This window comes from Subtercola sp. RTI3, from assembly GCF_035018625.1.
In the GTDB taxonomy this organism is placed as follows: Bacteria; Actinomycetota; Actinomycetes; order Actinomycetales; family Microbacteriaceae; genus Subtercola; species Subtercola vilae.
In genome coordinates, this window is record NZ_JASJXO010000012.1 from 1 (window position 1) to 57433 (window position 57433).

Consider the following 57433-nt stretch of genomic DNA (forward strand, 5'->3'; position numbering starts at 1 on the left):
AGATGTGTATAAGAGACAGGGGTGGGGCCGAGGTGGTGAACTCAGCCTACGGAGTGCAGCCAGACGACGGGGGCGAAGTCACTCGCGTAACGGAACGGTTCCAGCTCGTCGTCCCAGGCCTGGCCGAGGGCGAGGCGCAGTTCACGATGGAGTTCCAGCGCGTTGGAGCCCGCCGTTTCCATGGCCGAACGAATACGGTCTTCGGGAATGACCGTGTTGCCGGCGCTGTCGGTCTGGGCGAAGAAGATGCCGAGGTCGGGAGTGTGCATCCATCGACCGCCGTCACGGCCCGGAGCCGGGTCTTCGGTCACCTCGTAACGCAGGTGCTCCCAGCCGCGGAGGGCTGAGGCGATGGCTGCGCCGGTGCCGGCAGGGCCCTCCCAGTAGAACTCTGCACGCTGCGAGCCACGCAGTACGGGTTGCTCGATCCAGGTGAAGTTCACTGCACGACCAATAGCGCGACCTGCCGCCCACTCGACGTGAGGGCAGAGCGCGCGAGGAGCGGAGTGAACATAGATCACTCCGCGTGCGACTGATGCCACCATTTGTTTTCTCCATTCGTGAGGTACGTCTTCCCCAACGACCTGGCGTGAATGGATGCCCAACAAAGCGTGACCGGTATGAAGTTGTGACGCGGCCAGCAGTCTTACTGCCACGTCAAGCTGCAACCAGTATGCCCACCCGCTCGGTAAATCACAAGGCTGCAACGCGGCGCTCCCTATACTCGGTAGGGCATTGTCAGAAAGGGTGTGCCGCCGTGTCGCTTCGTTCGAGCACGCTGGCGGTTCTCACCCTCGGCCCCGCCTACGGCCTGCAGTTGCACCACGAGATCGAGGCTCGCACGTCGCGGGTCGGCTGCATCAACGTAGGCCAGACGTACTCGACCCTCAGCAGGCTCACCATCGCCGGCTGTGTCGCGCCGGCCGGAGTGACGGATGACGCACTCCCCCTCTACCGCCTCACCGATGCCGGCCGGGCTGAGGCTGAGGCCTGGCTCGCGGGGCACACGGTCGAGGCCGAGTGGTCGGCCATGGTGGCGCACGTGCTACTGGCCGCCAGTCTGCCGGGGGTTCCTGACGGCCTCCGCGAGCTCATCCGGGCGTACCGCGCGGCGTGGACTTCGCTTGGACAAGGCGGCGCGCTCGCTCCCAGTGCTGCGTACGCGAACGACTTGCTCGCCTCTGCTGCCAGGAGATGGCTCGACGATGTGGAGGCTCGGTGTGCGACCGGCGAGCTCGTGGCTCGCGGGTACGACGACAATCGGCCCCGGCGCGGGCGTCGTCCGCGCTGATATCGGGCTGGTGCGGCGACGCCGCGGTGCTCTACTGTCGCGGTGAAGTGGAGCGCTGTTGGTGCGGCATTCGTGTCAGCGTGTCAGCGTGTCAGCTGGTCCGCGGGTCGGCTGCTCGGCTGCGAACGGCTCAGCTGGAAAGCAGAGTGCGCTGCAGCGCGTGGGCGAGAGCGGCAACGCCCTGCTCGCCCAGAACCGTGGTGTAGTGGTTCACAGTGGGGAGTTCGACAAAGCGCACGTGCGGCAGCTCGAGCTTCCACCCGTCGATCTCACGGGGCGTGTAGACGCCCGGCGATTCGTTGAGCAGTCCGCGGCCGGCCGTCAGCACGGTCAGCGGAACCCGTACGCGATCGAGGGCAGCTCGCGCCGCCGTGCTACCGAAGAGTTCACGTGAATCGGCGGCCAGGGCATGCGGTGACACCGCCAACTGCAACTCGATCGCGCCCTCTGCGGTGAGGTACTCAGTGACGTGAGTGTCTGCGTAAGCGGCAAGGGCGGGGCTCCAGGCGGCCGAGAGCGCAGGGTGCAGACTCCAGAACTTGCGATTCATCGCGCGGTCGGCGAACGACAGGGTGAACCCGCGTGCCCCGGCACCCAGAACGGCCTCGAGCAGATCGGCCTCGGAGTGGTTCAGGGGCACAGTGACGGGCAGCCCGCCGTCGACCAGTACGCCGCGTTCGAAGACACCACCCCCGGCAGCACCGGTCGAGCTCTCGGCTGCATCTCGCGCCAGCAGTTCGACAGCCACGAACGCACCGAGCGAATGACCCAGCACGGTGGCCCGCGTGATGCCGAGCGCACGCATCACCGCCCGCGCATCACTCGTATGCTGGGCGACCCCGTACGGCCCTGTGAGATCGTTGCTGAGGCCCCGGCCGCGCAGGTCGGGGGCGATGATGCGCACGTCGGGCAGCTGCTCTGCAAGCATCGACCACACGTGATGGGTGGAGGTCATGCCGTGCAGCGCGAGGATGACCGGCGCATCGACCTCGTCGGGCCGCCACTCGCCCACTCGCATCAATCCACTCGCTACGGGAACATCGTGTGTCAGGTACGTCATTCGTGAACCTTCGTCTACCCCTGAAGTCGGCTGTCGCCCGGCTCCCCTGAGCATGCAGGAGCTAACCGAGCCTTCGTCACGTTAGCGGCCCGCCCGGCCGGAGTCAACAACTTCTGAGCTTCGAACGCCAATCTCACCCCAATTGGGGGTACCAGCGTGGCGAGGCTAGTGGAGCGAGGAGCGAGGGGCGAGAAGTGGGGCGTGCGGGACTTGAACCCGCGACCGACGGATTATGAGTCCGATGCTCTAACCAGCTGAGCTAACGCCCCGAAACGGCAGTGCTGCCGCGAATAAACGATACAGGGTTTGGGCGGTGGCGGTGTTCAGGGGTGCGAAGGGTCGGCGCCACCCGGAACGGTATCGGGCTGCGATCCCAGCGCGGCGCGGGTCTCGGCGTTGAGTTCGGCATCGATCGCTGCGTCGTCGACATCGGATGCCCCGCGGTACAACCTCTCGAACGTGACGATGGTGCGCTGCAGGTCGTGGGCCTCGATGAGCTCGAGAGACTGCTTCTTGAACGCGTCGAGCTCTTCTTGCGGCAGGCGGAGGATGAACTCGAGCTGGTCAGCCATCTGCTGCGAATTGCCGGGCTCGAAGAGAAAACCGTTGCGGCCGTCTTTCACGAGGTGCGGCAGGGCCATGGCGTTCGCCGCGACGACAGGCAGGCCCGACGCCATGGCCTCCATGGTGGCGATGCTCTGCAGCTCGGCGATCGAGGGCATAGCGAAGACGGTGGCCCGCGTGTAGGAGGCGCGCAGCTCCTCTTCGGTGACGTAGCCGGTGAACGAGACGCGGTCTTCGATGTCCATCACTTTGACCTGGTGCTCGAGATTCTTCAGCAGGTCTCCCCCGCCGACGATGTCGAGCTTGGCGTTCAGGTCGGCCGGCAGCAGGGCGACAGCTTTGATCAGCACGTCGATCTGCTTCTCGCCCGTGATGCGGCCCACGAAGAGAATGTGGTTGCCCTCTCGCGGGGTGAAGTCGGGGGTGTAGTTCTCGGCGTCGATTCCGCAGCTGATGGCCAGAACGCCGGAGAGGCCCGTGTACTTCTCGAGGAAGTCTGCGGCCTTCTGCGTGGGAGTGGTGACCACGTCGGCGCGGCCGAAGGTGCGCTTGGCGGCGCGCCACGCCATACCGACGGCGCGCACCTGCCACGACTTCGGCAGCAGGGTGAACTCGAGCAGGTTCTCGGGCATGAAGTGGTTGGTGCCGATGATGCGCACACCGCGCTTCTTGGCCGCAATCGAGAGGCCGCGGCCCACGATGATGTGCGACTGGAAGTGCACGGCGTCGGGCTTCACGTCGTCGAGGATGCGGTCTGAGTTCTTGTTGATGAACCACGGCTCGGCCCAGCGCAACCAGTCGTGCGGGTACCAGCGGAAGCTGCGGAGACGGTGAACGGTGATGTCTTGGCCGTCGTAGGTCTCTGTCCACGTGCCGTGTCGGCGGGATGCCGCCGGGGCGACGACGTGCACGTCGTGCCCGCGGGCGGCGAGCCCAGAGGCCAGGCGTTCGGAGAAGCGCGCGCTGCCATTGACGTTCGGCGTGAAAGTGTCTGCGCCGATGACGATCTTCAAGGGCTTCACGGCTTCCGCGGCCTCAGAGGAGGAACCGGATGCGGAGGAAGCTGACAAGTGATGTCTTTCTGGTTCGGAGGCGGTCGGCCGGGCATCCGGTATCTGGATGCACCCTGCAAAAAACTTACTCTAGTGCTCGCTCTGCGGGTGGTATTTTGCCAACCCGAAGACTCCCAGTATCGCCAAAATTCCTGTGAGAACAAAGCCGACGAGCGCAAGAACGGGAGCCTGCGATGCTTCGCCGAGCACGATGATGCCGATTCCGACGGCTACCATCGGGTCGACAACGGTGAGACCGGCGATCACCAGGTCGGGCGGACCGACGGCATAGGCGGTCTGCACGAAGTACGCACCCGCCGCCGCAGCGGCCAGTAGGCCCACCAGGCAGGTGAGGGTGAGCCACTCGAAGTCGTTCTGCTGCAGCCGGCTGATGACCACTTTGGCGAGCGTGGCGACAAAGCCGTACAGAACCCCGGCGCCCAGAATGTAGGCGATTGCCGTCATGCGCTTGCGGAACAGCACGAACAGTGCAATGAACAGCGCGAGAACCACAGCGAGCACGATGACAATGGTGACCAGATTCTGGTCGCTCACCGGACGGTCGACGGCAGTGAAGGCGGCGATCAGCACGAACAGGGCAACCCCGCCGACGCACATGACGATCGAGATGACCGACCGGCGATTCAGCTTCGTCTTGGTCACCCGTGAGTTCAGAATCGACGTGATGACAAGGGCCACCGCGCCGAGTGGTTGAACGACGATGATGGGCGAGAAGTTCAGGCTCGTGAGCTGGAAGACGATGGCGAGGCCCAGCATGAGGCTACCGAACACCCACGAGGGTCGACGCAGCAGAGCGAGCAGCTGCCGCACGTCGAGGCCGCCGGTGACCTGTTGACCCTCGGCTTCGACCTTATTGACACCGCGGTGCTGAAACTGCGCACCGAACGAGAGGAAGACCGCGCCGACAAGCGCGATCGGAATGCCGATGAACTGTCGGGGATCGAGGGCCAGCTGCGCTGAGACGAAGTCGAGTTCGGGAGGCACCCAACGACACTAGCGTGGGAAGTGCGCGGATAGGCTTAGCGAATGGCCGTTCTTCCCATTCGTATCTCGGGTGATGCTGTTCTGCATGCTCCCGCCCTGCCCGTGACCGCCTTCGATGCCGAGCTGCACGAGCTGGTGGCGAACATGATCGACACAATGCACGCCGCGCCAGGCGTCGGTCTCGCTGCGCCGCAGGTGGGGGTGCCGCTTCGGCTGTTCGTCTACGAGTACACCGACTCGGATGCGGTGGTGCACAGCGGCGCGGCCATCAACCCGGTTCTGCTGATCAGCCCGCCGCCGGTGGCCGACGCCGACGAGGACACCGATTCAGAGGGCTGCCTTTCGTTTCCCGGCGAACGGTTTCCGCTGGTGCGCTCGTCCGACGCGGTCTTACGAGCGTTCGACGTCGATGGCGTGGCGTTCGAGGTCGAGGCGAGCGGGTGGCTGGCACGCATCTTCCAGCACGAATTCGACCACCTCAACGGGTACCTGTACGTCGACCGCCTCGAGTTTCCGTATGCCAAGGCGGCGGCGAAGATCTCGCGCAAGCGCAGCTGGGGCAGCCCCGGCCAGAGCTGGATGCCCGGGGTCGACACGTTCGAGGGTGGGGCCTGACGTTCCTGGTGGGCCTGACGTTCCTGGTAGGAGCTGACGCTTGTGGTGGGAGCTGACCCGCGTCAGGTGAGCGCCCGGATGCCGGCGGCGAGTGCTGCCGCCACGATCACCACCACGATGAACGGCACCTTCAGCGCGTAGAGGCCGGCTGCGGCGAGAATCGCTGGCACACGGGCATCCAGAACCAGGTGCTCGCCCTTGCCGAAGGTCTGCACGGCGATGAGGCCCGCGAGCAGCGCCACGGTGAGCAGGTTCGCCACGCGCGCCGGGGTGGGCCGCTGGATGAGTGCGGGCGGGATGAGGTAGCCGGCGAACTTCAGCGCGAAGCACACGATCGACGCCAGAATGATGAGCTGCCAGAGCGTCACGACGGCATGCCTTCGATGGGCGGCGACTCTGCGGTCTGGTCGCCTGTCTTCGGGCCGAGCCAGTTGGTGAGACCGAACACCACGGCGATGATGGCGGCGACGAGCACGGGAACCCCGGGCGTCAGAACGGGCGTCAGCAGCGCCGCGGCCACGGCGGCCAGTACGGCGACGGCCTGGGCCTGCAACTGCTTCAGGCGGGGCCAGAGCAGCCCGAGGAAGGCGGCTGCGGCGGCTGCGTCGAGTCCGTAGGCACTCACATCGCCGATCAGGTTTCCGATGAGGGCGCCGACGAGGGTGGTGAGGTTCCAGCCGACGAAGACCACCAGGCCGGTCATCCAGAACCCCACGCGCTGGGCCTTCAGCGTGGGCTGGGCGGTCGAGACGGCTACCGACTCGTCGATGGTGAGGTGTGCGGCGGCAAGTCGGGTGAACCAGCCGGAGCCGACGACCGGCGACATACGGAGCGCGTAGATCACGTTGCGGGAACCCAGCAGGGTTGAGCTGGCGATGGCGCTCGGCGCTGCAGCGAGCCCGCCGGCCGCAATCACGCCGATGAACGCGAACTGCGAACCGCCGGTGAACATCACGAGGCTCAGAAAGCAGGTCTGCCAGACGTCGAGACCGGCAGCGACGGAGAGGGCGCCGAAAGAGATTCCGTACGCTGCAGTGGCCACCCCGACGGCGACACCGGCTCGCAGCGCGGTACGGGTGGCGGGGGTTTCGGGCACTCTGACAGTGTGTTGGATGCCCGGCCGAGTCGCAAATGCGGGTGTGGTGGCGCCGCGACGCGGGAGCGGTTCGCCCGCCGACAACCCGGCGAAGACGTCTGGGCAACAAAAAAGGCCGCCGGGGTGGAGCCCTGACGACCTTTTCGCTCCCCGACTTGGACTCGAACCAAGAACCTGCCGGTTAACAGCCGGCTGCTCTGCCAATTGAGCTATCGAGGAATGCTGAAACAGCTTGATTACGTTATCACGAATCTGCCACGTGCTTGGTCGGCCGCCTCCCGGTACGAGAAGCTTCTGACGTTCACACGAACAACTGCCTCCGCGAGCTTAGTACCCCGCTTGCGGGTCGACAACTCCGACGAATCCTCCGGAACCGAGAAATGCTTCGACGTTCTGCTTCAGGCGGGCGGCGAGCAGCGGTGCCGTCATCTCCGGGGTGTCTGCGCTGTGGGGCGTGATGATGATGTTCGGCTCCGACCAGAGCGGATGCCCGTCGGGCAGTGGCTCCGGATCAGAGACATCGATGCCCGCACCCGCGATCTGGCCGCTCGCCAGTGCTTCGGTGAGGGCATCCGTGTCGACCAGACCGCCGCGGGCGATGTTGATGAGAAAGGCTGAGGGCTTCATCAGGGCGAGTTGCTTCGCACCGATGAGGTGACGGGTGTCTCCCGTCATGGCAGCGGCCACGATGACCACGTCAGCCCCCGGCAGCACTTCGTCGAGCGACTCGGTTGCCACCGTGCGCGCGGCGCCCGCGAGAGGCGTTGTACTGCGCCTGACAACGGTGGTGGTGACACCGAACGGTTCGAAGAGCCTCAGCAGCTCGACCGCGATACCCCCAGCGCCGATGATGACGACGCTGCGGCTGTAGAACGACTCCCCCGTCGATGGCGCCCACGACGTCGCCCGCACCCGCTCGGGAATGCGGCGCATGAGCGCGAGAATGAGCATGAGCGCGTGTTCTGCGACGGGCTGCGCGTAGGCGCCTTTGGCACTGGTCCAGAGCAGATGAGGCCTGTCCTGGCTATTCAGAAGCTCTGCAAATGCGTCGACACCCGCCCAGGGCAGCTGCACCCACTGCACCTGCGGGTTGGCCTGCAGGTGTACGGCGAGATCGTCGGCGTTGACGGAGGTGAGCCAGACGATCGCCCGCGTCTCGGCGCTGATCGCGGCCACGACACCCCCGCCCGCGGTGACCGCATCAACGAACAGGGCGTTGGGGGTGGGAAGGATGGCGATGGGGCCCGGTGTCGGGCGAAGCTCATCGGCGACGGGTGTCACGTCGATCGAAAGAACCGCCGCGTGCTGCCCGGCCAGGGGGCCGGCGGTACTGGGCTGGTCGTAGCGAGAGGTACTCATTCGTCTCCGTCGTCGTCAGGTGAGGTGTGCTCCGCTCACTGCCCGCGGCCGCCGATGGCCTTGGCGAGGCCGGCGACGTAGGGATGCCGCGGATCGTTCAGCACGTCATCAATCGTACCGAGGCCCACAACCACACCCTCGTGCAGCACCACGATGCGGTCGACCGAGCGCCTGAGCACCTCGAGATCGTGGCTCACGATGAGCGTCGTCGCGCCGCGGTCGCGCTGGAGTTGAGAGATGACGTCGATGACGGGGCCGCGAACGGAGACATCCACTCCGGCGGTGGGCTCGTCTGCGACGTAGAACACGGGATCGAGGATGAGCGACCGTGCGATGGCGACCCGCTGGCGCTGCCCGCTCGAGAGTTCGTGGGGCAACTTGCGGGCTGTGCCGACCGGCAGCAGCAGGGCATCCAGAAGCGTGGCGACCCGCAGGCTCGCGTCTTTCTCGTTGTACCGTTTGTCTCGTGAGAAGAGCGGCTCGGCGATCGACTCGGCGATGGTCATGTTCGAGGTGAGATCGCTCGAGGAGTCTTGTGGCAGGTAGCCGACCCCGAAGGTCAGTTTGTTGAACGTGCGGCCGCGCACGCCCTTGCGGAGGTCGAAACCAAGGGTGCGGAGCCCTCCCCCCACGATGCGGGGAACAGATTCGCGCGAACCCCGGCCAGCCTGGCCCGCGGCAACCTGCGCGAACGTCGATTTGCCTGACCCGCTCGACCCGACCAGGCCGATGATCTCACCGGGCTCAATGCGCAGACTCACCCCTCGCACGGCGGTGTAGGCGGCGCTCACACTGTGGGCGGGGTACTCGATGGTCACGTCAGACGCGACCAGCACGGGCTCACTCATTGCATGAGCTTAACCCGACATGCTGCGAGCCGGCCCGCCCCGCGCCGTGAATACCGGGCCATCGGCATGCGCTACTCACCGTTCAGCGTGCGCCGCTCGGCCTCGACGTTCATCAGTTCGCGCTGGATGCGTCGGTAGCCTTCGGGGTCGACGCTGGAATCGATACGGTACAACTGCCCGAGCAGCTCTTCTTTGCGGCGTACCAGGTGACGCTCGATGAGCGACGACGTCACTCGTCTGAGGTAGACATCGAGCTCTCGCTCTGGCCGTTCGGGAATGGGCGCCACGGCGAGTTGCCCCACGAGGGTCGAGTACTCGGGGTCAAGCGACGAAGCGACGGCCGATACCCAGTCGGGCTGGTCGAAGAGGTCGAGGGAGGACGCTATGGCGTTCCGCACAGCAGCGAGCGGGGCGTTGCTGAAGCTCACGGTCGAGGCGCGCGCGATGAGGTCTTTACCCACCGACTTCGGGTACTGCAGCATGGCCATGAGCGCGTCGCGTTCGAGCCTCGATGCTGTGGTGATGGGCAGATCGGTGAGCGAGAAGACCCGCGCGAGTGGGGCATCACCCGCCCCCGAGGGGGCGCCTGGGCGCTGATCGCGGAGCTGGCCAGAGCCACCCTGACCGCCGCGATCGCGACTGTCGCCCTGCCCGCCGCCGCCCTGCCCGCCCTGGCTCTGCGCGTTTTCGCCCTGCCGGGTCGCCCGGTCACGGCTGTCGCGGTCGACAGCGGCCTTTCGGGCGTCACTCGCTCCCGCGGTGCTGCTTGCCTGAATAGCTCGCTCGACATCGCCGATCTCAACACCCAGCATGCCCGCGAGTTCGCGCGTGTACCCCGGGCGAAGCGCGGGGTCTCGAATGTCGGCCACAACCGGTGCAGCCTCTCGCAAGGCCGCCACCCGGCCCTCGACGGTGTTGAGGTCGTAGTTCGAGAGCTTCTGGCGAATGACGAACTCGAACATGGGCTTCTTCGACTTCACGAGCCGGCGCACCGCATCGTCACCGCGGTTCAGGCGCAGATCGCACGGGTCGAGCCCGTCGGGCGCCACGGCCACGTAGGTCTGCGCGGCGAAGCGCTGCTCCTCGCTGAAGGCGCGGAGGGCAGCCTTCTGTCCCGCGGCGTCGGGGTCGAAGGTGAAGACCACTTCGCCGAGGCCGGCGGTGTCGTCGCCGAGGATGCGCCGCATGATCTTGATGTGATCGACGCCGAACGCGGTGCCACAGGTGGCGACCGCGGTGGTGACCCCAGCGAGATGGCAGGCCATCACGTCGGTGTAGCCCTCGACCACGACCACCTGGCGACTTCGTGAGATGTCTCGCTTCGCCAGGTCGAGCCCGTAGAGCACCTGCGACTTGTGGTACACCGGCGTCTCGGGGGTGTTGAGGTATTTCGGCCCCTTGTCGTCGTCGAACAGGCGCCGGGCGCCGAACCCCACGGTCTGGCCGGTCTGATCACGGATGGGCCAGACGAGACGCCCGCGAAACCGGTCGTACGAGCCCCGGTCGCCTTGGCTTGTGAGACCCGCGGTGCTGAGCTCTTCGGTCGTGAACCCGCGGGTGCGCAGGTGTTTGCCAAGGTTGTCCCACCCCTGCGGGGCGTAGCCCACGCCGAAACGTTCGGCTGCGGCAGCGTCGAAACCGCGTTCGCCGAGAAAGCGCCGCCCGGCATCCGCCCCTTCTGTCATCAGCTGCTCGATGAACCACTCGCGGGCTGCCTCATTGGCGGCGAGCAGCCGTGCACGGTTGGTGTGGTCGCTGGCCTGGCCACCGTCTTCGTAGTGCAGCTCGAAGCCGATGCTTCCAGCGAGGCGCTCGACCGCCTCGCTGAAGGTGAGGTGATCCATCTTCTGCAGGAAGGTGAAGACATCGCCGCCTTCGCCGCAACCGAAGCAGTGGTAGAAGCCGACCTGCGGGCGCACGTGGAAGCTAGGCGAACGCTCGTCATGAAAGGGGCAGAGCCCCTTCATCGAGCCGACCCCGGCGCTCTTCAGGGTGACGAATTCGCCCACGATGTCGGCGATGTTCACACGAGAGCGCACCTCGTCTATGTCGGCACGCCGGATGAGCCCTGCCACGACGCCCTACTCTCGACCCGGCACGAGCCGGGCGTGCCATGAGAGCGCCGACTGGTCGGTGAGGCTGGCAACCTGATCGACGACGACCCGCTTGCGGGCACTGTCGCCCTCTGCCGATGCCCAGTCGCCCCGGAACGCCGGTTCGAGGTTCTTCTCGCCGGTGGCGAGCAGTAGCTCGGCAAGATCGACGAGCAGGGCCCGTTGTCTGCGGTAGATGGGCTTGCGCTTCGTGCTCGACATGACAAAGGCGGCGACGATGCCCTTGAGCACGGCGATCTCAGCCGATACTGAGCGCGGCACCACAATGTCAGCTCCGAAACGAATGAGATTCTCTGAGCTGTATGCCTCGCGCGTGGCGTGAGTGGCTGCGCCCGCAAATCGCCCGATGAGCTGGCTGGTGAGGTTCTTGAGCTTCGCCTGGTCGACTCTGCTGCCGTTCCATTCGTCGATCCACACGTCGAGCGAGTCGAGCCGGTCGAATGCCGCGATGAGCTCGGCGTGGCTGAATGAACCGCCCACCCACGAATGCATGCTTGTGACCAGCTCGTCGTGGTTGACCCTGCTGCCAAGGGCCGGCACGTCGATGTAGCCGTTCAGAACCGCGTCTTCGAAGTCGTGTACCGAATACGCGATGTCGTCTGACAAGTCCATCACCTGCGCCTCGACGCAGAGCGCCCCGACGGGCGCGCCCTCGCGCAACCAGGTGAACACCGGTACGTCGTCGGCGTAGACGCCGAACTTCTGCCGACCGCTGGCGTCAGTCACCGCATCAGCGACCGACCATGGGTACTTGCAACTCGCATCGAGGCTCGCGCGGGTGAGGTTCAACCCGAAGGAGGCGCCATCAGCCCCGAACACCTTGGGCTCGAGCCGCGTGAGAATGCGCAGGCTCTGCGCGTTGCCCTCGAAGCCGCCGATGTCGGCCGCCCACTCTGAGAGGGCCCGCTCGCCGTTGTGCCCGAAGGGCGGATGCCCGAGGTCGTGTGCAAGGCACGCGGTGTCGACCACGTCGGGGTCGAGCCCGAGGCTCGCCGCCAACTCCCGCCCGACCTGGGCCACTTCGAGCGAATGCGTGAGACGGTTGCGCGCAAAGTCGAGGTCGGCCGCCGGAGAGAGCACCTGCGTCTTGGCGGCGAGCCGCCTGAGCGCGCCGGAGTGCAGCAGACGCGCCCGGTCTCTCGCGAAATCGCTGCGCCGGCTGTAGTGCTCTTCGGGCTGGGGCCGCTCGGTGTCGTGCAGCGTGTACCCGCTGGCTACCGCCACCCGTTCAGCCACCGCTGTGCTCCACTTCGGCACCGGCGAGTTCGGCGCGGCCCGTGGTGTCGAGTGTGCGTGAGTCGAGCCACTTGTCGGGCAGGGCCGGGCGCTTGGGGCGACCGGCTCGGCCGCGGGGGCCCTCGGCATCGATTCCGGGGTAGGGCAGAGTGGGGTCGAGGGTGGCCAGCAGGTCATCCATCTCGGCGAGCGTGGTGACCATGGCGAGGGCGGCACGCACCTCGTGGCCGACCGGGTAGCCCTTGAAGTACCACGCGACGTGCTTGCGGATGTCGCGGCACGCCCGCTCTTCGCCGTCGTAGAACTCGGTGAGCAGCTCGGCGTGGCGGCGAAGCGCCTCTGCGGCCTGGCCGAGCGGCGGGAACGCGCGGGCTGCAGTCGCCTCGGCATCGGTGATCTCGCCGGCCCGGTGGCGGAACGCCGCCGCGAGGTCGCCGAACAACCACGGCCGACCGAGGCAGCCGCGGCCCACGACGACACCGTCGCAACCGGTCTCGTCGACCATGCGGAGCGCATCGTCGGCCGACCAGATGTCGCCGTTGCCGAGCACCGGAACACTCGTGATGGTCTCTTTGAGTTTGGTGATGGCCGACCAGTCGGCCTGGCCGGAGTAGAAGTCGCCAGCGGTTCGGGCGTGCAGGGCGATCGAGGCGACCCCAGCCCCCTCGGCGGCACGCGCGGCTTCGAGGTACGTGAGGTGGTTGTCGTCGATACCCTTGCGCATCTTGACCGTGACCGGGATGTCGCCGGCCGCCGTCACCGCTGCCTCGACGATGGAACGAAAGAGGTCGCTCTTCCACGGCAGGGCAGCCCCGCCGCCGCGCCGGGTGACCTTCGGAACAGGGCAGCCGAAGTTCATGTCGATGTGGTCGGCGCGGTCTTCGGCCACCAGCATGGTGACGGCCTCGGCCATTGTCTTGGGGTCGACACCGTAGAGCTGAATGGAGCGAGTGGTCTCTGAGGGGTGGTGCGCGATGAGCCGCATCGACTCGGGGGTTCGCTCGACGAGCGCCCGACTGGTGATCATCTCACTCACATACAGGCCCGCGCCGTACTCGCGGCAGAGCCTGCGATAAGCGGTGTTCGTGATTCCGGCCATGGGCGCGAGAACAACGGGCACGTCGAGGGTGATCGGGCCGATCGTGAGCTTCGGTGCGAGTGTCGGTGCGGGGGCGAGAGTCGGTGTAGCTGGCATCACGTCAATTCTCCCAGAGTTTGACCGTCTGTGTGCCGACAGGGCCCACCCGGTGCAGAAGCGTCATGCCTCCTGCGTTGTGGAGGAGTCGTCGCCGGCCGACACGGGCCCGTCAGATGCGGCCAGGCCCGGTATGGCGCACACGCCGTTCACATCACAGACCATGCCGTCGGGCGAATCGGTGCCGAGCATCTGCAACAGCGGCGACCCCGCCCCGATCGATGCGAGCGTGGGCCCCTGCAGAGCGCTCATCGTGCGGCTCCGGCGTCGGCCGACGCAGCTGCGAGTTCGGCCCGCTCGGCGGTCAGCTGACCCAGAACCTCGGCGAACGCCGCCGCCTCCTGGGCGCCCGAGACGCCGTACTTCTGATCGAACACGAAGAAGGGCACGCCCTGGATACCGTAGGCGATGGCCTGCGCCTGGTCGGCGCGCACCGCGTCGAGGTACTCGTTCTCGCCCAGCGAGCGCAGAACGTCGTCGCGATCGAGCCCGATCTCGGCGGCCAGGTCGGCGAGGTCTTCGTCGCGACCCACGTGCTTGCCCTCTTCGAAGTACGCCTTCAGCAGCCGTTCCTTCGCCGCGAGCTGCACTCCGTGCGCCTTGGCGTAGTGAATGACCTGGTGCGCCTTCACGGTATTCGTGTGCTGCAGGGCGTCGTAGTCGTAGTGCAGGCCCACGCTTTCGGCGATGCCGGTGACGCGTTCGAGCATCTCGACGACCTGCGCGGGAGCGAACCCTTTGTGCTGGGCGAGAAACTCGATCTCAGTGCCCGCAAAGTCGACCGGCGTATCGGGTGAGAGTTCGAAGCTGTGGTACTCGATCTCGACGGGGATGGCCGTGCCCCGGGCATCCGGAGTCGACGAACCGTCGGCAGCAGTCGTACCCGCCACGCCATCGGATCCGAGGGCGGCACCGACACCACCCAGCGACGCCGAATACGCCGCAACACCCTCTTCGAGCCGACGCTTGCCGATGTAGCACCACGGGCACGCAATGTCAGACCACACGTCGACCTTGATCGCGGAGGGGACAGAAGCAGGGGACAGCTCGGTGATGTCGCTCATTTTCAGAGCAACAGGCTCCGTGGGAAGGGTATTCCCCCCGCTGCGGTTGGATAGCAGTATGACCCAGGTTCCGTGCGCATGACCCCCACCGACAGCATGCCCACCACCGACCAGGTGACCCCGACCGGCCGCGAACGCGTCGAGACCGATGCCCTCGCCCGCGCGCTCGAGATCGAGATCGTCGAACGCCCCCAAGCCGACAGCCTCGAGGCGGCCGCAGCGCTGCTCGGGCTCGAGCCGTCTGACGTGATCAAGTCTCTGGTCGTGAAGCGCCACGACGGCGACTACCTCTTCGCCCTGGTGCCGGGCGACCGCCAGATCAGCTGGTCGAAGCTCCGCGCACTGCTCGGCGTCAACAAGCTCTCACTGCCCTCCGCCGACCTCGCGCTCGGAGCCACCGGGTACGAACGCGGCACCATCACCCCGTTCGGCAGCCTCACGCCCCTGCCCGTCTTCGCCGACGAACGGATGCTCGGCAAACGCGTCGCGCTCGGAGCCGGCTCACACGGCCTCAGCCTACTCACCGACGCGAACCCTCTGCTCGCCGCCTTCGACGCCACCGTCGCCGACATCACCGACCCGCTGAAGCCGCGCGCCTGAACCATCGACGTCGAGCCGTGGGTGGGGCGTGGGCGGGCGTCGGCGTGGGCGTGGGCGGAGGGTATGGGGTGCCTGGCCGTCAGGCCGTGGGCGCGTCGATCGCGCCGCCGAAGCGGCGGGTGCGCCCGGTGTAGTGCTCGATGGCCTGCCAGAGGTCGGCGCGGGTGAAGTCAGGCCAGAGCCGGTCGAGAAACACCATCTCGGCGTACGCCGACTGCCACAGCATGAAGTTGCTGGTGCGCTGCTCACCAGAGCTGCGCACGAACAAGTCGACGTCGGGCAGGTCAGGCACGTACAGGTGCTTCTGAATGAGCTTCTCTGAAATGCCGCTCGGCTTCAGCCGCCCGGCCGCCACCTCGGCCGCGATCTGCTGCACGGCATCGGCCAGTTCGGTGCGACCGCCGTAGTTCACGCACATGGTGAGGGTCAGGGTCGAATTGTCGGCTGTGAGACGCTCGGCGAACTGCAGTTCGTTGATCACCGACGCCCAGAGCCGCGGCCGCCGGCCCGCCCAGCGCACCCGCACGCCCCATTCGTTGAGCTGGTCGCGGCGCCGGTGCAGTACTTCGCGGTTGAAGCCCATCAGAAAGCGCACCTCGTCGGGCGAACGCTTCCAGTTCTCGGTCGAGAAGGCGTACACACTGAGGTGTTTCACGCCGATCTGGATGGCCCCCGCCACCACATCGAGCAACGCCGCCTCTCCGGCCTTGTGCCCCTCGACCCGCGTGAGGCCGCGGCTGTTCGCCCAGCGCCCATTGCCGTCCATCACGACAGCGACGTGCGCCGGAACCTCTTTGGCCGCAATCGCGGGCGGGTAGACACCCGTGTAGTCGAGGGGCCGAAACTCGGCGGCCAGGGGTGAGGTCTTGCCGACTCGGCTCATGCAGCGGGCACTTTCTTGTTCGTGTTGACGGTGGAATTCGATCTGTCGACGTGTTCGAGCGAGCGCAGCCCCCGCTCGAGGTGCCACTGGGTGTAGGCCGCGACAATACCGCTGGCCTGCGATCGTACCCTCTCGCCCGCCGCGTCGGCCGTCACCCAGTCGCCTGACAGCAGCGCCGACAGCAGGCCCAGGGTCTCGTGGTCGAGTCGCGGCGTACCGGGCGGCGCCAGAGCGTCGCTGACCACGCCGCCGAGTTGCACGACGAACGCCGAGTGCGGGCCGGGAACCCCCGACACCGCACAGTCGGAGAAGCTCGGGGCCCAGCCGGCGAGCGACAGCGCACGGAGCAGGTACGAGTCGAGCGTGAGGCTCGAGCCGTGCTCCCCCCTCGAGAGCGAGCGGAGCGCCCCGACGAGCAACAGGTATTGCTGCTGCGTGGCGTCGGCCTCGGTGAGCTTGTCGGCCGTCTCGACCATCGCGCTGGCCGCCGTGTAGCTGGCGTAGTCGGCCGAGATGTCGGCCCCGTACGACGCGATGGTCACGGCCTGGGTGATGGTGTCAAGCGTGCGGCCCTCGAAGAACTGCACGTCGGCCACCATGAACGGCTCGAGCCGGGCACCGAACTTCGAGGCGGTGCGGCGCACCCCTTTGGCTACGGCGCGAATCTTGCCGTTCTGCCGCGAGAGCATGGTGACGATGCGGTCGGCTTCACCCAGCTTGTGGGTGCGCAGCACGACCACGTCGTCTCGGTAGAGGGGCACACCGCAATTATCCGCCCTGCGGCTGACATCGAGGCCCGAACCACCCCGGCATGGTAGAAACGTGAGGTGCCAGACGCTACCTTCGCTATTCCGTTCTGGGCCGATCTCGTTGCCGTCGGGGTGGGCTCGCTGCAGGGCGCCATGTTCGCCTCTGGCTTTCGAGACCGCCGCCTCGACCTGCTCGGCATCGCCATCATCGGGGTGGCCACGGGGCTCGGCGGTGGGTTGCTCCGCGATATCTTCCTCGTGGTTCCGCTGGTTGCACTGAGCACCAACTGGTACCTCGTCGTGGCGGTGATCTCGGCCCTGGTGGGCATGCTGCTGGTGCAGCTGTTCAACCGGCTCGATGTGATGATCACGATTCTGGATGCTCTGACCATCGGCCTCTTCGGCGCAATCGGCACCACGAAGGCCCTGTCGCTCGGGTTGCCCGTGGTGCCGGCTCTCTTCATCGGCATGGTGAGCGCCGTCGGCGGATCAGTCGTCAGAGACCTGCTGCTCGGCACCCGCATCGGCCTGATGCACGTGGGGTCGCTCTACGCGGTGGCGGCCGGCGTGGGGGCCACGACGTTGCTCGTGCTCTTCAAGCTGGGGGTACCGGCGGTGGCGGCGGCGATTGTCTGCGTAGTCATCACCACGCTCATCCGGCTGCTGGCGGTGAGGTACGGCTGGAGCCTGCCGGAGCAGCGCGCCCTCAAGCGGCTGCCCCGAATGCCCCGGGTGACGGGGTTGCACTTTCGCGCAAAGCCCCGCCCCTGAGAACGCGTGGTCGAAAGGGCCAGCCAGCCCCGCACCGAGCTAGACCGAAGCCAGTTCGCGGTCGCGCCCGGTGACCCGAATCGCCCGGTTCACGGCACTGACGACGGCTTTCAGCGACGCGGTGGAGATGTCGGCATCGATTCCGACGCCCCAGTAGGTGACGCCCTCGACCTGGCACTCGACATAGGCGGCTGCCAGAGCATCGCCGCCGGCGCTCAGTGCGTGCTCGACATAGTCGAACACCCGCACCTCGACACCCTCTTGCGCGAGCACATCGAGAAACGCAGCGATGGGCCCGTTGCCGTGGCCGACGATGTCGCGGTGCTCATCGCTCACCCGCAGGGCGACCGAGAGCGAGGTCTCGCCGCTCAGGTCGCTCGATGTGCTGGTGCGGGTGAGTTCGAACCGGCCCCAGCGTTCGTCGGCACGCTCGGCTGGTGCCGGCAGGTACTCGTCTTGGAACACCGACCAGATCTGCTCGCTCGTCACCTCGCCACCCTCGGCGTCGGTCTTGGCCTGAACCACACCACTGAACTCGATCTGCAGGCGGCGCGGCAGGTCGAGCTTGTGGTCGTTCTTCAGCAGGTAGGCCACGCCGCCCTTGCCCGACTGAGAGTTGACCCGGATCACGGCTTCGTACGACCGGCCGAGGTCTTTCGGGTCAATGGGCAGGTAGGGCACGGCCCAGACCAGCGAGTCGACATCGACGCCCCGCGCGGCAGCGTCGGCCTCCATGGCCTCGAAACCCTTCTTGATGGCGTCTTGGTGCGAGCCGCTGAACGCGGTGTAGACCAGGTCGCCCGCCCAGGGGCTGCGCTCGTGCACCTTGAGCTGGGTGCAGTACTCGGCCGTGCGACGAACTGCGTCGAGGTCGGAGAAATCGATCTGCGGGTCGATTCCCTGCGTGAACAGGTTGATACCGAGGGCGACCAGGTCGACGTTTCCGGTGCGCTCACCGTTGCCGAACAGGCAGCCTTCGATGCGGTCGGCACCGGCCAGGTAGCCCAGTTCGGCCGCCGCCACGGCGGTACCTCGGTCGTTGTGCGGGTGCAGCGAGAGAATGACGTTCTCACGGTGGGCCAGGCGGCGCGACATCCACTCGATGGAGTCGGCGTAGACGTTCGGCGTCGACATCTCGACGGTGGAGGGCAGGTTCACGATGACTTTTCGCTCAGCGGTGGGCTCGAACACCTCGATGACCTGGTTGGTGATGTCGAGGGCGAAGTCGAGCTCGGTGCCGGTGTAGCTCTCGGGCGAGTACTCGTAGTAGACGACCGTCTCGGGGATGGTCTTCTCGTACTGGCGGCAGAGCCGCGCACCCTCGAGCGCCAGGTCGATGATGCCCTGCTTGGAGCTTCGGAAAACCACGTCACGCTGCAGCGTGCTGGTCGAGTTGTAGAGGTGCACGATGGCCTGTTTTGCGCCCGCGATGGCCTCGTAGGTGCGCGCGATGAGCGTCTCGCGGGCCTGCGTCAGCACCTGGATGGTCACGTCGTCGGGGATGGCGTTCTCGTCGATGAGGCTGCGTACGAAGTCGAAGTCCGTCTGGCTCGCGCTCGGGAAGCCGATCTCGATCTCTTTGTAGCCCATGCGCACCAGCAGGTCGAACATGATGCGCTTGCGCTCGGGGTTCATCGGGTCGATGAGGGCCTGGTTGCCGTCACGCAGATCGACGGCGCACCAGCGTGGCGCCACAGTGATGGTCTTCGACGGCCAGGTGCGGTCGGGCAGATCGACGGCGAACGTGTCTTTGTACGGGCGATACTTGTGGGTCGGCATGGCCGATGGTGTCTGGTTGTTGAACATGGTGCACATCTCCTGTTTGCAAAGCTCTTGTCTGGTGGTGGGCCAACGACAGACTCCGCGACGGGGAAGGCCTGTTAAGACCCGTCGCGGCAGCTAAGAAGGAGCAGACCGAAAAACACAGTTCAACGCTAGCACCCTCAGCTGTGTCACGTCACCCGATGGGGGTCACCCGCGGGTGAGAAAGCCGATCGCGTGCCGCGCCGAGAACGTGGGAACGTAGGCGCGTGCGAGGCTCACCCCCACCGCCGGCAGACTGAGCGGGTCGCCGTACGCGAGGTACAGCGGCACCCGTTCGGGCCGGAACTTCTGTTTGAAGGCGAGCAGCGACTGAAAACCGTACACCGGTTCGAGGGCGCGGCCGAGAATGCCGAGCACGACCGCTGCCGAGCCTTCGCCCCCCGGTCTCTGGCTTTCGCTCTGGGCCAGCGGCGCTGCCGACAGGCTGATGAACTCCAGACCCTGTTCGCGGGCGGCCCGGATGCTCTCGGCCAGCGTGAACTCCATGACACCGTTCATCGTGTTCGACCCCCGCCGCATGAAGTCGAGCGAATACCCCACCACCACGCCCCGGCGATAGGTGGGCAGCCAGCTCGTGACACCGAGCACATTCTCGTCGGCGTCGATGGCGAGCATCAGCCGCACATCGGGATCAGTCAGCTCATCGATGCCGCCCAGCGTGAAGCCCATCTCTGGCAGGTTCTTCTCGGCCACCCAGCCCTCGGAGATCTCTCGGATCTGGTTGACGTGGGCCGCACTCAACCTCGCGTACGAAGTGAACTCGGCGCGCACGCCGAGCTTGACCGCCTTGTTGATCGAGGTGCGCACGTCTTGCATCTTCTTGCCCTCGAGCGAGAAGGTGGCTACGTCGATCACGGCCTCCTCGGCGATCTGCATCATCGACCAGTGCAACTCGTCGAACACCGGCTGCAGGGTGCCGGAGACGGCGTAGAACACCGGTGTCCAGCCGTGGTTGGTGCAGAACTCGGCGAATTCGGCAATGGCCGGCACCCGATCATCCGGTGCCCCCAGCGGCTCGCCGGTGGCAATGGCGACGCCGTTGATCACGCGATACGCGACTGCCGCGGTGCTGTGCTCTGAGAACCAGTACTGGTGGCCGCTCCAGGTGGTCATCCACGACAGCGAGCCGCTGGCACCTTCGTAGAGCAGCGACCGGATGCGTGCGCCCTGGCTCACTGTCGAGCCGAGTGTGATGTGCGAGATCGAAAGTATCGCTGCCACACACACGACGAACCAGAACAGCGGCCCCACCCACTCGTAGACGAACTGCGCGCCACCGCCGAGGGGAAAGACGTCGACCCGCTCGAGCGACAGAAAGCCGACAGGCATGAATCGTTCGGGCAGGTCAGCGAGTAAATCGGTGAACGACACGACTGGCGAGAACTGGGCCCTCATCGCAAACGCGATGACCAGATAGATCGCCGAGATCACGACGAATGCGACAGCAACGGTCATGAAGAAGCTCCACACCGCGCCCGCCCGGGTCTCGCGGGGGAGGATTCGGAGGTTCACCAGAAGCAGAGCGGCCACCATGAGCGGCACAGCCACGGAGATGATCACCGACACGCTGTACTGGTCGAACTGCCCGTTCGACAAATCGAAGAAGGAATTGGCGCCGACCGCAGGAAAGACACCGTAATAGATGATCCCGAGAATCGAGAGGAACACATTCACGGCGACGGCCAGCCAGAGCGCCACGCGCCGCCCTCGCACCACGCCGAGCGCGGCGATCAGCAACACCACCAGCGGCAAGAGAGTGACGAGCACCGGGCCGAGCCCGTCGAGACGCGACAACGCGAACGCATCGGCGCAGGCATCGGAATAGCTCGTTACCTCGCAGAACGGTACCAGGCCGTTCGCGCCAGCAATCGACTGCCGGATGCCCTGGTTGGTCATCAGCGTCTGACTGAACAGCAGCCCGAGCGGCTGCAGGGGGCCGAATCCGTTCGGAGCGATGATGGTGATGAGCGGGCCCACCGCGGTGATGGCCACGATGGCGGCGAGCAGCGAGCGTTGCTCGCGGTGGCTGCTGCGGCGGAGCACCCTCGACGCACGACCCGAGCCCCGGTCGCCCGCCGCGCGGCGGGGTGCGAACGGGGCCGTCTGCGGGGCATCCGGAGACCGGGCCAGGAGGCGCCGGGCACGCAGGTGCTGCATGAGCACACCCAGGAACACTCCCACTACGGCCGAGAGGGTGCGGTAGAGGTCAGACGGCTGGCCTGAGTACAGAACGAACATGAGAAGGGCAGCGAAGCCGATCACCCGAATACGCCGGCGAAGCAGAGGAGTGGCGAACGCGCTCGCCACCATAATGGTTCCGACGATGGGAATCAGCGGATCGATGGTGGAATGACCGCGCACCTGCTGGGCGACACCGATGTTGAGCCAGAGCGCCGCTCCCTGCAGCGCGAGCCCGAGAGTGCCGCCCAGCACCGCGACCACGACGTAGGCGAGCACGGCTCGCCAGGTGCCCATCAGTCGTTCGGCCGTGCCCAGCACAATGAGGATGATGGGCACCACCACGAGAATGTTCAGCGCTCGAGGAGCAAACAGTACCGAGGTGAGCGACGCGAACCAGTGGTGTTGGCTGACCACGGAGTCGAAACTCAGCGAGAGCATATTGTCGAACAGCTTCGCTAGCGAGGCGTGGAACAGCACCTGCAACACGCCGACGACCACGGCCACGCCCGCAATCACCCAGGTGAAGGGTATCGAGCGCGCCCACGCACCGACGGCGCGCACGCCCCGGCCGAATTGGATCTGTTTCACGAACCCAACCCCCAGCGCGCCGACAGCAGGTCGAACCCGTGCGCGAACGCATAGCTGGCCGTTGTGTAGTCGTGGGCGCTGCCCGGCGCCTCGAGGTACAAGGCCGTCATACCGGCTTCACGGGCGGCCGCGGTCATCTGCTCTGCGAACGGTTTGAAGATCGCATCGTTCTCCCCCGCTGCGAAAACTGCGAATGTGCTCGCGTATGGTGTGTGTTTCTTCAGAATAGTGAGGGGCAGTGCATTCGAATACGCTTTCGCGTCACCGCCGAACCCCGTGGCTATGGTAGTCGCGTCGTCGCCGATGGCGGGTTTCAACTCGCCTGAGACGTCGAGTATCGAACGGAACAACTCCGGATGCGCCGCCCCCAGTTGAATGGCACAGGTACCGCCCTGCGAGAACCCGGCTATGCCCCACTGTGCCGGGTCAGTACTCACCGGCAGGTGCGCAGTCACCCATGCCACCACGTCGACCGTCAGATAGGTCGAAGAGTTGCCGAGCGGGCCGTCGACGCACATCGGGTTGTAATCAGACTGGCTGAGCTGGTCGGGTGAGACCACGATCGGGGCCAGGCCGTGGTGCACCGCGGCATACGCATTGAGCGTCTCGGTCAGGTGGCCCGAGACGAGCGGGTCTGACGGAGACCCGGGCTGGCCGGAGAGAGTCACCACCACCGGCAGAACGGGCGGGTGCGCCGTGAGCGCGGCCGGCGGCAGGTAGATCACGGCGTCGCGGGCGGCGAAGTGCGAGACTCTGCCCGGGATGCTCACCGTGCTGACCTCGCCAGCGAGCGGCATGTTCGCGGGGGGCACCCAACTCTCGATGAGCGGCGAGCTGAGAGCGACCGTCGGCGACAAGCTCGGCAGCGGATGCGGATCGACGGGGCTTTGGCCGAACACGCTGCCGAGCGTCGGGTACTCACCGATGTCGATGTTGACGCTGAGTGCGGTTGTCGCCGCGAAGACGACAATGCCGACGACGCCCGCGATCCGGCGCCACCACCGCGAACGAAAGAACGACACAACGGCGAGAGCGAGGCCGGCGAACCCCGCCGCGACCCACGCAATCGTGTTCGCCGAAAGACCCACGCCGAAGACGTCGAGCCAGACGTCGAACACCCACGTCATCAGCCACCCGAGACCAGCGCCGCCCAGCACCACGACGACTGCGACGATGGTGTAGGTTCGGCGACGCCACCGCGGGCCGGGCTTCTGTGCCAGAAAGAACAGTGCCAACACCAGGGCGACGGCGTAGACGATGATGACGAGAGGGCCCGTGATGATGTTGGCGCTCCCGAGAGAACCCATGGCACCTCACTCGTTGCGAATCACAAAGCCCCCAGTGTGTCGTGACATTCTGGGCGTTTGCTCTGACGATGAGTTGGATGCCCGACTGCGCCTCTGAAGCGCCACCACACGTGCGAGCCGAATACCGTGCATGGCCCCACAGGATACGCGGCCTGAGCAGGCACGGCGTGGCCTGCGCGGGTAGTGTTGAAGATCCGAACCGGAAGGCTGTGGCAGCGTGCAGACGAACGACAAGACCGTACTCATCTCGGGTGGCTCCGGCTTCATCGGCACGGAGTTGACACGGCAGCTGGTGGCTGACGGCTACCGGGTCGTGCATTTGGTGCGGCATCCCACCCGAAACCCGAACGAACGCATGTGGGATCCCGACGCGGGCTGGCTCAACTCAGAGACGGTCGAACGCTCAGATGCCGTCGTGAACCTGTCGGGGGCATCCATCTCGCGTCTGCCCTGGACTCTGGCGTACAAACGCACCATTCTCGAGTCGCGGGTCAACGCCACCAACACCCTTGCCCGTGTGATTGCCAAGGCGAAAAACCCGCCCGAGGTTTTTCTGAGCGGGTCTGCGGTGGGCTTCTACGGCGACAGACCGGGAGAGATTCTCACCGAGCAGTCGAGCGTCGGCACCGGCTTTCTGCCCAAGGTCGTGGATGCGTGGGAACGGGCCTCGCGCATCGCCTCCCCTGCCAGCCGCGTGGTGAATTTTCGTACCGGTGTGGTACTCGGCCAGGGCGGCATCGTGTCGACTCTCAGCACGATTGCGAAGCTCGGCGGGGCCGGGCCCCTCGGCTCAGGCAGGCAACACTGGCCGTGGATCAGCCTGCACGACGAGGCGGCTGCGATTCGCCACCTGATCACCTCCCAGCTCTCCGGGCCGGTGAACCTCGCGGCTCCCACCTCGGCGACAGCCGCAGAGATCATGCGGGAGATCGCGCACCGGGTACATCGGCCGTATTGGCTTCCGGCGCCGCGCTGGGCCATCACGACGGCACTTGCAGACGCGGGGCGCGAGCTTATTCTGGCCGACCAGAACCAGTCGTCAGAGTTGCTCGCTGCCGACGGCTTCAGTTTCGCCGACACCGACCTCGGCGCGACGCTCGACCAGGCTCTGGCTCAGTAGTTCGCTCCCGGCCCGGTTCGGCGCACCGCACCGCGCATCACTGTGCGGCAGGGGCCTTCGCGTCGGCCTCGTAGAACGCGATCGACTGTCGCAGTGCCTTGCGGGCACGCTTGCGGTCACCGCTCGCGTCGTACGCCAGCCCCAGCCGAAACCAGGCGCGCCAGCTCCCGGGGGCAGCCTCGACCTCATCGCGATAGACGTCGAATTCGGCATCGGCCTCTGCGCGGAACGGCCGGCCGCTCGGGCGCTTCGGCAGGTCGTCGACGGGCAAGCCGCCTTCGCTCTCGAGGATGCCCACCAGCTTCTGGGTGGTGAAGCCGAACCGCAGCTCGCGGTAGAGCGCCCACGCACCCACGATCGGCATGACGAGCAGCGCGAGCCCGATGCCGACCCCGGCAGGTTGACCGGTACCGATGAACAACACTGCGTGCTGAAAGACGAGCGCGAGATAGACGATGAGCAGCGCCGCCATCACGAACGCGGCGATGCGACTCTTCACGCGCTCGTCACCCGAGCGGCCTGACCCGAGACCTGCTCGGGTACCGGCGCCCACTTCTCGTCGCCCCGCTGCGGGTCTGCCGCCGTTCTGGCCGCAAGAAGCTTCGGCAGATCAATCACCCTGTCGAGACCGACCGTGACACCCGTGGCCGTGCGAGCAGCCTGGAGGGCCAGCAGCATACCGGCCTCGTATGCGCTCGAAGAGATGGTCTCGTGGCTGAGGGTGAGAACTTCGCCGGTGCCGCCGAACACGACATCCTGTTTGGCTATGACGCCCTGCAGCCGCAAGCTGTGAATGGGCACGCTGGCCACTTGTTGGCCGCGGGCGCGCTGGTCGGTGTGAGGTGCTGACACCGGGCCGACTCCCGACCGGGCGGCAGCCATCAGCTCGGCCGTGCGCACGGCTGTGCCCGACGGGGAGTCGAGCTTCGACGCGCTGTGCGCCTCGATGATCTCGATCGAGTCGTAGAACTGGGCGGCCATGGCGGCGAAAGCGGTGGCGAGCACCGATCCCATCGAGAAATTGGGCACGATCACGACGCCCACGTCGGGCGTGGCCCGCAGAAGGTGTTCGAGGGCGAGAATACGGTCGCCCGACCATCCTGACGTACCGACGAGCACGTTGATACCGTGAGACACCGCGAAGTCGACCACGCTCTGGCTCACACCCGGAACGGTCACGTCGAGCACCAGATCGGCACCGAGCATGCCGTCGAAGCTGTCTTTCGAGCCGAGCGAGGCGAACACGCTGAATTCTGGGTTGGCTTCGATGAGGCCAGCGGCCAGCGTGCCCATCGTGCCCGTCGCGCCGACGATGGCGACCTTCGTTGTCATGTGATCCAATCTACCAAGCGCAGCTCTGGCTCTGGCCCGGCCGCAGCCAGAGCTGCAGCCGCGAAGAGCGGACTAGTACGGTTGCGGGTCGGTCAGGCCGGTACGGAGCTCCACCGGCAGGTGGCCGAGGTCGTTGTGGGTCACCAGCTCGGGCATGCGCCCGCTGCGGTACCGGATGATCGTGAGGGCGCAGTTCGCCTGGTTCACACCCACCCAGCGCCAGTGCGGTGCACTCATGGCCTCGCGAACGAACCAGCCGATGACGAAGTTGTGCGTGATGAGCAAGTCATGGGTGGTCTCCCGCGACGGGGTCAGAAACTCGGCCACCGCATCGGACATCTGCGCCCGACCCGCATCGACCTCCTCGTCGGTGACTGCGTTGAAGAACGGCTCGAAGGTCTTCGGCATCTCGGGTGAGTACTCGGTGGGCACACAGTCGAACAGCAGAGCCGTGGGCTTGGGGTCGAGGGCCGGCAGCTGCTGACCCATGATGGCTGCAGTTTCGGCCGCGCGCTGCAGTGGCGAGTGCCAGACGTTGTTGAACGGCACACCGCCCAGCCGATCGGCAATCAACCGGGCCTGGCGTTCGCCGCGGGGCGAGAGCGGCCCGTCGGCGACGCCGTACTCGGCATCGACCTGTTCACCGTGGCGAACGAGGTAGAGAACGTGCCCCTGGGTCACGCGGTCACCACCTGTGAGAAGGCGTCTGCGTCGAGAGCCCCGACGGCGGCGATCGAAAGCGGTCGAGCGACGATCAGCTGCGCGAGCTCCTGCACGTCGGCCGTGGTGACCGCGTCGAGGCGGCGGAGCCCCTCGTCGAGGTCGGCGAACTCACCTGTGGTGATCTCTGACCGGCCGAGGCGCGACATGCGGGTGTCGGAGTCTTCGAGCGCGAGCGCGGCCGAGCCCGAGAGCTGCCCGCGGGCGCGCGAGAGCTCGAGGTCGGTGATGCCGTCGAGCGCGAGCCGGCTGAACTCGGCGACGAGTAGGTCGGCGACGCGACCCGCGTTCTTCGGCGAGCATCCGGCGTACATGCCGAACACCCCCGCGTCAGAGTAGCCCGACGCGAACGAGTACACCGAGTAGGCCAACCCGCGCTTCTCGCGCACTTCTTGGAACAGGCGCGACGACATGCCGCCGCCCAGCACCGAGTTCATCACGCTGAGGGCTGATCGGCGGTCGTCTGAGGCGACGAAGCCCGGGTAGCCGAGCATCAGCACGGCCTGCTCGTTGGGGCGGGTCGTGAGCGAGAGGGCCGAGCCACGGGTCACCGTGGCCGAGTCGGCACCGCGGCGTTCGACGGGGCGGGCGGGCACCGAGAGATCCCACCCGGCGCTCTCGACGGCAGCTACCACCAGCCCGACGAGCTCGTCGTGGTCGACGGCACCGGCCACAGTCACGACCAGGTCGTTCGGGCGGTAGTTCGCGAGGTAGTGCTGCCATACGGCGTCACGGGTGACCGCGCGAATCGTGTCATTGCTGCCACCGACGGGCCGGCCAAGGGGATGCTCGCCCAGCACCGCCTCGAACAACCTCTCACCCACCACATCGTTCGGGTCGTCGTCGGCCATCGCCAGTTCTTCGAGAATGACGCCGCGCTCGTTCTCGAACTCGGTCTCGTCAAGAACAGACGAGGTGAACATGTCGGCCAGCACTGCCACAGCCATGGGCAGGTCACTGTCCTGGATCTTGGCGTAGTAGCAGGTGTACTCCTTGCCGGTGAGCGCGTTGTGCTCGCCGCCGACCTCGTCGAAGGCCACCGCAATGTCGAGGGCGCTGCGCTTCGGCGTGCCCTTGAACAGCAGGTGTTCGAGAAAGTGCGTGGAGCCGAACCGCGACGGCAGTGCGTCGACGAACGTGGCGCCCGAGCCTCGAGCAGCTTCGGCACCGAGCTCATCTCGCGAACCCACCGCCACCCAGAACCCGATGGTGGCGCTGCGGGCACCCGGTACCCGCTCACTCAGGATGCGCACCCCGCTGGGGAGCACCGATCGCCTGACCAGGGCCTCCCCCGACGCGGTCAGAGAGAGTTCGGGCAGGTCAAGTGGGAGAGCAACAGCACCGTTCATCGTTGCCCACCCTAGCCGATGGGGCTGACGGTGCCCCGGAGGGCGCGGCGCGGGTGGCGTCGCAGCGGGAGGGATGGACTCAGGGCCGGGCATCCGCTATGTCGCGTGCTTTCATCACACTGACGTTGTGGGCCGGCCTCATGCCGAGAACGATCTTGCCTCTGGCGTGGTGTTTCTCGAGGTCGTCGAAGGCCTGACGCACGAGATGAATGGGGTAGTAGCCCGAGATCAGAACGGTCAGGCTGTGTTCGGCCGTCATCTTGGTGAGTTTCTCAAGCACCTGGGTGTTGTGCCGGGCCAGCTCGGCGTCGGGGGTGATGGCCGCCAGTTCGATGATCTTGCGGTCATTGCTCGAGCGGAAGCGGCTGCTGTCGACGCCCAGTTTGTCGGCGATCTCGCTGCCATCCTGCCCGAAGTTGTCGATGTACGCGGCCACCCCGTCGGGCGCGAGCTTCTCGATACGCTCGACGATGCCGTCGCCGTAGATGACCGGCTTCACGCCGAGCTGTCGCAGGTAGTCGAAATTGCGCTCACCGCAGGTGCCGATGACGTTCGCTCCGCGCGCCTTTGCCAGCTGTACCTCCATGCTGCCCACACCGCCCGCGGCGGCCGATACGACCACGGTCTCACCCTCTGAGACGTGCACCGCGTCGATCAGCTCGTGAGCCGCCAGACCCGCGAGGAAAAGCGCACCCGCGACTTCCCACGCCAGCTGGCGGGGCTTCTCCACCAGATTGTCTGCCGACACGACCACGTGGTAGGCCTGCGAGCTCATGCGGGCGTGCCCCAGAACCTCGGAGTTGCGGCGGAACTTGGTCACGCCCTCCCCCACCTCGAGCACGATGCCAGCGAAGTCGCTGCCCTGCGTCTGCGGGTTCGCGGTGGCGACCTCGTCAGCGAAGAGCCCTCGCCGAATATAGGCTTCGATGTGGTTGATGCCGGCCACGAGAACCTCGACGAGAACTTCGCCTGGGCCCGGGTGCGGCATCGCGGTCTCGACCAGGTCAAGAACCTCGACCCCGCCGAACTCCGAGAACTGGACTGACTTCGTTGTTGCAGCAATGCGGCTCATGGGATGCCTTCTCTCTCATCCTGATCATGCCGCCGCCGTTGCCTCACAACAAGGCTCTGGCCGATGTCCGTCGCCCAGCGGCCCGCGTGGTACAAGCCCATTACCCGGGCGGCAGCACAAAAACAGCGTAGGCACGGCGGAGCCAACACCACTCGGTGCTGTGGGCGATCATCGCGTACCCCTGCCACGCGCCGTACCCTTCGGCACTGAACCCCGAAAGCAGTTCCACGGTGCGCGTTCTGGCGAGCAGCGACCCGCCCTCGCCGGTGCCCCACACAACCTCAGGCGGCACATCGGCGCACAATGCGTCGAAGACCCGTTCGGAGCGCACGAATGCGGGCTCCGCGAAGGCTGCCTCGGTGGCCTGATCGACACGTGCAGCGCCAAAACGCTCGACGAGCCGTTCGCGCACCCGCCACCACACCCGGTCGACATCAGACTCGTGCGGTTCGCCTGCGCACGAGCGGTCAGCTGTGCACCGGGCAAACAGCCTCGCGTCGGCCAGAGCGCCGCCGAATGGCGATGCTGACCACTCGACGTACCGGGGAAAGGCAATTTCGGCAGCGGTGCATGCCAGCCGCAGCCCCTCCATTGCCCGAATACGCTCACGCTCGTGATTCACGGGGTGAGCTTACCTCGGCATCAGGCGGGCAGGCCCGGAGAACGACGGATGCCCGCCACCACTTCTCGCGGGGCGAGGAGGGTGACGGGCATCCGGTGCCGCAGGACGCTGGGCGTCGGCGCGGCGGATGGTACGTGCGCTGCGATCGTGCTGCAGCGCGAGGTGACTAGCCTTCGGCGGGAGCCGAGGGGCCCTCGCTGTGGGCGGCGGAACCCTCGGTGTCGGCAGAGACGGCAACAAGGTTGTTGTCGAGCTCGGCCTCGTCGATCACCGGAGCGAGCGACAGCTTTCCGCGGTCGTCGATCTTGGTGATCTCGACCTGGATCTTCTGGCCGACGCCGAGCACGTCTTCGACGTTCTCGACACGCTTGCCACCGGCGAGCTTACGAACCTCGCTGATATGCAGCAGGCCGTCTTTGCCGGGCATGAGCGAGACGAACGCGCCGAAGGTGGCGATCTTGACGACCGTACCCAGGAAGCGCTCGCCGACCTCGGGGTTGAGGGGGTTCGCGATGGCGTTGACCGCCATGCGAGCGGCCTCAGCCGAGGGGCCGTCAACCGCACCGATGTAGACGGTACCGTCGTCTTCGATCGAGATGTCGGCGCCGGTGTCGTCTTGGATCTGGTTGATGGTCTTGCCCTTCGGCCCGATCAGCTCACCGATCTTGTCGACGGGGATCTGCACCGAGATGACGCGAGGCGCGGTGGGCGCCATCTCGTCGGGGGTGGAGATCGCAGCGTTCAGCACCTCGAGAATGGCGGTGCGGGCAGCCTTGGCCTGGCCGAGCGCGCCATCGAGCACCGACGTGGGAATACCGTCGAGCTTGGTGTCGAGCTGGATGGCCGTGATGAACTCACTCGTACCGGCGACCTTGAAGTCCATGTCGCCGAGCGCGTCTTCTGCACCGAGGATGTCGGTGAGGGCCGCGTAACGCGTCTCCCCGTCGACCTCGTCGGAGACAAGACCCATGGCGATACCGGCGACGGGTGCGCGCAGCGGCACACCGGCGTTCAGCAGCGACAGGGTGGATGCACAGACCGAGCCCATCGAGGTGGAGCCGTTCGACCCGAGGGCCTCTGACACCTGGCGGATGGCGTACGGGAAGTCTTCACGCGACGGCAGCACCGGCACGAGGGCGCGCTCGGCGAGGAAGCCGTGCCCGATCTCGCGACGCTTCGGGGTACCCACGCGGCCGGTCTCACCGGTCGAGTAGGGCGGGAAGTTGTAGTGGTGCATGTAACGCTTCTTGGTGACGGGGCTCAGCGAGTCGATCTGCTGCTCCATCTTCAGCATGTTCAGCGTGGTGACGCCCAGGATCTGGGTCTCGCCGCGCTGGAAGATAGCCGAACCGTGCACGCGGGGAATGACCTCGACTTCGGCATCGAGCGGGCGGATGTCGCTGAGACCACGGCCGTCGATGCGGATTCCGTCGCGGAGGATACGGCCGCGAACGACCACCTTCGTGACCGACTTGTATGCAGCCGAGAACTCGGAGAGCACGATGGCCTCGAGCGTTCCGGCCTCAACCTTGGCCGTGATGGCCTCTTTCACGCGAGCCTTGAGCGCGTCGTCGGCGTCTTGGCGCTCGATCTTGTCGGCGATCTGGTAGGTGGCGACGAGCTCGTCGTAGCTGAGCTCGGCGACCGCGTCGTACGAGGCCTTCGAGTACGGCAGGAAGACGGGGTACTCGGCAACCGGCTTCGCGGCCTGCGTCGCAAGTGAGGCCTGGGCCTCGACGAGCTGCTTGATGAACGGCTTCGACGCCTGCAGGCCCTGGCTGACAACAGCCTCGTCGGGCTTGGTGGCGCCGGCCTGGATCAGGTTCCAGCTGTGCTCGGTGGCCTCAGCTTCGACCATCATGATGGCGACGTCGGTCTGGCCGTTCTTGTCGGTCACGACGCGACCGGCGACGACGATGTCGAAGACGGCCTCCTGCAGTTGGGCGGCGTTCGGGAATGCAACCCACTGCGAACCGATGAGCGCGAGGCGCACGGCACCGATGGGGCCCGAGAACGGAACGCCCGAGATCTGGCTCGACGCGGATGCCGCGTTGATGGCCAGTGCGTCGTAGAACTCGCCAGGAGCGATCGACAGCACGGTGATGACGACCTGAACCTCGTTGCGGAGGCCGGTGACGAACGACGGGCGCAGCGGCCGGTCGATCAGACGGCAGACCAGGATGGCCTCGGTCGAGGGGCGGCCTTCGCGGCGGAAGAACGAGCCGGGGATCTTGCCCGCAGCATACGAACGCTCTTCGACGTCGATGGTGAGAGGGAAGAAGTCGAAGTTGTCTTTCGGGTGCTTCGAGACGCTTGTGGCGCTCAGCAGCATGGTTTCTTCATCGAGGTACGCAGCGACAGCACCCTGAGCCTGCTGCGCGAGGCGGCCGGTCTCGAAGCGAATCGTGCGGGTGCCGAATGAACCGTTGTCAAGAACGGCTTCGGCGAATTTGATTTCTGGACCCTCCATATGGGGGTTTCTCCTTCTGTATGGTGTTCCGCGCCATCCCGGCGCGTAGAACGTCGCATTCCCGTGTGGAACACGATCTTCCTGGGAGCGGGGGAACAGCGAGACGCATACCAGCCCACTCCATTTGTTGCAAGCTCAGTCTATCAGCGCGCGCGCCGCAGACCTAGGCAGCACGCCGGGAGCACCATATGGTTGCGCATTATGAACAAAGCTCTGCGTCTGGGCATCGCTGCCGTCGCCTCCTCTCTCTTGCGGTCGCCGTCTTCGGCGGAGCCGCACCGTCGTTCGCGGTCACGTCGCCATCACCCGTTCCCACATCCCCAGGAGGTCCGCCGGTCGCACCGACGGGCGACTACGCACTCGATCAGATGAACGCAGCGCACAACCACACGCTCGGGTCGACCCTTCCGACGTTCGAGCCGTCGGCCGCGGGCGGCAGGTCATCGGCCGAAGCGAGCATTCAGGCCGTGCCCGAGAATGCGACACCGGATGCCACAGCCAACGCCGTCTCGAGCACACACGTTCTCGGAATAGACATCAGCGGCTGGCAGCAGCTGAACTCCTCTGACTGGAACGCAGCATGGGCTAACGGTGCCCGCTTCGTGTACATCAAGGCAACCGAGCAACGACTGCACCAGCAGTTCGTCCAGCAGCCAGTTCAGCAATGCCAAACAAGTGGGCATGGTGCGCGGTGCCTACCACTTCGCGAACACGTACGAGTCGACCGGTGCCGTGCAGGCCTCGTACTTCGTCACCCACGGCGGTACCTGGTCGAACGACGGCCAAACACTGCCACCGATGCTCGACATCGAGTACGACCCTTACACTTCCTCAGACGGCACCAACAGCTGCTACGGCCTCAGCCAGCCCGCGATGGTGGCCTGGATCACCAAGTTCTCGAACACTGTGCTCTCGCTCACCGGCACGCTGCCAGCCATCTACACCACCACCAACTGGTGGAACCTCTGCACCGGCGGCAACCGCAGTTTCGCCTCGAACTCGCTGTTGGTGGCCTACTGGGTCGACAATCTGTCGACCGGCGCCGGCCAGCTACCGGCCACCTGGAACACGTACTCGCTCTGGCAGTACGCCGATTCGGGCGTCTTCCTCGGTGACCAAGACCTTGTTCAACGGTGACTACTCGTCACTGAACCTGTTCGCCTCGAACGGGGCAACGCCCACCGGCGGCACCTCACTCGACGCGAGATACATCACCGCGCTGTACGGCGACTACCTCGGTCGAGCGCCCTCGTCTGACGACATCAACTTCTGGGAGGCACGACTGGCGGCCGGCTACCCGCGCGGCTCGATCTCAGCCGGCTTCGTCGGCAGCGATGAGTACCGACTCGACCGCATCGACGCGGCGTACCAGAGCATTCTGGGCCGCGCCCCTGACCCACGCGGCCGAGTGAACTGGCTGAATACCATGCGCGCAGGCGTGATCACCACCGACGACATCGAGACCAGCCTGTACGCCTCGCAGGAGTACTTCTTGCAGCACGGCAGCACGGCAGCACGGCAGCACGGCAGCACCAACACCGGATTTGTTGCATCGCTGTATCCAACTCTGCTGGGGCGCCAGTGTGGTGCGTCAGACTATAGCTTCTGGTCGCAGCTGGCTGCCCAGAACGGTCGCGATTGGGTCATCGCATGCTTCTGGGATTCGACCGAGACCATCACCGAGCGCGTGAACGCGATGTACAAGGTCTATCTGGGCCGCTCACTCGACCCGTCAGACCTACAGACCTGGGTGAACCTCGCGCTGCAGATCGGTGACTCGGGGCTGCGAGCCGGCATCACGGGCAGCGACGAGTACTTCAACCGGGCCCAGACACGCTGAGCGCGAGTCGGCTGCGTGCGGGTGTGGCCCGTGCCCGGCCGGCTACGGCGCGAGCAGGGGGCCGACGTCGACGGTGATGACGCGGCCCTTCGTGGTGGTACGGATGCCCACCGGCACGGTTCGGTACTGTTTCCGGTCGGCAAACGGCACCAGCTGGGCAGCGATGGCCTGGTCTGACTCCCGCGGCAGAAAGCCCGCACGGTACAGGCGCTCCCCCACGAGAAGATCGACGGCGACGCGGTAGTCGCGGCCCATCCAGGCGGTGGCGCGCGGAACGAGCACTGCCACGAACTCGGGGCCGCCCTTCGCCAGCGCGGCTTCGATGCTGCCCTGGTGCCGCTGGGCATCCACGACCGGCAGCGTGCTGTCGTGGGCGGTGCTGTCGTGGGTGGTGCTGTCACGCGGCGCGCTGCCAGCCGCGGCGACCGGATGCCCGGGGGGCAGCAGCTCGGTCTCTGGCGTCAGAGCGAGCGAGCCCTCACCGTCGCGGCGCAGGCGATGCACGAAGAACGGCAGCACCTCGAGGAGCGCGGCGAGCACCGCCGCGCTGAGCAGCAGCGTGAGGGCGATGGGACTCACGACCGCGATGTCGAGGCGCTGGAAGAGAGCGGCGACAATCGAGAAGCCGAGAACGGCGGCGACCAGGAACGGATCCCAGCGCCAGAGCGGCAGCTTCTGCCGGGGTGCGCGGCGCGGGCGCGAGAAGTCGCGGGCCGGCGGGAGGTTCGGTGACATGGTCATGGTGTGAAAATGGGCCGCTCCCCCGCAGGAGAACGGCCCACTCTGCCAAACAAAGCGACTATCGGCGAAGGCCCAGGCGGGCGATCAGCGAGCGGTAACGCTCGATGTCGACGCTCTGCAGGTAGCCGAGGAGACGGCGACGCTGGCCGACCAGCAGCAACAGGCCACGACGTGAGTGGTGGTCGTGCTTGTGAAACTTCAGGTGCTCGGTCAAATCGAGGATTCGTGTGGTCAGCATTGCGACCTGAACCTCGGGAGAACCGGTGTCACCTGGGTGGGTGGCGTACTCGTCGATGATGGCTTTCTTGGCATCTGGCGTTAACGGCATAGATGACCCCTATTCTCTTAGTTGCGCGGCGCTCGTCGCTGGGTGCGTGAGCTCTCTTTATCCGCGGCCGTTTGACGGCAACCTCGTGAGTTTAGCAGATTCTGTGAGCCGCAGGGCCTGGCGGGGGCAGAGGGCGATCGCATCGCGTGCTGCGGGCAGCAACGACCTCTCGACGGGAACGTTCGATCTCTCGGAGACGGGTCGGTTCAGGGCGAGCGGGTAGCCCCACTCGTCGCGGCCCAGCAGCTCGGGCAGAAGTTCGGTGCAGAGCCCGCGGCCGTCGCAGAGAGTCCAGTCGATGTGGAGGACGGCCCGGTCAGCTGCGGCTGCGGCAGCGGCAGCCGCGGCTGCGGCTGCGGCGGCGTCCGGTCGGGGCGGGCGCGGGTCAGGCACCGTGCACCTCGCAGCTTGAGGCCAGGTGGGCGCGAACATCCGAAGCGAAAACCGAGAGCGAGCTGAGCACGAATCGCGCCGTGCCGTCGGGGTGGGAGCACGAACCGCGGCCGGTGACGAAATCGGCGAGTCGGGCGACCTCGGCGGGCAACCGCGGGTCGCGTGCCCGCGAGGCGATGCGGGAGAGCACGCCGGCCATGGCCGGCAGCCCGTTCACGCAGGGACCGCACTGCCCGGCCGACTGCTCGGCAAGGTAGGTGGCAATGCCCGCGGCCGTCTCGAGCCCGCAGCGGGCAGATGACAGAACGAAGACCACACCGGCACTGGGCGCCGCGCCGAAGGGGCTGAGCGCTTCGCGCGACAGGGGCGTGTCGAGGGCCGGGGCGGGAACCCACGCGCCGTGGTAGCCGCCGACGAGCACGGCACTGACGGGTGCCGAAGCTCCACCCGCGGCGGCAATGAGCACGCTCAGTGGCGTACCACCGGCCACCTCGAGCACCTGAGGCGTGGCCACGTCTCCGCAGACCGTCACCAGGCGCGTTCCCGGCTCCTGCTCGGTGCCGATCGAACGAAACCACTCGGCCCCGAATCGGGCGATGAGTGCCAGCTGGGCGAGAGTTTCGACGTTCTGAACGAGTGTCGGCCGGCCCTTCAGCCCCGCCTCGCTGAGATGCAACACGTGGTCGCGCGGAACACTGACCGCCCGCTCGACGGCGTTCACCACCGCCGTCGCCTCACCCGCGACGAATGCTTCGGGGGTGACGAGCACCTTCACGTGCCGGGCATCGGGCCGCTCGCCGAGGGCGCGCAGCACACCGGGAGCAAGCTCGGCCGTCGTGAAGAAGTGCAGATCGGATGCCCCCACCGCCGCGGCACAGAGCAACAGCCCGTCGATCACGAGGTGCGGCGCAAGGCTCAGCAGCGCGTGGTCTTTGCGGCTGAGCGGTTCGCCCTCTGAGCCGTTCGCTATCACGACGGCAGGGCGCGAACCACGACCGCTGGCGTGTGAGCGGGTGGAGGCGAGTTTTCGCCACACGGGAAACCCGGCGCCACCCCGGCCGTCGAGGCCGGCTGCCCGCACCTGCTCGATGACGGTCTCTGCGTTGGCGGGAGCGCCGGCACCAGCCCGGGTGGCGCCGGGGAGGGTCGGTGGGAGTGCTCCGTACGCGCGAAGGTGGGCGGCGAACGACGTGCCCGCGGCGAGAAACAAGCGAGCCGTGCCCCGCGGCGCAGAGGTGTTCACGGGGAGGTGTGGTGCTGCATCCATCACCGTCACGAGACCTCACCCGTTCGAACGGTTCGAAACTCGATGAAACGGGCCGAGACCCGCCAGGCCACGGCCCCGAGAACAAGGGCCGTGCTGATGCCGGCGATGACGAGAAACCAGCCGCTCGTACCGTTGGTGCCGTTGCCGATGGCGTGCGCGAGGGCGACAGGCCAGAGCACATAGGTGAGCCAGTGCACGACGCGAAAAGCGCGGAGGCCGATGCGGTTGCGCAGCAGGCTCGTGACGACGACCGCGATCAGAAGATCGACTCCCACGGTTCCGAGGCCCTGCCAGAACGGCAGAAAACTGCCGAAGAACGGTACGACGAAGTCGAGCAGGGTGAGCTGGGCGAAAGAATCGAAGAACAGCGAGACGATGTGCACCAACAGAAAGACGCACGAAACGAGCGACAGGTTGCGATGCACGAGCGTCACAGAGAAGCGGGGAAGCCCCGGCAGCGGGCGGCCCGACCGCGTGACAATACCCAGCACCACGGCCAGGGTGAGCGTGACCATCGAGACGATGCCGGTTGCGCGGCCAATGGCCCAGAGTGCCTCATCCATGGTTCAGCCCGCCGCCCGTACGTGAACGCTGTTCTCGTCGGGCCAGCCACCGAGGCTCAGAACGCGGGTCTCGGCGGTCACCAGCCTCGCTGCGGTGTTTCGGCGAGCGAGCCAGGCAATGGCGCTTCGCCCGCGAACAATGGATGCCGTACTCAGCGAATTCGCCTCGACACAGCTCGCGGCGGCCACCGTGACCGTCTTCCAGATGGGTGCGGCGGGCAGCCCCTGTGCCGGGTCGAGAATGTGGTGCAGCGCCCGCCCGTTCGACACCCAGCGGCGCTTCTGTGTGCTCGAGGTGGCGAGGGCCTGGCCTGCTGCCAGGGTGATGACGCACGACGGGTCGCCGGGCAGGTCGCACACGGTGATCTGCCAGCCGCCGTCGGGGGCGGCGCCTGCGGTGGCAATGTCGCCGCCGAGGCTCACGAGCACACCGCAGCCGAGCTCGGCGAACACGCGGGCCGCGGCGAGGTCGGCGGCGAGGGCCTTGGCGGTTGCTCCGAGGTCGAGGGTGAGGTCGGCGGGCACAGTGAGGAGGTGTCGGCGGGCGCTCCGCAGTGGCCGATCTCGCGGCGGTGCCTCGCACGGCACTGCATCGGGGCGTGCGGGCACGGCCGTGAGAGTGACCCGCCGCCAGCCGAGAATCGAGGTCGACAGGGTGACGACGGGAGACGCACCAGCTGCCCCGCGAAGGTCGGAGAGCTCGCCGACACCGGCCCGCGGCGCCCGCAGCTCTCCGATGTCACGGTCGTACCCGAGCCGGGCCAAGACCGCGCCGAGGGTGGGGTCGACGGCGCCGTCGGTGAACCGCGCGGCGCCCAACGCGGTGCGAACGAGCAGCGCGAGCAGGTCACTCACCTCGGCACCCTCGGCCAGCCGGGGTTGCAGGCGCACCAGTTCGGAGTCGGGCGAGAACCTGTTGCAGGCACGCCCCACCTCGCCCAGCACATCGGCGACGAGTTCGGATGCCCGGTCGATCGCCAGGGCGTCGGTGACGACCACCCGGGCGGTGGTGCTCCAGACGCTCCACTCGCGCGCCGCCGTGTCGGGTGCGGTGATGTTCTCCGGCAGCTGGTCGGCCGTGTCAAGCGTGTCGGCCATCTCAGGAACCACCCGACGTCGCGTGCGAGGAATGGCCGCGTCCGGTCGAGACGGAGGAGCTGCCGGAGTTTGTCGCGGCCGAAGAGTCAGACGTACTCTGCTCGCTCGTCGCCACGGTGCTCGAGCTCGACGAACCGGGCGTGCTGACCCACAGGGCGGCCGTGGTGAAGGCGGCCGCAACCAAGCTCGCTCCCCCGACGACGGCGGTGACCACAGCGGCTCGTCGCTTGCCCGACTGTCTCAGATTCATCTGGTGCCTCCCGGTGATCGTGGTACCGCCCTGACATTCGACGGCGCCACATGGTTCTTTCGTGCTGTCAGTCTGCGTGCGCTGACGTGAAGAACCATCGGAGCTTTCTATGAGCAGCCCATGAGTGTCGCCAGCGCAAAACCCGCGGCAGCAGCGGCCACGGCCACAACGAGCATTCCGACGCCGTTCAGCAGTGCCGCGCCGTACCGCCGCCCTTGCACCAGCCGTACCGTCTCGAAGCTCGCCGTGCTGAAGGTGGTGTAGCCGCCGAGCAGACCGGTGCCCAGGATGAGCCGCACGTCGCTCGAGATGACCGCACCGAGCGCGAGCCCGGTGACGAGGCCGAGCAGCAGCGAACCACTGATGTTGATGACGGTCGTTCCGACCGGGTACCGCACCGAGGTGCGCGAGCGAATCACGCCATCGAGCACAAACCGAGCCACGGCTCCCGCGCCGCCGCACACCGCAACGGCGATGGCCAACATGACGGGGTTCACGAGGCGGGCATCCGGCGCCGACGCGCGTGAAGCCACGAGCTGAGGGCGATGCCCCCGATGCTGGCCAGGGCACCCAGAACCACGGTGCCGAGGGCGTACAGGATGCCCTCGAGAATGCGCCCCGCCCCGAGAAGCGTCACGGTGTCGACCGAGAGCGCGCTGTAGGTCGTGAAGCCGCCCATCACCCCGGTACCGAGCAGAAGCCGCAGCGCTCGCCGCCGCCCCGCGTCGCTGCCCCTGCGGGAGAGAGACTCGAGAAGCACACCGAGGAGGAAGGCGCCCATCAGGTTGATGCCGAAGGTCGTGACGGGCAACCCGTCGATGGCGGGGTAGGCGGCCGAGAGGAGGTAGCGCGCCGCAGTACCGATGGCACCGCCGAGTGCGACCAACCCGAGAGATGACGGGCGCAGGTGCACGGCGACTTCGAAGCGCCCCGCGGCAGTGGAGTCGTCGACCTCGACATCGCTGTCGAGGGGAAGCTGCTGCGGTGAACTCACCAGCACAGCCTAAACTCAGCCCATGAGCAACTACGAATTCGGTGGCCGAGCAGACATCGAAAAAGCACTCGACATGCTGGTGAACCTCGACCAGGTGCAGTCCAACGCCATTGTCGTTCTCGAGATCGACGAAGAGATCGAGCGACTGCAGAAAGAACTGGTCAAGTACGACCGCGACCCGGCGTACGTTCCCGACAAAGACCTCATCGAGGTTGTCAGCGGGTATGTCGAGCGGGCTGACGACTGGAACCGAAAAGACTGACCCCACTGCGTCTGCGCTCAAGCGGCGCTGAACCGTCTGGGTGTCAGCGCTGCATGACCAGCAGGGTCGACGTGGCCGTGGCCAGCAGTCGGCCCTGGGCATCCGTCAGTCGCGCCTCGGTGAATGCCGCCCGGCCGCCCATCTTGATGACGGTGGCCTCGGCGCGAACCTCGCCGGTGTCGACCGTCATGGCCCGCAGGTACGACACCTTCAGTTCGAGGGTCGTGTACGCCTGATCTGCGGTGAGCAGCGAGTGAACCGCGCAGCCGCAGGCCGAGTCGAGCAGGGTGGCGGCATACCCACCGTGCACCGAGCCGATGGGGTTGTACACCCGAGCCGTCGGGGTGCCCACGAACACCGCCCTGCCCGCATCGATCTCGACCAGGTCGAACTCCATCGTCTCGCCGATGGCTGGGCGGCGACCGAGCGCCAGCATTGCGCGCATCTGTTCGAGGCCCGTCAGGGCGGGAGCGGCTTCGTCAGCGAGAGTCATAGTGTGTCCTTTACGGGAATGCGCGTCTGCGAGGCGAGGTTATCGCTCTCGCCAGCGAATGGCCGCGTGCATTGTGCACCTCCCACAGTCAACTGAACCGAATGCGAAAAAAATAGTGAGCGACCCGAACCATCCTGTGCTGACCGAGGCCCCGGCTAAGCACAGCCGCTTCGTCGATCTCACCCCGCTCAGGGAGAGCCCGGCGTTCGCCCGTCTGTGGCTCGGCGGCGCGATCTCGGGCATCGGCGGCCAGATGACCATCGTCGCTGTGGGGCTGCACATCTACGACCTGACGAACTCCACCTTCGCCGTGTCACTGGTGGGCGTCTTCGCCCTCGTGCCGATGATCGTGTTCGGGCTGTACGGCGGCATTCTCGCCGACTCGTTCGACCGGCGCCTCGTAGCGCTCATCTCGGCCATCGTCGCTTGGGTGTCGACCGCGACGCTGGCCCTGCTGGCCTGGATGCACGTCGATGTGGTCTGGCCGTTCTACCTGCTCGCCACCCTCATCGCGGTCGCCGCGACGGTGATCGGTGCAACCCGTTCGTCGATCGTGCCGCGCCTGCTGCCCGCTCGCCTGCTGCCCGCGGCCTCTGCCCTCGGCGGCATCAGCGTGGGCGCGCAGATCACGGTCGGGCCGGCCCTCGCGGGTGTGCTCGTCGCCAGCGTGGGGCTGCAGTGGACGTACACCGTCGACGTCGCCCTCTTCGTCTTCGCGTTCCTCGGCATCGTCGCGCTGCCCGCCATCATTCCCGAGGGCGACAAACGCCGGCCCGGCTTCTCGTCGCTGGTCGACGGAATGGCGTTTCTGAAGAGCTCACCGAACGTGCGCATGTCGTTCATCGTCGATATCGTCGCGATGACCTTCGGGCAGCCCCGAGTTCTGTTCCCGGCTGTCGGCGCGCTGCTGCTCGGCGGCGGCGCGATAACCGTGGGAATTCTCACCGCGGCCGCGGCCATCGGTGCGCTGCTCAGCAGCGTCTTCTCGGGGCGACTCGGTCACGTGCGCTGGCAGGGCCGGGCCATCGGCCGCGCCATCACGGTCTACGGCGCGTTCATCGCGGCCTTCGGTGTCGTGCTGCTGGTGGCGAGCAGGATCGGCACCAGCGGGCTGCACCCGGTGACCGAGTCGATCGACGATGCGAACATTCCGGCGCTGATCGTTGCGGCAATCCTCCTGGCCGGCTCTGGTGCGGCCGACAATGTCAGTTCGATCTTTCGCAACACGGTGCTGCAGGCGGCCGTTCCCGACAACATGCGCGGCCGCATCCAGGGTGTGTTCATCGTGGTGGTCAGCGGCGGCCCACGCCTCGGCGATGCCTACGTGGGCATTCTGGCGACCGTCGCGGCGGTGTGGTTTCCGCCGCTGCTGGGCGGTTTCGTGATCATGGCACTCATTGTGGTGCTGATGCGCGCGAACAAGCGGTTCAGGGCCTACGACGCACTCGCGCCGACCCCGTAGGATCGGCGCGAGTGGCAAGCGAACTGACGCAGAGGTGCGGCAGCCGTGCAGTTTTCTAGCTGACGCCCAGCAGGTCGATCACGAAGATGAGGGTGCGACCCGAGAGCTGGTGGCCGCCGCCCGCGGGGCCGTACGCCAGCTGCGGCGGAACGGTGAGCTTGCGGCGCCCGCCGACCTTCATGCCGGGAATGCCCTGCTGCCAGCCGGCGATGAGCTGGCGCAGCGGAAAGTTGATCGACGAGCCGCGGCTCCACGACGAGTCGAACTCGTCGCCCGACTCGTAGTCGACACCGAGGTAGTGCACGTCGACGGTCGAGCCGGCGGCCGCCTCAGCGCCGTCGCCCACGACGATGTCGATGATTTCGAGGCCCTCGGGGGCCGGGCCGTCAGGAAATTCGATTTCGGGTTTTGCGTTGAGATCTGTCATCCCTCTATCAAACCGGGCCGCGGCCCCGACGTCAAAGCGAAGACCCGCGTTCGACGATGGTGAGCCGCTGCGTCGGCCTGGTCATCGACACGTACAGCGCCGACGCCCCGCGCGTGCTGCCCTCGAGAATGGCCGTGCGATCGACGATCACCACCGAGTCGAACTCGAGGCCCTTCGCCTCTTGCGGGGTCATCACGGCGACCTGGCGGGTGAGTCCGACCGCACCGAGGCCGGTTTCGCCGGGCAACGCCTGCGCGAGCGCACTGAAGACCGAGTCGAGGGCGGCGGGCGTAGCGATGACACCGATGGTGCCGCGACTGTCGATCTCGCGGTCGGCGGTGACGGCATCCAGAACCGCCTGGGCGAGCACGTCATCGCCGGCACCGGATGCCCGCACTGTCACAATCGGCCATTCACTCTGCCGCACCGACGTCGACCGGGTCACCGGCAGCCCGTGTTCTTCGGCCATCTGCTGTGCCGCGTCGGCGATCTGCGTGGGAGTGCGGTAGTTCACCGTGAGCTCTTCGAGGCGCCAGCCGTCGCCGAGCTTCGCCCGGCCGACCAGCGGCAGAACGGCCTCTCGCCAGCTGCTGGCACTCGCGGCCGCGCTGGCCTGGGCGATGTCGCCCACGATGGTGAACGAGCGCATCGGCCCGCGGCGGCGGAGCAGCCGCCACTGCATCGGCGACAGCTCCTGGGCCTCGTCGACCACGATGTGCCCGTACGTCCACGTGCGGTCTGCGGCGGCGCGTTCGGCCGTCGTGCCGCGGGAGGCAAGCTCGGCGAAGTTGTCAGCGAGGTCTTCGGCGTGCACGAGACCCTCGACGTCCATGTTGCGAATGGCGTTCTCGGCGTTCTCGATGTCGCGCTTGCGCTGCTGCTTGTTCTCCCGATCGAGCGCCGCCGAGCGCTCGTTGTGCTCTCCGAGGTGCTCGGCCGCCTCATCGAGAAGCGGAATGTCGGACACCGTGAACGGCGCGTCTCTGTCGCGGCGCAGCAGGGCGCGTTTGGCTGGGCTCCAGGTCGGGGTCAGCTCGGCGAGCCACTGCGGCCGGGCGTAGAGGTCTTGCAGAAGCTTCTGCGGGCTGAGCGGGATCCACGCGGTGTTCAGCGCGACCTTGACGTCGTACGCCGAGCGCAGGTCTTCGCGCAGCATGCCGTAGTCGTCTTCGTCGACCGTGTTGCCGTGCGAGCGCAGCTGAGCGGCCAGGGCACGCGTGAGGTCGTTCAGGGCGGTCTTGACGAACGACACCCGGGCCTCGTTGTACGGCTTTCGCTTCTCGTTGGCCCGGGCGATGGCATTCGCGATCACGTGCGGCTCGAGGGTGAGCGGCTCGCCGTTCACGTCGAGCTGCTGCGGCTCGGCGGGTACCCGCTGGCGCGAGCGGATGGCGCGTTCGATGAGGCTCGCCATAGCGGTCTCGCCCTTCACGACGGCGACCTCTGGCTCGTCTTCGGTGATCGCGTCGACCCCCGGGTAGAGCTGGCCCACGCTCGCGAGCACAACGCCGGTCTCGCCGAGGCTCGGCAGCACCGCCTCGATGTACTGCAGAAAAGCGCGCGAGGGGCCCACCACGAGTACACCCGACGACTTCAGCCGGTCGCGGTGCGAGTACAGCAGGTACGCGGCGCGGTGCAGCGCCACGGCGGTCTTGCCGGTGCCGGGGCCGCCCTGCACGACGAGCACGCCAGCGAGGTCGCTTCGAATGATGCGGTCTTGCTCGGCCTGGATGGTCGCCACGATGTCGTGCATCCGACCGGTGCGCTCGGTGGTGAGCGACGCCATCAGCGCACCCTCGCCCTGAAGCTGGCTCGCCTCATCGTCGGTGAGGCCCTCGCTGTCGAAGATCTCGTCTTCGATCTTGACGATGCGCCGGCCCTTGCTCAGCAGGTGACGCCGCGACCGGATGCCCATCGGAGTGGCCGCAGTGGCCTGGTAGAAGGGGCCCGCCTGGGGTACACGCCAGTCGAGCAGTATCGGCTTCAGGTTCTCGTCGCGAAGGCCTATGCGGCCGATGTAGCGAAACGGGGTGTCGTCGTCGGGGTCGGGGTCGGCGTCTCTGTCGGCGTCGGCGTCGGCGCCTGCATCGCCTTCCGCGCCCGACGCGCCGGCCACAGCGGGGGCCGGCGCAGCGACCGACTCGAGGCGCCCGAACGCGAGCCGCTCGTCGACCTCGTTCAGCTGGGCGATGCGGTCTTCGAACACCCGCGCGAACGCGTCGCGCTCCGAGCGGCTCTGGTGGTTGCCACCGACGTCTTGGCTGTGAACTCGCTGAAGCTGCTTGTGGGCATCCGTTCTCAGTTCATCGAGCCGTTCATACAGCTTCTCTACATACGCACGTTCACGGTCAAGTTCGGCTGAAGCCACGTTCGGTACCCCTCAAAAATCCGGCAGATTATTCTATCCCGGCGCTGAGGGGGGTGAGCGTCACCGCTCAGAACATCGTGCCCGGGTTCATGATGCCGAGCGGGTCGAAGACGGCCTTGATCTGCCGCTGCAGGTCGAAGCTGTCGGTGCCCACCTCGTCTCGCAGCCAGCGTTTCTTCAGCACGCCGATACCGTGCTCGCCGGTGAGGGTTCCGCCGAGGTCGAGGGCGGCCCGAAACAACTCCCCGGCGGCCTGCCACACCACGTCGGGCACCTCACCTGATGCGAGAGCCAGTTCGGGCGTGATGACGAAATTCGGGTGCAGGTTGCCGTCACCGGCGTGCGCCACAGTGGGAATGCTCAGGCCCCACTTCGCCCCGATGCGCTCGATCTCGCCGAACATCGCCGCGAGCTGCGAGCGCGGCACACAGACGTCTTCGATCAGCACTTCACCCCTGGCGGCGAGCGAGGGGTGAACGCTCCGCCGCACCGCGAGCAGCCGCTCGCCGACCTCGGGGTCGATGGTGAGCTCTGCCGTGCCGCCCGCGCCCGTGACGATCGCGAGAATACGGTCGGCTTCGTCAACGGATGCTCCCCCATCGGTCTGCACCAGCAGGTACGCACCGCCCGATGCCGAGAGCGTGGTGCCGTTGAAGGCATCGATGGCTTTGAGCGCCTCATGGTCGATGAGTTCCATCACGGCCGGTCGAAGGCGAGCAGCTGTGACGGCAGCCGAGGCCGCGGCGGCCGCCACGATCGTGTCGAAGAACGCGCCGATCGTGACGACGGTTCCGGCGGCGATGGGCCGCAGCCGTACGGTGGCCCCGACGATGACGCCGAGGGTCCCCTCTGAGCCGGTGAAGAGCGCGGTGAGGTCGTAGCCCGTGACGCCCTTGATGCTGCGGTGGCCCGTCTCGAGCATCCGTCCGTCGGGAAGCACAACGGTGAGGCCGAGCACCGCCTCACGGGTGACCCCGTACTTGGCGCAGAGCAGGCCGCCGGCGTTCGTGGCGATGTTGCCGCCGATGGTCGAGATGGCCTTGCTGGCCGGGTCGGGCGAGAACACGAGCCCGTACTGTGCGACCGCATCGCTCAGCGCCTGGTTGATGACGCCGGGCTCGACCACAGCCAGTTCGTCGGCGAGCGCCACCTCGAGAATGCGGTTCATCGACGCCGTCGAGAGCACGATGGCTCCGTCAGAACCGGCGCCTCCCCCGGCCAGGCCGGTCGCGGCCCCCTGGGGCACTACCGGCACGCGCCACTCGGTCGCGATACGCATGACGGCCTGCACGTCAGCGATGCTCTCGGCCCGCACAATGGCGAGCGGCATGCCCGGGGCGGTGTAGCCCGAACGGTCGGCCCGAGCCCCCTGCAGTTCAGCGGGGTCTGTGCTGAGACGAGAGCCGAGTTCGGCCCGCAACCGGTGGAGAACGGCGGTGGAGGTGGTCATGCACCCCATGCTAAAGCGCACACCTCACGGTGCACCGTCGACGGGCGTGCGGCGCTGGTTCGACCGCTAGCATCGAAACGTGAGCGAATCGAGCGAATTGTCGGCCTACGACACCAGTCGTCGCCCCGAAGACCTCACCGAGTCTGAAAGAGACAAGCTCGAACGCAACTGGACCGAGCTGCTGCAAGAACTGCGGGTGATTCAGACCGGTACGCAGATTCTCACCGGGTTTCTGCTCACACTGCCCTTTCAGGCGAAATTCCAGACCCTCGGCAGCGCGCAAGTGACGCTGTACCTCTGCCTCGTCGTGGGCGCGGCACTCGCGACAGCACTCGCGCTGGCACCGGTGAGCGTTCACCGGGCGCTGTTTCGGCACCGGGCCAAGGCGCAGATCGTGAACACCGGCAACCGCCTGGCCATCGCGACGCTCACGGTCGTCTCTCTCGTACTGACCGGAACCATGGTGTTCGTGTTCGACATGGTGGCCGGTGACGTTGCGGCGATCGTGGCCGGCATCGCTGCGCTGGTGGTACTCGCGGCTCTCTGGGTGGCCTTGCCGCTGGCGGTTCGCCCGCGATGAGCGAGCTCGGGGGCATGGCTGGCGAGCGGGGTGTCTCCGGGCTCAGCCTGCGGGAGCGCCGCGCCAGCAGTGCGCTTCGTGCACTCGACCGACGGGCGATTCTGTACGCCATGCGCCGTGCCACTCACGGCTTCTTTCTGCATCGCGGAATCGACGCGGGCGCGACCCTCACCTTCTTCTCGGCCCTGGCGTTCTTTCCCGCCACGCTCGCGGTGGTCTCGACGGTGGGCCTGCTCGACCCACAGGGTGACGCGGTGCGGGTCATTCTGAACGTCATCGACACCTTCGTGCCGAAGTCGACAGTCGGCACCACTCGGCTGGCCCTCGAGCAGTTCACACGCATGCCCGACCCGTTCTTCACTCTCGTGGTGGGCCTGGCGCTCACCGTCTGGACCGGCGCCAGCTATGCCACCGCGTTCGGCCGCATCGTCAACGGGGTCTATGGAGTCGAAGAGGGCCGCCGCTTCATCAAGCTGCGCCTCCTCATGCTGCTCGAGGCAGTTGTGCTCATCGTGCTGCTGTTCACCATCGCGGTGATCGTGATCATCACCCCCGACGTGGCGAAGACCATCGTGACAACCCTCGGCTGGCCGCCCGTGGCCAGTCTGGTGTGGAGTGTGCTCAAGTGGCCCGCCCTCGCGCTACTTGCGGTATTCACTGTTGTTGTGCTTCACTACGGCACTCCGAACCTGAGGCGCCCACGCATCCGTTTGCTGTCGGTGGGCGCCACATTCTCGATCGTCGCGTGGAGCCTCACGACGGCCGGGTACTCGTTCTACGTGTCGACCTTCGCCGCGTACGACAAGTTCTACGGGCTGCTGGGCGGGGCGATCATCACGCTGATCTGGCTCTTTCTGTCGAACCTCGTGCTGGTCATCGGCGTGGAGGTCGACGCCGAGCTGACGAGGGCCCGGCAACTGCTTCGGGAGATACCGGCTGAGGAGAGCATCCAGGTGCCCCTCAGAGACAATCACCGCAACCTCATTCTCGCCCGGCGGCTCGAGCGCGACACCTCGGAGGGCGTGGCTATTCGCGGGGAGGCACGTCGCCTTCGCCGCCAGCGGCCGCCAGCGAACTGAGCACGGCGTTGCCGCCCGTGAGAACGGCTTCGGCATCGGCGCCCACGATGGGAATGGCCGAGGTGATGGTCTCGAGCCCCGACAGCCGGGCGGGTGAGAGCAGCTTGGTTACGCGCTCGCGGGTCATCAGGTTCGCCTCAACCACGAGGTCGGCGATGTTTCGACCCGTGAGCAGCGCCGTCTTCGCCAGCGCCGACGAGGCCGAGTAGCCGATGTAGGGCGTGAGGGCTGTCACGACCCCCACCGAGGTGGAGACAAGCCGGTCGAGCCGGTCGACGTTCGCGGTGATGCCGTCGACGCAGTTGATACGCAGGGTGCGAAAGCCCTGCGTCATCCAGGCGATGCTCTGCAGCAGCGAGTGCGCGATGACGGGCTCGAAGGCATTGAGCTGCAGTTGGCCACCTTCGGCCGCCATGGTGACCGTGACGTCGGCACCCGCCACCGAGAAGGCGATCTGGTTGACCACCTCGGGAATCACCGGGTTCACCTTGCCCGGCATGATGCTCGAGCCGGCCTGGCGCGGCGGCAGGTTGATCTCGCCGAACCCCGCCTGCGGGCCGCTCGAGAGCAGGCGCAGGTCGTTGCAGATCTTGCTCAGCTTGATGGCAGACCGCTTCAGGATGCCCGACAGCTGCATGAACACCCCCGCGTCGCTTGTGGCCTCGATGAGGTCGGGGGCCGTGACGTACTCGAAGCCGGTGAGCTGGCGCAGGTGCCGCCGCACCGCGTCGGCGTAGCGCGGGTCTGCCGTGATGCCGGTGCCGATGGCCGTGGCGCCGAGGTTGATCTCCCAGAGCAGCGGAACCGTCTCGGCCATGCGCTGGTTGTCTTCGGTGAGGGTCGTGGCGAAGCCGTGGAACTCTTGCCCGAGGGTCATGGGCACCGCGTCTTGCAGCTGTGTGCGGCCGATCTTCAGCACGTCGTTGAATTCGACGCCCTTCAGAGCGAATGAGTCGCGCAGCAACTCGTGCTCGGCAAGCAGGCGCTGCAGACCGAAGCACAGCGCGAGCTTCACCGCCGTGGGGTACACGTCGTTCGTGCTCTGGCTGCGGTTCACGTCGTCGAGCGGGTGCAGCACGCTGTAGCTGCCCTTGGGTTCGTCGAGCAGGCCGAGCGCGATGTTCGTGAGCACCTCGTTGGCATTCATGTTGGTCGAGGTGCCGGCACCGCCCTGGATGACCCCCACCACGAATTCGTCGTGAAACCGGCCGTCGCGAACCAGCTGGCATGCCTCGTCGATGACGCGCGCCTTCTCGGCGCTCAGCACACCGATCTCGGCGTTCGCCCGCGCCGCCGCCTGCTTCACGATGACAAGAGCATTCACGAGGTCGGGGTAGACCGAGATGGCCCGGCGACTGATGGGAAAGTTCTCGAGCGCGCGGGCGGTGTGGATACCCCAGTAGGCGTCGACCGGAATCTCGACCGACCCCAGAGAGTCTGTCTCGGTGCGGGTCAGGGCAGCACCAGTGCTGCTCAGCGGTACGTCAGGGCTTGTCTCGTAGTTGTTCGGCACCACAAAAACGTTACTCGGTGGCGGCCGGGTCAGGTGAGTTTTCTGAGGAATCCGCGAATGAACGCGTCTTTCTTCTGCGTGAACGGCGGATACACGAGGTTAAACGTGTCGGGCTTCAGAATCTTGCTCAGCACGGCCTTCTCGTGGCTGAACACAGCGAGACTTCGTTCGCCGTGGTACGAACCCATACCGCTCTGGCCCACACCCCCGAACGGCAGCGTCTGCACGAGCAGGTGGGCCGCGGGCACGCCGAATGCCAGAGCGCCAGAAGAGGTCTGTGTGGTGAACCGGCGCCGGGTGGCCTTCGACTCGCTGAACACGTAGAGCGCGAGCGGCTTGTCGCCCGCGTTGATGAAGTCGATGGCGTCGCTGAGCGAGTCGACCGTGACGATCGGCAGAATCGGGCCGAAGATCTCTTCTGACATGATGGGTGCGTCACGGCTGACGCCCGAGAGCACGGTGGGGGCGATGTAGCGGGTGCGGGCATCCGAGTCGCCTCCGGTGACAACCGTTTCGCCCTCGAGCAGGCCGACGAGGCGCTCGAACTGCCTGTCGTTGACGATGCGACCGTAGCTGTCGCTCGATGCGGGGTCACTGCCGTAGAACTCGGCAATCGTATCGACCAGCAGCGCTCCCAGCTTCGCGGCGATGGCCGGGGTGGTGAGCAGGTAGTCGGGTGCGACGCAGGTCTGGCCGGCGTTCATGAACTTGCCCCACGCGATGCGGTGGGCCACCACGCGAAGATCGACGGTGTCGTCGACGTACACCGGTGATTTGCCGCCCAGCTCGAGGGTGACGGGAGTGAGGTTCGCGACGGCTGCCTGCATGACGATGCGGCCCACGCGCCCGTTGCCGGTGTAGAAGATGTGGTCGAAGCGTTCAGCCAGCAGCTGGGTGGTCTCGTCGACTCCGCCCTCGATGAGCGCGACGGCGTTGCTGTCGAAGTACCGGGCGAAGAGGCGGGCGAACACCGCCGAGGTGGCGGGGGCGAGCTCGCTGGGCTTCGCCGCGACAGCGTTGCCCGCGGCGAGCGCCCCGATGATGGGCACGAGCAGCAGTTGAACGGGGTAGTTCCACGGCGCGATCACGAGCACCACGCCCAGCGGCTCTTTCACGACGTGCGCTGACGAGGGGGCGATGAGCAGCGGGGTCGAGACCCGCTTCGGCCGCAGCCACTGACGCAGGTGCTTCAGGGTGTGGTCGATCTCGGCGATCACGAATCCGATCTCGGTGAGCTGGGCCTCGGCCGGGTTCTTCTTGAGGTCGGTGAGCAGCGCCTGCTCGATGTCGCTCGTGTTGTCGATGAGCAGCGCGCGCAGTGCCTTCAGCTGCCGGATGCGCCACGCAGTCGGCTTCGTGACGCCCCGGTCGAACGTGCCGCGCAGCCGCTCGACGGTGCTGATGATGCTGGTGATGCTGCTGGTGCTGGTGACGGCCGTGGGGCGAGCCGCAGAAGGCGGCGTTGCCTCAGAACCGGTGCCCTGCTGGCTCGGTGCGTCGATGCTCATGACTCATCGTATGCCGATCATGCTCCCTGGCGCGGGTGCAGTGCGATCGTTCTGCTCCTCAGCCGAATCAGACGGTATAGCGCGGGTGCAGAGTGATGGCGCTGCCGACGCGGCGGCGTGAGCTGTACGGCGGCCATTCTGCTTCTGGATGCCCGGGGTCGCCGATGGGCGTCGGAGTGCCGGTGCGCGCAAAAGCCGCCCACGACCGTCGGAGCTGGAGCCCAGTCTTCTCGAGGTCGGCCCATACTGCGCCCCCCAGCATCGGCGAGCCGCGCCAGAACTCTTCGTCGGCCCAGAAGAACGGGAGCTCGAGGCAGTGGCACGCTCCCCACGGAGTGCCCATTGGTCGCCAGTCGAGGCGATAGGTGAACACCCGCGCTCCGGCCGCCGCGAACGCTCCCGCGAGCGCGAGGCTCGGGGCACCGAACACGCGCCGAGTAAGGGCAGCCGACAGTGGTTCTGTGGCGGGGCGCAGCAGCCGCGAGGCCCGAGCCCGGCGGAGCGCGCCGACCACCTCGAGAAACGCGCTGAAGTCGTCACGGTTGTACCCGATCAACACGTCGACGGCCGGAGCACGTCTGGCCCAGCGCTCGGCCCGCTCGGCTTTCGCCGGCACCGGCCAGACACCCGGGGTGGGCGCGTAGGGCATCCCGCCCGTGAGCCGGTCGCCGTGCAGGCCCTCACCCGCGCGCACCTGCGCCTCGAGTAGTTGCTGAACGCTCGCGTCGCGGGGGTGCACCTGGCCGAGGGCACGCACCACGTTGGCGCCCAGCTCGACGGCCAGCACCTCGCGGGCGGTGTCGAGCCCGAGGGGTGGGCTCTGCAGAATTGCACGAGAGAAAAGGCCATCGGCCTCGGGGATGGCGAGCAGCTGGGCTATCGCGTCTGCCCCGGCTGACTGCCCGAACAGCGTCACCGTCGATGGGTCTCCCCCGAACGCGGCGATGTTCTGTTTCACCCACGCCAGCGCAGCGAGCTGGTCGAGCACCCCCAGGTTCGCCGGTACGGCATCGCCTGCCTCGGGCTCACCGGGAGCGAGGGGTACGTAGCCGAACACGCCGAGCCGATAGTTCAGGCCCACTACGATCACGTCGCCGTCGGCCACCAGCCGCGCCGGGTCGTAGATCTCCCCCGCGCCAGAACCGTTCACGTACGCTCCACCGTGAATCCACACCATCACGGGCCGCAGGGGCGCACCCTCACCTAACGCCGCCCGCGGAATGGTGATGTTCAGAAAAAGGCAGTCTTCAGCCATCGGCGGCGTGCCCTTGGGCAACGCCAGCAGCGCGAGCCCGAAGGGCGGCTGCGGGCACATCGGCCCGTCTGCGCGCGCTTCCCGGATGCCCGTCCACTCCGGTGCCGCCACGGGAGCCTCGAATCGCTCCGCCGTCGCATACCGCACCCCGCGAAATCGAACCAGTTCGCCCTCGATCGAGCCCCGCAGGGTTCCGGATGCCGTCACCACGTCGTACGAAGCCGCCCCGTCGGGCGCCGCTGGCCATCCGCCCGCCGTCACCGGTGCCCCGCCGATCGGTACACCCGCACCAGCACGCGCACCAGCCCCTGCACCCGTACCTGCACCTGCACCCGCACTCACCGCCGCACCGCCGTCGGTCACCGGCCCGCCAGCACGTCTTCGAGGGTGCGCGGCGCGTGCCCGGTGAGCAGCGCCACGTCGGCCGAGACGGCCTCGAGCTCGCCGTCACGGATGCCCGTGTACGTGCTCACCCATGCGTCGACCATGAACGCCGGCGCGTTGAACTTCGCGCGAGACGCGTAAGCCTCGTCGACGCTTTCGTTCTGGAACGTCACCGTTCGCCCGGTGGCCTTCGTCGTTCGCTCGGCCAGTTCACCGAACGTGAGGGTCTCGCCGCCGGTCAGCTCGTACAGCGCACCGCGATGCTCGCCCGGTGCGAGCAGTACGGTCACGGCGGCGTCGGCGACATCGGCCCGCGCCACGGCGGCCATGCGCCCGTCACCGGCCGGGCCCCTGATGACGCCGTTCTCGTCGGCGAACGCGACCAGCACGTCGAGATAGAAATTGTCGCGCAGAAACGTGAAATCGAGCCCGCTGGCACGGATGACTTCCTCGGTTCTGCCGTGGTCTCGCGCCAGCGTGAAACTGGCATCGGGCCCGGCCCCCGTGAACGACGTGTAGACGATGTGCTGAACCCCGGCCTCGATGGCCGACTGGATGAACTGCACATGCTCGGCGACCCGGTCGGTCGACTCGGCCGCCGACACCATGAACAGCACGTCGACACCCTCGAGCGCCTCCCGACCAGCCCTGGCATCGCTGTATTCGGTCACCCCGACCGTGACGTCGACGTCACCCGCCCTTCCTGCAGCCGCCGCAGCACCCGCGAAGTCGGGAACCCGAGCAGCGTCACGCACGATCGCACGAAAGCCCTGCCCGTGCGAGGCGAGCAGACGCCCGACGGCACCGCCGATGTTGCCCGTCACTCCCGTCACACCGATCGTGTACGCCCTGCTCGTCGCGTCAGCCCTGTTCGCTGCGTCAGCCCCGAGCCCTCGTTCTGTTGTCATGCAGAAACCCTACGCGCGGCCCGCGTGCAACTGCTCGATGATCTCGAGAACCTCCTGCGAATCTGCCGCATCCACCGGCAACGCCGACCCCGTTGTCAGAGCGTCACCCAGCTGTGAGTAGAACGCAGAGTAGTCTCCGCGTTCAAGCGGCACCCGGCGAGTGTCACCGTCGACGCCCACTTCGGCCCATGCCGACTCGGGCTCGATGCCGTACGCGGCGTCGCTCGGCAGCATTCCACCCTTCAGCGCGGCCTCCTGGCCGTCGAGCCCCCACTTCGTGAAGGCTGAGCGCGAGCCCAGCACGTGAAACCGTGCACCCTTCTGGGCGGCGAGCCCGTTCATCCAGAGCTGGCTCTGCACTCCCGAGGTGTGCCTCAGGGCGACGAACGCGTCGTCGTCAGCCGAACCGCCCGCACGCCGCGTGCGCACCTCGGAGTACACCTCATCGATCGGCCCGAACAGCTGTAGCGCCTGGTCGATCAAGTGGGTACCGAGGTCGAACAGAATGCCGCCACCCTCGCTCACCGTGGCCTCGTTCTTCCACGCCTTGCCGCCCTGGGGCCGCCACCACTCGAACCGCGACTCGAACCGGTACACGTCGCCGAGTTCGCCCGCGCCGAGCAGCTTCGCCAACGTGAGGTAGTCGGCGTCCCATCGCCGGTTCTGGAACACCGTGAGCGCCTGGCCCAGCTCGGCCGCCCTGGCCACGAGGTGCGCACCCTGCGACGAGTTCGCGGCGAACGGCTTGTCGACGACGACGGCCAGCCCGGCTTCGAGTGCCGTGAGCGCCAGCGGGTAGTGCGTGACGGGCGGCGAACCGATCACGACCAGGTCGTACTCGTCGGCGTGGTCGAACAGTTCATCGGTGTTTCTGAGAACGCGGGCCGATGGATGCAGCACCCCCGCCTCTGCCACCCGTTCGGCGTTGCCCGTCACTATGGCTGACAGCTCGAACCGGGGGTCTGCCGCAACGAACGGCGAGTGGAACACCCGCCCCGACAACCCGAAACCGATCACCGCCGTTCTGATCGGTTCGGTCAGGAGATGCGGGCTACGTGCGCCAGAAACGGTGGTCATGATTGCAGCCTATCCGGCCCGGATCGGCGGGAACACGGGCCTCGCCGGGTATCCATTCCCCTACGGGAATACAAACCGGTTAGTTGCTGTTGGCTAACGAGTGACTGACTCCTCCCAGACCGACGGCCCGAGCATCCTGACCGCCCGCGAGAGGAGGCGCCTCACCCGACCTGAGAACGAACGTGCCATCATCGCCACCCTCGCGTTCACCGGTCTGATCGCTGCGTTCATGCAGACGCTCGTGACGCCCATCGTGCCCGAACTGCCCCAGCTGCTGAACACGACTGCGTCGAACTCGACGTGGGTTCTCACCGCGACACTGCTCTCTGCCGCCATCACCACCCCCATCAGCGGCCGACTCGGCGACATGTTCGGCAAGCGTCGCCTTGTTCTCGTTCTTCTCGCGCTGCTGCTCGCCGGGTCGATCGTGTCTGCCGTGTCGAATGACATCGTTCCGATGATCGCGGGCCGCGTTCTGCAGGGCGCAGGCCTCGGCGTCATCGCCCTCGGCGTGAGTATTCTGCGTGACGTGCTGCACCCGAAACGCCTGGGCGCAGCCGTCGCCCTGGTGAGCGCCACACTCGGCATCGGCGGCGCAGTGGGCCTGCCCGTCTCCGCGCTCATCGCCCAGAACCTCGACTGGCACTACCTGTTCTGGCTCTCGGGGTTGCTCGCGCTGATCGGGTTCGGCCTGGTCTACTTCATCGTTCCCGTCAGCACCCTCCGCACCGGCGGTCACTTCGACATCATTGGTTCGGTCGGCTTCGCCATCGGCCTGGTGGGTATCCTGCTGGCCGTCTCGAAGGGTGGCGAGTGGGGCTGGTCGAGCCCCGTCACGCTCGGGATGCTCGCCGGTGGCGTGCTCGTACTGCTCGCGTGGGGCTGGTTCGAGTTGCGTTCGAAGAACCCTCTGGTCGACCTGCGCATCGCCGCCCGCCGACCGGTGCTGCTCACCAACCTCGCCTCGATCACCGTGGGGTTCGCGTTCTTCGCCAGCGCAGCCGTTCTGCCCCAGCTGCTCGAGTCGCCCACCTCCACGGGGGTCGGACTCGGCCAGAGCCTGCTCGTCGCCAGCCTCTGCCTCATGCCCAGCGGCCTGGTGATGTTCTTCATGTCGCCGGTCGCCGCCCGCCTCAGTGCAGCTCGCGGCCCGCGGGTCAGCCTCATTCTCGGCGGGGTCATCATCGCCATCGGATACGCAGTGGCAATCGGGCTGATGACCGAGGTCTGGCACGCAGTGGTGGTCGCCACAGCCGTCGGTTTCGGCGTGGGTTTCGCTTACGCGGCAATGCCCACCCTCATCATGCACGCGGTGCCGGCCAACGAGACGGCGGCCGCCAACGGGCTGAACTCGGTGATGCGCAGCCTCGGCTCCACCGTGGCCGCCGCCGTGCTCGGCCTCATTCTTGCCTCGAGTGCTGTTGTCGTGAACGGGCACGCCATTCCGACGCAGTTCTCGTTTCAGCTCTGCTTCGCCATCGCGGCGGTCGTGGCGCTGCTCGGCGTCGTTGCCGCGTTCTTCATTCCGCGTCGCGAACCCGCTTATGAGACGGCAAGCATACCCGTCATCAGCTCACCAGCACGAGTGGGAACAGGCGCAACGGCGTGAGCCCTGTGAACCACTTAGGGTGAGCAGCAATGGAAACCCCTGAACTGCTGCTCATCCTGGCCGGATCGCTCGCGGTCAGCGCTTTCGCGCGCTGGCGGGGCTGGCCGGCCCCGCTTCTGGTGGTGGCTGTGGCGCTCGGAGTCTCGCTGATTCCGGCGGTGCCCGACGTGGAGATCAACTCCGAGGTGATTCTCACCATCATCCTGCCGCCGCTTCTGTATTCGGCCGCGCTCGACGTGTCGTTTCAGAACTTCAACCAGAGCCTCCGGCAGATTCGCCGGCTCGGCATCGGCCTCGTCATCGTGACTGCTCTCGTGGTGGGTGGGGTGGCCTATCTGCTCGTACCCTCCCTCACCCTCCCCGGTGCACTGCTGCTCGGTGCGGTGGTCTCGCCACCCGACGCCGTGTCGGCAAGCGCGATCGGCCGCCGTCTCGGCCTGCCCCGCCGGGTGATGACGGTGCTGTCGGGCGAGAGCCTCATCAACGATGCCGCCTCGCTCACCCTGTTCAAAGTGTTCGTGGCCGTCATCGGCGGCTCGGCACTGAGCTTCGGCGGTGTGCTCTGGATGTTCGTCGTGACCATCGTCGTCGGAATCGCCGTGGGGCTCGCCCTCGGTTACGTGGTGCAGTTCATTCGCGTGCGCATCGGCGACTCCCTCGTGGGCGCGACCCTGGGGCTGCTCGTGCCGTTCGGCGCCTACGCCGCTGGTGAGGCGCTGCACGGGTCTGGCGTTCTGGCGGTGGTCGCAGCGGGGCTCTACATCGGCTACAACTCACCGCGAACCGGTTACGAGACTCGTCTGCAGGAGCGGCCGGTGTGGGCGTCGATTGACCTGCTGCTCGAGGGATTCGTCTTCGCTCTGATCGGCTTACAGGTGAGCAGTGTGGCCTCGGATGTCGCCCGCAGCTCACTCGGCCTGCTGCCGTCGCTGACACTCGCGGTCGTGGTTCTCGCGGTGGTCATTCTGGTGCGCCCGGCATTTGTGTTCGCGGCGTACTACCGCACGAGGCTACGGTACGGGCGCATCAGAAACCAGCCGGGCATCCGGAGCCTGCCGCTCGTTCGGCGTCTGCGGTCACGCCTTGAGAAGCCGGAGCCTGACCTGAGCTGGCGGGAACTCACCGTGATCTCGTGGACGGGAATGCGCGGTGTGGTGACACTCGCCGCCGCCGCGGCCGTGCCCGCGATGACCGCGGCCGGGGCGTTCGCCGAGCGCGACACGATCACCCTTGTGGCGTTCGTGGTGACGGTGGGCACGCTGCTACTGCAGGGGCTCACGCTGCCGTGGGTGATCACCCGGTTGGGTGTCATCGACTCGGGTCAAGACGAACGAGACCGCGAAGACGAGGTGCGTATCTTCGAGCTCACGGTGCGGGAGACGAACGAATACGTGGAGAGGCACCACGACGAGTGGGCGGCCAAGTACGGCGGAGAAGAACTCGACCGGTCGCTCTCCATTCTGCAGAAGCAGTACGAAAGGCAGGTCGCCGTGCTGC

General features: G+C 66.8%; 56 protein-coding genes and 2 tRNA genes (1 of these 58 cut by a window edge). 13 read left to right on the top strand and 45 right to left on the bottom strand.

Annotated features, from left to right (window positions below; genetic code table 11):
• Positions 1-41: 41 nt before the first annotated feature.
• A complete protein-coding gene (locus QN358_RS06695) occupies positions 42-545 on the bottom strand; it encodes a DUF3145 domain-containing protein (RefSeq protein WP_323511932.1) in 504 nt (167 codons plus the stop codon).
• A gap of 212 nt (positions 546-757) precedes the next feature.
• On the opposite strand from QN358_RS06695, the gene QN358_RS06700 reads away from it, so the two are divergent.
• Positions 758-1291 (top strand): PadR family transcriptional regulator, encoded by a 534-nt coding sequence (locus QN358_RS06700; RefSeq protein WP_323511933.1) that lies wholly within the window; start codon positions 758-760, stop codon positions 1289-1291.
• A 130-nt stretch (positions 1292-1421) separates the two neighbouring features.
• On the opposite strand, the gene QN358_RS06705 is transcribed toward QN358_RS06700, so the two are convergent.
• From QN358_RS06705 to QN358_RS06720, 4 genes are all read right to left on the bottom strand, one after another.
• Positions 1422-2351 (bottom strand): alpha/beta hydrolase, encoded by a 930-nt coding sequence (locus tag QN358_RS06705; RefSeq protein WP_323511934.1) that lies wholly within the window; start codon positions 2349-2351, stop codon positions 1422-1424.
• 195 nt (positions 2352-2546) lie between these two features.
• Positions 2547-2620, bottom strand: a tRNA-Ile gene (locus QN358_RS06710).
• A gap of 54 nt (positions 2621-2674) precedes the next feature.
• Complete coding sequence (locus tag QN358_RS06715; protein ID WP_237280240.1) at positions 2675-3985, bottom strand: glycosyltransferase; 1311 nt, start codon at positions 3983-3985, stop codon at positions 2675-2677.
• A gap of 72 nt (positions 3986-4057) precedes the next feature.
• Entirely contained in the window at positions 4058-4972 is a 915-nt protein-coding gene (locus QN358_RS06720; RefSeq protein WP_323511935.1) for a DMT family transporter, read from the bottom strand.
• 42 nt (positions 4973-5014) lie between these two features.
• On the opposite strand from QN358_RS06720, the gene def reads away from it, so the two are divergent.
• Positions 5015-5587, top strand: coding sequence for a peptide deformylase (gene def / locus QN358_RS06725; RefSeq protein WP_136640903.1), 573 nt, complete (start codon positions 5015-5017; stop codon positions 5585-5587).
• 62 nt (positions 5588-5649) lie between these two features.
• Here def and QN358_RS06730 read toward each other — a convergent pair whose 3' ends face one another.
• The 10 genes from QN358_RS06730 to QN358_RS06775 all read right to left on the bottom strand — a co-directional run bounded on the left by QN358_RS06730 (position 5650) and on the right by QN358_RS06775 (position 14499).
• Entirely contained in the window at positions 5650-5955 is a 306-nt protein-coding gene (locus tag QN358_RS06730) for an AzlD domain-containing protein (protein ID WP_323511936.1), read from the bottom strand.
• On the bottom strand, positions 5952-6683 hold the full coding sequence (locus QN358_RS06735; protein ID WP_323511937.1) for an AzlC family ABC transporter permease: 732 nt from the start codon (positions 6681-6683) through the stop codon (positions 5952-5954). The genes QN358_RS06730 and QN358_RS06735 overlap by 4 nt, the downstream gene beginning before the upstream one ends.
• A gap of 146 nt (positions 6684-6829) precedes the next feature.
• A tRNA-Asn gene (locus tag QN358_RS06740) sits at positions 6830-6902 on the bottom strand.
• A gap of 108 nt (positions 6903-7010) precedes the next feature.
• A complete protein-coding gene (locus QN358_RS06745; protein WP_323511938.1) occupies positions 7011-8042 on the bottom strand; it encodes a D-isomer specific 2-hydroxyacid dehydrogenase family protein in 1032 nt (343 codons plus the stop codon).
• 35 nt (positions 8043-8077) lie between these two features.
• Positions 8078-8890 (bottom strand): ATP-binding cassette domain-containing protein, encoded by an 813-nt coding sequence (locus QN358_RS06750; protein ID WP_136640907.1) that lies wholly within the window; start codon positions 8888-8890, stop codon positions 8078-8080.
• A gap of 71 nt (positions 8891-8961) precedes the next feature.
• Positions 8962-10965 (bottom strand): DNA primase, encoded by a 2004-nt coding sequence (gene dnaG, locus QN358_RS06755; protein WP_323511939.1) that lies wholly within the window; start codon positions 10963-10965, stop codon positions 8962-8964.
• Positions 10966-10971: 6 nt separating this feature from the next.
• The gene (locus QN358_RS06760) at positions 10972-12240 is read right to left on the bottom strand and encodes a deoxyguanosinetriphosphate triphosphohydrolase (RefSeq protein ID WP_323511940.1); all 1269 of its coding nucleotides are present in this window, start codon (positions 12238-12240) and stop codon (positions 10972-10974) included.
• A complete protein-coding gene (dusB, locus tag QN358_RS06765) occupies positions 12233-13435 on the bottom strand; it encodes a tRNA dihydrouridine synthase DusB (protein ID WP_237280242.1) in 1203 nt (400 codons plus the stop codon). The genes QN358_RS06760 and dusB overlap by 8 nt, the downstream gene beginning before the upstream one ends.
• 63 nt (positions 13436-13498) lie before the next feature.
• Positions 13499-13687: a hypothetical protein gene (locus QN358_RS06770; RefSeq protein ID WP_323511941.1), complete on the bottom strand. Its 189-nt coding sequence runs from the start codon at positions 13685-13687 to the stop codon at positions 13499-13501.
• Positions 13684-14499: a DsbA family oxidoreductase gene (locus tag QN358_RS06775; protein ID WP_136640911.1), complete on the bottom strand. Its 816-nt coding sequence runs from the start codon at positions 14497-14499 to the stop codon at positions 13684-13686. The genes QN358_RS06770 and QN358_RS06775 overlap by 4 nt, the downstream gene beginning before the upstream one ends.
• A 78-nt stretch (positions 14500-14577) precedes the next feature.
• Here QN358_RS06775 and QN358_RS06780 point away from each other — a divergent pair, with 78 nt between their 5' ends.
• Positions 14578-15099, top strand: a complete 522-nt coding sequence (locus QN358_RS06780) for a YbaK/EbsC family protein (RefSeq protein WP_323511942.1) — start codon at positions 14578-14580, stop codon at positions 15097-15099.
• Positions 15100-15178: 79 nt separating this feature from the next.
• Here the strand turns inward: QN358_RS06780 and QN358_RS06785 are convergent, their stop codons facing one another.
• A complete protein-coding gene (locus tag QN358_RS06785; protein ID WP_323511943.1) occupies positions 15179-15982 on the bottom strand; it encodes an isoprenyl transferase in 804 nt (267 codons plus the stop codon).
• On the bottom strand, positions 15979-16743 hold the full coding sequence (recO, locus tag QN358_RS06790) for a DNA repair protein RecO (RefSeq protein ID WP_136640913.1): 765 nt from the start codon (positions 16741-16743) through the stop codon (positions 15979-15981). The genes QN358_RS06785 and recO overlap by 4 nt, the downstream gene beginning before the upstream one ends.
• A gap of 66 nt (positions 16744-16809) precedes the next feature.
• Here recO and QN358_RS06795 point away from each other — a divergent pair, with 66 nt between their 5' ends.
• A complete protein-coding gene (locus QN358_RS06795; RefSeq protein WP_136640914.1) occupies positions 16810-17502 on the top strand; it encodes a trimeric intracellular cation channel family protein in 693 nt (230 codons plus the stop codon).
• A 39-nt stretch (positions 17503-17541) separates the two neighbouring features.
• Here the strand turns inward: QN358_RS06795 and leuA are convergent, their stop codons facing one another.
• The 3 genes from leuA to QN358_RS06810 all read right to left on the bottom strand — a co-directional run bounded on the left by leuA (position 17542) and on the right by QN358_RS06810 (position 23402).
• Positions 17542-19308, bottom strand: coding sequence for a 2-isopropylmalate synthase (leuA, locus tag QN358_RS06800; protein WP_323511944.1), 1767 nt, complete (start codon positions 19306-19308; stop codon positions 17542-17544).
• A 165-nt stretch (positions 19309-19473) separates the two neighbouring features.
• The gene (locus tag QN358_RS06805; RefSeq protein ID WP_136640916.1) at positions 19474-22095 is read right to left on the bottom strand and encodes a bifunctional lysylphosphatidylglycerol flippase/synthetase MprF; all 2622 of its coding nucleotides are present in this window, start codon (positions 22093-22095) and stop codon (positions 19474-19476) included.
• Complete coding sequence (locus QN358_RS06810; protein ID WP_136640917.1) at positions 22092-23402, bottom strand: alpha/beta hydrolase; 1311 nt, start codon at positions 23400-23402, stop codon at positions 22092-22094. The genes QN358_RS06805 and QN358_RS06810 overlap by 4 nt, the downstream gene beginning before the upstream one ends.
• Positions 23403-23619: 217 nt before the next feature.
• Between QN358_RS06810 and QN358_RS06815 the strand changes: the two genes are divergently transcribed.
• The gene (locus QN358_RS06815; protein ID WP_323511945.1) at positions 23620-24522 is read left to right on the top strand and encodes a TIGR01777 family oxidoreductase; all 903 of its coding nucleotides are present in this window, start codon (positions 23620-23622) and stop codon (positions 24520-24522) included.
• A gap of 37 nt (positions 24523-24559) precedes the next feature.
• Here QN358_RS06815 and QN358_RS06820 read toward each other — a convergent pair whose 3' ends face one another.
• The 7 genes from QN358_RS06820 to QN358_RS06850 form a co-directional block, all read right to left on the bottom strand.
• Positions 24560-25021 carry a hypothetical protein gene (locus QN358_RS06820; protein WP_162849199.1) on the bottom strand — a complete coding sequence of 154 codons (462 nt, stop codon included), beginning with the start codon at positions 25019-25021 and terminating at the stop codon, positions 24560-24562.
• A complete protein-coding gene (gene dapB / locus QN358_RS06825; RefSeq protein ID WP_136640919.1) occupies positions 25018-25854 on the bottom strand; it encodes a 4-hydroxy-tetrahydrodipicolinate reductase in 837 nt (278 codons plus the stop codon). The genes QN358_RS06820 and dapB overlap by 4 nt, the downstream gene beginning before the upstream one ends.
• 72 nt (positions 25855-25926) lie before the next feature.
• Positions 25927-26535 carry a histidine phosphatase family protein gene (locus QN358_RS06830; protein WP_136640920.1) on the bottom strand — a complete coding sequence of 203 codons (609 nt, stop codon included), beginning with the start codon at positions 26533-26535 and terminating at the stop codon, positions 25927-25929.
• Positions 26532-27923 carry a pitrilysin family protein gene (locus QN358_RS06835; RefSeq protein ID WP_323511947.1) on the bottom strand — a complete coding sequence of 464 codons (1392 nt, stop codon included), beginning with the start codon at positions 27921-27923 and terminating at the stop codon, positions 26532-26534. The genes QN358_RS06830 and QN358_RS06835 overlap by 4 nt, the downstream gene beginning before the upstream one ends.
• A 79-nt stretch (positions 27924-28002) precedes the next feature.
• Complete coding sequence (locus QN358_RS06840; protein ID WP_136640922.1) at positions 28003-28995, bottom strand: NADP-dependent oxidoreductase; 993 nt, start codon at positions 28993-28995, stop codon at positions 28003-28005.
• Positions 28996-29095: 100 nt separating this feature from the next.
• Positions 29096-29617 carry a hypothetical protein gene (locus QN358_RS06845; RefSeq protein WP_136640923.1) on the bottom strand — a complete coding sequence of 174 codons (522 nt, stop codon included), beginning with the start codon at positions 29615-29617 and terminating at the stop codon, positions 29096-29098.
• Positions 29618-29783: 166 nt separating this feature from the next.
• Entirely contained in the window at positions 29784-32087 is a 2304-nt protein-coding gene (locus QN358_RS06850; RefSeq protein WP_323511948.1) for a polyribonucleotide nucleotidyltransferase, read from the bottom strand.
• 681 nt (positions 32088-32768) lie between these two features.
• On the opposite strand from QN358_RS06850, the gene QN358_RS06855 reads away from it, so the two are divergent.
• On the top strand, positions 32769-33224 hold the full coding sequence (locus QN358_RS06855) for a GH25 family lysozyme (protein ID WP_323511949.1): 456 nt from the start codon (positions 32769-32771) through the stop codon (positions 33222-33224).
• Entirely contained in the window at positions 33199-33927 is a 729-nt protein-coding gene (locus tag QN358_RS06860; RefSeq protein ID WP_323511950.1) for a DUF4214 domain-containing protein, read from the top strand. The genes QN358_RS06855 and QN358_RS06860 overlap by 26 nt, the downstream gene beginning before the upstream one ends.
• A gap of 42 nt (positions 33928-33969) precedes the next feature.
• On the opposite strand, the gene QN358_RS06865 is transcribed toward QN358_RS06860, so the two are convergent.
• From QN358_RS06865 to crcB (QN358_RS06905), 9 genes are all read right to left on the bottom strand, one after another.
• Entirely contained in the window at positions 33970-34662 is a 693-nt protein-coding gene (locus QN358_RS06865) for a hypothetical protein (RefSeq protein ID WP_323511951.1), read from the bottom strand.
• Between the two features lie 64 nt (positions 34663-34726).
• Positions 34727-34996, bottom strand: a complete 270-nt coding sequence (gene rpsO / locus QN358_RS06870) for a 30S ribosomal protein S15 (protein ID WP_104243121.1) — start codon at positions 34994-34996, stop codon at positions 34727-34729.
• 57 nt (positions 34997-35053) lie between these two features.
• On the bottom strand, positions 35054-35389 hold the full coding sequence (locus tag QN358_RS06875; protein ID WP_323511952.1) for a ferredoxin: 336 nt from the start codon (positions 35387-35389) through the stop codon (positions 35054-35056).
• Positions 35382-36656: an NADH-ubiquinone oxidoreductase-F iron-sulfur binding region domain-containing protein gene (locus QN358_RS06880; protein ID WP_323511973.1), complete on the bottom strand. Its 1275-nt coding sequence runs from the start codon at positions 36654-36656 to the stop codon at positions 35382-35384. Before QN358_RS06880 ends, QN358_RS06875 begins: the two co-directional genes overlap by 8 nt.
• A 5-nt stretch (positions 36657-36661) precedes the next feature.
• Positions 36662-37219, bottom strand: coding sequence for a ferric reductase-like transmembrane domain-containing protein (locus tag QN358_RS06885; protein WP_136640929.1), 558 nt, complete (start codon positions 37217-37219; stop codon positions 36662-36664).
• Positions 37220-37222: 3 nt separating this feature from the next.
• The gene (locus QN358_RS06890; RefSeq protein ID WP_323511953.1) at positions 37223-38317 is read right to left on the bottom strand and encodes an FAD:protein FMN transferase; all 1095 of its coding nucleotides are present in this window, start codon (positions 38315-38317) and stop codon (positions 37223-37225) included.
• A 1-nt stretch (position 38318) separates the two neighbouring features.
• Positions 38319-38567 (bottom strand): hypothetical protein, encoded by a 249-nt coding sequence (locus tag QN358_RS06895; RefSeq protein WP_323511954.1) that lies wholly within the window; start codon positions 38565-38567, stop codon positions 38319-38321.
• 107 nt (positions 38568-38674) lie between these two features.
• On the bottom strand, positions 38675-39052 hold the full coding sequence (gene crcB / locus QN358_RS06900) for a fluoride efflux transporter CrcB (protein WP_323511974.1): 378 nt from the start codon (positions 39050-39052) through the stop codon (positions 38675-38677).
• A gap of 8 nt (positions 39053-39060) precedes the next feature.
• Positions 39061-39561: a fluoride efflux transporter CrcB gene (crcB, locus tag QN358_RS06905; RefSeq protein WP_323511955.1), complete on the bottom strand. Its 501-nt coding sequence runs from the start codon at positions 39559-39561 to the stop codon at positions 39061-39063.
• Between the two features lie 22 nt (positions 39562-39583).
• On the opposite strand from crcB (QN358_RS06905), the gene QN358_RS06910 reads away from it, so the two are divergent.
• The gene (locus tag QN358_RS06910; protein WP_136640932.1) at positions 39584-39823 is read left to right on the top strand and encodes a hypothetical protein; all 240 of its coding nucleotides are present in this window, start codon (positions 39584-39586) and stop codon (positions 39821-39823) included.
• A 43-nt stretch (positions 39824-39866) separates the two neighbouring features.
• On the opposite strand, the gene QN358_RS06915 is transcribed toward QN358_RS06910, so the two are convergent.
• Positions 39867-40316, bottom strand: coding sequence for a PaaI family thioesterase (locus QN358_RS06915; RefSeq protein WP_136640933.1), 450 nt, complete (start codon positions 40314-40316; stop codon positions 39867-39869).
• A gap of 112 nt (positions 40317-40428) precedes the next feature.
• On the opposite strand from QN358_RS06915, the gene QN358_RS06920 reads away from it, so the two are divergent.
• Complete coding sequence (locus QN358_RS06920; RefSeq protein ID WP_416351966.1) at positions 40429-41778, top strand: MFS transporter; 1350 nt, start codon at positions 40429-40431, stop codon at positions 41776-41778.
• A 55-nt stretch (positions 41779-41833) separates the two neighbouring features.
• Here QN358_RS06920 and QN358_RS06925 read toward each other — a convergent pair whose 3' ends face one another.
• The 3 genes from QN358_RS06925 to QN358_RS06935 form a co-directional block, all read right to left on the bottom strand.
• Positions 41834-42205, bottom strand: a complete 372-nt coding sequence (locus QN358_RS06925) for an FKBP-type peptidyl-prolyl cis-trans isomerase (RefSeq protein WP_136640935.1) — start codon at positions 42203-42205, stop codon at positions 41834-41836.
• 31 nt (positions 42206-42236) lie between these two features.
• Entirely contained in the window at positions 42237-44573 is a 2337-nt protein-coding gene (locus QN358_RS06930; RefSeq protein WP_323511957.1) for a UvrD-helicase domain-containing protein, read from the bottom strand.
• 67 nt (positions 44574-44640) lie between these two features.
• Entirely contained in the window at positions 44641-46023 is a 1383-nt protein-coding gene (locus QN358_RS06935; protein WP_323511958.1) for an FAD-binding oxidoreductase, read from the bottom strand.
• 79 nt (positions 46024-46102) lie between these two features.
• Between QN358_RS06935 and QN358_RS06940 the strand changes: the two genes are divergently transcribed.
• Together QN358_RS06940 and QN358_RS06945 are read left to right on the top strand one after the other, a co-directional pair.
• Positions 46103-46603, top strand: coding sequence for a DUF6328 family protein (locus tag QN358_RS06940; RefSeq protein WP_237280247.1), 501 nt, complete (start codon positions 46103-46105; stop codon positions 46601-46603).
• Positions 46600-47682 carry a YihY/virulence factor BrkB family protein gene (locus tag QN358_RS06945; protein WP_323511959.1) on the top strand — a complete coding sequence of 361 codons (1083 nt, stop codon included), beginning with the start codon at positions 46600-46602 and terminating at the stop codon, positions 47680-47682. The genes QN358_RS06940 and QN358_RS06945 overlap by 4 nt, the downstream gene beginning before the upstream one ends.
• Here QN358_RS06945 and QN358_RS06950 read toward each other — a convergent pair.
• From QN358_RS06950 to QN358_RS06970, 5 genes are all read right to left on the bottom strand, one after another.
• Positions 47630-49159 carry an aspartate ammonia-lyase gene (locus QN358_RS06950; protein ID WP_136640971.1) on the bottom strand — a complete coding sequence of 510 codons (1530 nt, stop codon included), beginning with the start codon at positions 49157-49159 and terminating at the stop codon, positions 47630-47632. The two genes, QN358_RS06945 and QN358_RS06950, sit on opposite strands and share 53 nt — an antisense overlap.
• Before the next feature lie 65 nt (positions 49160-49224).
• Complete coding sequence (locus tag QN358_RS06955) at positions 49225-50703, bottom strand: aldehyde dehydrogenase family protein (RefSeq protein ID WP_323511960.1); 1479 nt, start codon at positions 50701-50703, stop codon at positions 49225-49227.
• A 67-nt stretch (positions 50704-50770) separates the two neighbouring features.
• Positions 50771-52321: a carboxylesterase family protein gene (locus QN358_RS06960; protein ID WP_323511961.1), complete on the bottom strand. Its 1551-nt coding sequence runs from the start codon at positions 52319-52321 to the stop codon at positions 50771-50773.
• Positions 52318-53250, bottom strand: a complete 933-nt coding sequence (locus QN358_RS06965; RefSeq protein WP_323511962.1) for an SDR family oxidoreductase — start codon at positions 53248-53250, stop codon at positions 52318-52320. The genes QN358_RS06960 and QN358_RS06965 overlap by 4 nt, the downstream gene beginning before the upstream one ends.
• 9 nt (positions 53251-53259) lie before the next feature.
• A complete protein-coding gene (locus tag QN358_RS06970; protein ID WP_323511963.1) occupies positions 53260-54327 on the bottom strand; it encodes a Gfo/Idh/MocA family oxidoreductase in 1068 nt (355 codons plus the stop codon).
• Between the two features lie 100 nt (positions 54328-54427).
• On the opposite strand from QN358_RS06970, the gene QN358_RS06975 reads away from it, so the two are divergent.
• Positions 54428-55936, top strand: coding sequence for an MFS transporter (locus QN358_RS06975; protein WP_272898605.1), 1509 nt, complete (start codon positions 54428-54430; stop codon positions 55934-55936).
• A gap of 29 nt (positions 55937-55965) precedes the next feature.
• Positions 55966-57433: the 5' portion of a cation:proton antiporter gene (locus tag QN358_RS06980; RefSeq protein ID WP_136640943.1), read on the top strand. Its footprint extends 254 nt past the window's final position; only the first 1468 of its 1722 coding nucleotides appear in the window; its start codon is at positions 55966-55968; the stop codon falls past the right edge of the window.

Coding starts and splice junctions, on each gene's coding strand:
- QN358_RS06695 (WP_323511932.1), bottom strand. CDS start 545: ATGGTGGCATCAGTCGCACGCGGAGTGATCTATGTTCACTCCGCTCCT.
- QN358_RS06705 (WP_323511934.1), bottom strand. CDS start 2,351: ATGACGTACCTGACACACGATGTTCCCGTAGCGAGTGGATTGATGCGA.
- def (WP_136640903.1), top strand. CDS start 5,015: ATGGCCGTTCTTCCCATTCGTATCTCGGGTGATGCTGTTCTGCATGCT.
- QN358_RS06745 (WP_323511938.1), bottom strand. CDS start 8,042: ATGAGTACCTCTCGCTACGACCAGCCCAGTACCGCCGGCCCCCTGGCC.
- QN358_RS06750 (WP_136640907.1), bottom strand. CDS start 8,890: ATGAGTGAGCCCGTGCTGGTCGCGTCTGACGTGACCATCGAGTACCCC.
- dusB (WP_237280242.1), bottom strand. CDS start 13,435: ATGCCAGCTACACCGACTCTCGCCCCCGCACCGACACTCGCACCGAAG.
- QN358_RS06770 (WP_323511941.1), bottom strand. CDS start 13,687: ATGAGCGCTCTGCAGGGGCCCACGCTCGCATCGATCGGGGCGGGGTCG.
- QN358_RS06775 (WP_136640911.1), bottom strand. CDS start 14,499: ATGAGCGACATCACCGAGCTGTCCCCTGCTTCTGTCCCCTCCGCGATC.
- QN358_RS06780 (WP_323511942.1), top strand. CDS start 14,578: ATGACCCCCACCGACAGCATGCCCACCACCGACCAGGTGACCCCGACC.
- QN358_RS06785 (WP_323511943.1), bottom strand. CDS start 15,982: ATGAGCCGAGTCGGCAAGACCTCACCCCTGGCCGCCGAGTTTCGGCCC.
- leuA (WP_323511944.1), bottom strand. CDS start 19,308: ATGTTCAACAACCAGACACCATCGGCCATGCCGACCCACAAGTATCGC.
- QN358_RS06810 (WP_136640917.1), bottom strand. CDS start 23,402: ATGGGTTCTCTCGGGAGCGCCAACATCATCACGGGCCCTCTCGTCATC.
- dapB (WP_136640919.1), bottom strand. CDS start 25,854: ATGACAACGAAGGTCGCCATCGTCGGCGCGACGGGCACGATGGGCACG.
- QN358_RS06835 (WP_323511947.1), bottom strand. CDS start 27,923: ATGAACGGTGCTGTTGCTCTCCCACTTGACCTGCCCGAACTCTCTCTG.
- QN358_RS06840 (WP_136640922.1), bottom strand. CDS start 28,995: ATGAGCCGCATTGCTGCAACAACGAAGTCAGTCCAGTTCTCGGAGTTC.
- QN358_RS06850 (WP_323511948.1), bottom strand. CDS start 32,087: ATGGAGGGTCCAGAAATCAAATTCGCCGAAGCCGTTCTTGACAACGGT.
- QN358_RS06855 (WP_323511949.1), top strand. CDS start 32,769: ATGGTGCGCGGTGCCTACCACTTCGCGAACACGTACGAGTCGACCGGT.
- QN358_RS06865 (WP_323511951.1), bottom strand. CDS start 34,662: ATGTCACCGAACCTCCCGCCGGCCCGCGACTTCTCGCGCCCGCGCCGC.
- rpsO (WP_104243121.1), bottom strand. CDS start 34,996: ATGCCGTTAACGCCAGATGCCAAGAAAGCCATCATCGACGAGTACGCC.
- QN358_RS06880 (WP_323511973.1), bottom strand. CDS start 36,656: ATGGATGCAGCACCACACCTCCCCGTGAACACCTCTGCGCCGCGGGGC.
- QN358_RS06885 (WP_136640929.1), bottom strand. CDS start 37,219: ATGGATGAGGCACTCTGGGCCATTGGCCGCGCAACCGGCATCGTCTCG.
- QN358_RS06890 (WP_323511953.1), bottom strand. CDS start 38,317: ATGGCCGACACGCTTGACACGGCCGACCAGCTGCCGGAGAACATCACC.
- QN358_RS06895 (WP_323511954.1), bottom strand. CDS start 38,567: ATGAATCTGAGACAGTCGGGCAAGCGACGAGCCGCTGTGGTCACCGCC.
- crcB (WP_323511974.1), bottom strand. CDS start 39,052: ATGTTGGCCATCGCCGTTGCGGTGTGCGGCGGCGCGGGAGCCGTGGCT.
- QN358_RS06910 (WP_136640932.1), top strand. CDS start 39,584: ATGAGCAACTACGAATTCGGTGGCCGAGCAGACATCGAAAAAGCACTC.
- QN358_RS06915 (WP_136640933.1), bottom strand. CDS start 40,316: ATGACTCTCGCTGACGAAGCCGCTCCCGCCCTGACGGGCCTCGAACAG.
- QN358_RS06925 (WP_136640935.1), bottom strand. CDS start 42,205: ATGACAGATCTCAACGCAAAACCCGAAATCGAATTTCCTGACGGCCCG.
- QN358_RS06935 (WP_323511958.1), bottom strand. CDS start 46,023: ATGACCACCTCCACCGCCGTTCTCCACCGGTTGCGGGCCGAACTCGGC.
- QN358_RS06945 (WP_323511959.1), top strand. CDS start 46,600: ATGAGCGAGCTCGGGGGCATGGCTGGCGAGCGGGGTGTCTCCGGGCTC.
- QN358_RS06955 (WP_323511960.1), bottom strand. CDS start 50,703: ATGAGCATCGACGCACCGAGCCAGCAGGGCACCGGTTCTGAGGCAACG.
- QN358_RS06965 (WP_323511962.1), bottom strand. CDS start 53,250: ATGACAACAGAACGAGGGCTCGGGGCTGACGCAGCGAACAGGGCTGAC.
- QN358_RS06970 (WP_323511963.1), bottom strand. CDS start 54,327: ATGACCACCGTTTCTGGCGCACGTAGCCCGCATCTCCTGACCGAACCG.